The 56361-nt window shown below is 60.1% G+C and carries 55 protein-coding genes (1 of these 55 only partly in view); 24 read left to right on the forward strand and 31 right to left on the reverse strand.

The window, feature by feature from the left end:
* Positions 1-22: 22 nt before the first annotated feature.
* From C2846_RS01980 to tssA, 9 genes are read right to left on the reverse strand one after another with little or no spacing between them, the layout of a single operon-like run.
* Complete coding sequence (locus tag C2846_RS01980; RefSeq protein WP_080051712.1) at positions 23-1570, reverse strand: sigma-54 interaction domain-containing protein; 1548 nt, start codon at positions 1568-1570, stop codon at positions 23-25.
* Between the two features lie 10 nt (positions 1571-1580).
* Positions 1581-4211 carry a type VI secretion system ATPase TssH gene (gene tssH / locus C2846_RS01985; protein WP_119700556.1) on the reverse strand — a complete coding sequence of 877 codons (2631 nt, stop codon included), beginning with the start codon at positions 4209-4211 and terminating at the stop codon, positions 1581-1583.
* Between the two features lie 12 nt (positions 4212-4223).
* Positions 4224-5231 (reverse strand): type VI secretion system baseplate subunit TssG, encoded by a 1008-nt coding sequence (tssG, locus tag C2846_RS01990; RefSeq protein ID WP_119700557.1) that lies wholly within the window; start codon positions 5229-5231, stop codon positions 4224-4226.
* Positions 5195-6985, reverse strand: a complete 1791-nt coding sequence (tssF, locus tag C2846_RS01995; RefSeq protein WP_119700558.1) for a type VI secretion system baseplate subunit TssF — start codon at positions 6983-6985, stop codon at positions 5195-5197. The genes tssG and tssF overlap by 37 nt, the downstream gene beginning before the upstream one ends.
* Before the next feature lie 25 nt (positions 6986-7010).
* Positions 7011-7283 carry a PAAR domain-containing protein gene (locus C2846_RS02000; protein ID WP_080050246.1) on the reverse strand — a complete coding sequence of 91 codons (273 nt, stop codon included), beginning with the start codon at positions 7281-7283 and terminating at the stop codon, positions 7011-7013.
* Positions 7284-7295: 12 nt separating this feature from the next.
* Entirely contained in the window at positions 7296-7700 is a 405-nt protein-coding gene (gene tssE, locus C2846_RS02005; protein WP_119700559.1) for a type VI secretion system baseplate subunit TssE, read from the reverse strand.
* 6 nt (positions 7701-7706) lie between these two features.
* The gene (tssC, locus tag C2846_RS02010; protein ID WP_080050248.1) at positions 7707-9182 is read right to left on the reverse strand and encodes a type VI secretion system contractile sheath large subunit; all 1476 of its coding nucleotides are present in this window, start codon (positions 9180-9182) and stop codon (positions 7707-7709) included.
* Positions 9183-9203: 21 nt separating this feature from the next.
* On the reverse strand, positions 9204-9710 hold the full coding sequence (tssB, locus tag C2846_RS02015) for a type VI secretion system contractile sheath small subunit (RefSeq protein WP_080050249.1): 507 nt from the start codon (positions 9708-9710) through the stop codon (positions 9204-9206).
* Positions 9711-9726: 16 nt separating this feature from the next.
* Positions 9727-11286: a type VI secretion system protein TssA gene (gene tssA / locus C2846_RS02020; protein WP_080050250.1), complete on the reverse strand. Its 1560-nt coding sequence runs from the start codon at positions 11284-11286 to the stop codon at positions 9727-9729.
* A 405-nt stretch (positions 11287-11691) separates the two neighbouring features.
* Here tssA and C2846_RS02025 point away from each other — a divergent pair, with 405 nt between their 5' ends.
* On the forward strand, positions 11692-13164 hold the full coding sequence (locus tag C2846_RS02025) for a helicase HerA-like domain-containing protein (protein ID WP_240638130.1): 1473 nt from the start codon (positions 11692-11694) through the stop codon (positions 13162-13164).
* Here C2846_RS02025 and C2846_RS02030 read toward each other — a convergent pair.
* The 5 genes from C2846_RS02030 to C2846_RS02050 all read right to left on the reverse strand — a co-directional run bounded on the left by C2846_RS02030 (position 13148) and on the right by C2846_RS02050 (position 17060).
* The gene (locus C2846_RS02030) at positions 13148-14071 is read right to left on the reverse strand and encodes a PA2778 family cysteine peptidase (RefSeq protein WP_231705507.1); all 924 of its coding nucleotides are present in this window, start codon (positions 14069-14071) and stop codon (positions 13148-13150) included. The two genes, C2846_RS02025 and C2846_RS02030, sit on opposite strands and share 17 nt — an antisense overlap.
* Before the next feature lie 2 nt (positions 14072-14073).
* On the reverse strand, positions 14074-14478 hold the full coding sequence (locus C2846_RS02035; protein ID WP_373279451.1) for a PA2779 family protein: 405 nt from the start codon (positions 14476-14478) through the stop codon (positions 14074-14076).
* Between the two features lie 181 nt (positions 14479-14659).
* On the reverse strand, positions 14660-15943 hold the full coding sequence (locus tag C2846_RS02040) for an NAD(P)/FAD-dependent oxidoreductase (RefSeq protein ID WP_080050252.1): 1284 nt from the start codon (positions 15941-15943) through the stop codon (positions 14660-14662).
* Positions 15944-16036: 93 nt separating this feature from the next.
* Complete coding sequence (locus C2846_RS02045) at positions 16037-16525, reverse strand: SprT family zinc-dependent metalloprotease (RefSeq protein WP_080050253.1); 489 nt, start codon at positions 16523-16525, stop codon at positions 16037-16039.
* Between the two features lie 67 nt (positions 16526-16592).
* A complete protein-coding gene (locus tag C2846_RS02050) occupies positions 16593-17060 on the reverse strand; it encodes a flavodoxin family protein (protein ID WP_080050254.1) in 468 nt (155 codons plus the stop codon).
* Between the two features lie 180 nt (positions 17061-17240).
* On the opposite strand from C2846_RS02050, the gene C2846_RS02055 reads away from it, so the two are divergent.
* Both C2846_RS02055 and ggpS read left to right on the forward strand, forming a co-directional pair.
* Complete coding sequence (locus C2846_RS02055; protein ID WP_080050255.1) at positions 17241-18539, forward strand: MFS transporter; 1299 nt, start codon at positions 17241-17243, stop codon at positions 18537-18539.
* A 60-nt stretch (positions 18540-18599) separates the two neighbouring features.
* Complete coding sequence (gene ggpS, locus C2846_RS02060) at positions 18600-20867, forward strand: glucosylglycerol-phosphate synthase (protein WP_080050256.1); 2268 nt, start codon at positions 18600-18602, stop codon at positions 20865-20867.
* A gap of 40 nt (positions 20868-20907) precedes the next feature.
* Here the strand turns inward: ggpS and C2846_RS02065 are convergent, their stop codons facing one another.
* Together C2846_RS02065 and C2846_RS18785 are read right to left on the reverse strand one after the other, a co-directional pair.
* Entirely contained in the window at positions 20908-22587 is a 1680-nt protein-coding gene (locus C2846_RS02065) for a choice-of-anchor I family protein (protein WP_276310918.1), read from the reverse strand.
* 12 nt (positions 22588-22599) lie between these two features.
* Positions 22600-22779: a hypothetical protein gene (locus tag C2846_RS18785; RefSeq protein ID WP_240638132.1), complete on the reverse strand. Its 180-nt coding sequence runs from the start codon at positions 22777-22779 to the stop codon at positions 22600-22602.
* Between the two features lie 126 nt (positions 22780-22905).
* Here C2846_RS18785 and C2846_RS02070 point away from each other — a divergent pair, with 126 nt between their 5' ends.
* The 5 genes from C2846_RS02070 to C2846_RS02090 all read left to right on the forward strand — a co-directional run bounded on the left by C2846_RS02070 (position 22906) and on the right by C2846_RS02090 (position 26462).
* On the forward strand, positions 22906-23517 hold the full coding sequence (locus C2846_RS02070; RefSeq protein ID WP_080050258.1) for a DNA-J related domain-containing protein: 612 nt from the start codon (positions 22906-22908) through the stop codon (positions 23515-23517).
* Between the two features lie 153 nt (positions 23518-23670).
* A complete protein-coding gene (locus C2846_RS02075; protein ID WP_080050259.1) occupies positions 23671-24270 on the forward strand; it encodes a Yip1 family protein in 600 nt (199 codons plus the stop codon).
* Between the two features lie 115 nt (positions 24271-24385).
* The gene (ttcA, locus tag C2846_RS02080) at positions 24386-25210 is read left to right on the forward strand and encodes a tRNA 2-thiocytidine(32) synthetase TtcA (protein WP_080050260.1); all 825 of its coding nucleotides are present in this window, start codon (positions 24386-24388) and stop codon (positions 25208-25210) included.
* Positions 25211-25232: 22 nt separating this feature from the next.
* A complete protein-coding gene (locus C2846_RS02085; protein ID WP_119700560.1) occupies positions 25233-25904 on the forward strand; it encodes a DNA-3-methyladenine glycosylase I in 672 nt (223 codons plus the stop codon).
* Positions 25905-25976: 72 nt separating this feature from the next.
* Positions 25977-26462: a C40 family peptidase gene (locus tag C2846_RS02090; protein ID WP_080050262.1), complete on the forward strand. Its 486-nt coding sequence runs from the start codon at positions 25977-25979 to the stop codon at positions 26460-26462.
* A 35-nt stretch (positions 26463-26497) separates the two neighbouring features.
* Here the strand turns inward: C2846_RS02090 and C2846_RS02095 are convergent, their stop codons facing one another.
* Genes C2846_RS02095 through C2846_RS02105 form a run of 3 tightly spaced genes read right to left on the reverse strand, consistent with a single transcriptional unit; the run spans position 26498 to position 28958 of the window.
* Positions 26498-27136: a class I SAM-dependent methyltransferase gene (locus C2846_RS02095; protein ID WP_119700561.1), complete on the reverse strand. Its 639-nt coding sequence runs from the start codon at positions 27134-27136 to the stop codon at positions 26498-26500.
* Positions 27133-27876, reverse strand: a complete 744-nt coding sequence (locus C2846_RS02100; protein WP_119700562.1) for a CPBP family intramembrane glutamic endopeptidase — start codon at positions 27874-27876, stop codon at positions 27133-27135. Before C2846_RS02100 ends, C2846_RS02095 begins: the two co-directional genes overlap by 4 nt.
* 2 nt (positions 27877-27878) lie before the next feature.
* Positions 27879-28958 (reverse strand): patatin-like phospholipase domain-containing protein, encoded by a 1080-nt coding sequence (locus tag C2846_RS02105; RefSeq protein WP_119700563.1) that lies wholly within the window; start codon positions 28956-28958, stop codon positions 27879-27881.
* 97 nt (positions 28959-29055) lie between these two features.
* On the opposite strand from C2846_RS02105, the gene C2846_RS02110 reads away from it, so the two are divergent.
* The 5 genes from C2846_RS02110 to C2846_RS02130 are packed head-to-tail and all read left to right on the forward strand — an operon-like array spanning position 29056 to position 32757.
* Positions 29056-29361: a PepSY domain-containing protein gene (locus C2846_RS02110; RefSeq protein WP_080050266.1), complete on the forward strand. Its 306-nt coding sequence runs from the start codon at positions 29056-29058 to the stop codon at positions 29359-29361.
* A 43-nt stretch (positions 29362-29404) separates the two neighbouring features.
* Complete coding sequence (locus tag C2846_RS02115; protein WP_240638133.1) at positions 29405-29683, forward strand: PepSY domain-containing protein; 279 nt, start codon at positions 29405-29407, stop codon at positions 29681-29683.
* A complete protein-coding gene (locus C2846_RS02120) occupies positions 29683-30354 on the forward strand; it encodes a response regulator transcription factor (protein WP_119700564.1) in 672 nt (223 codons plus the stop codon). The genes C2846_RS02115 and C2846_RS02120 overlap by 1 nt, the downstream gene beginning before the upstream one ends.
* The gene (locus tag C2846_RS02125; RefSeq protein WP_119700565.1) at positions 30351-31667 is read left to right on the forward strand and encodes a sensor histidine kinase; all 1317 of its coding nucleotides are present in this window, start codon (positions 30351-30353) and stop codon (positions 31665-31667) included. The genes C2846_RS02120 and C2846_RS02125 overlap by 4 nt, the downstream gene beginning before the upstream one ends.
* Positions 31668-31719: 52 nt before the next feature.
* The gene (locus C2846_RS02130) at positions 31720-32757 is read left to right on the forward strand and encodes a quinone-dependent dihydroorotate dehydrogenase (protein WP_119700566.1); all 1038 of its coding nucleotides are present in this window, start codon (positions 31720-31722) and stop codon (positions 32755-32757) included.
* A gap of 101 nt (positions 32758-32858) precedes the next feature.
* Here the strand turns inward: C2846_RS02130 and rmf are convergent, their stop codons facing one another.
* The gene (rmf, locus tag C2846_RS02135) at positions 32859-33074 is read right to left on the reverse strand and encodes a ribosome modulation factor (RefSeq protein ID WP_080050271.1); all 216 of its coding nucleotides are present in this window, start codon (positions 33072-33074) and stop codon (positions 32859-32861) included.
* A 256-nt stretch (positions 33075-33330) separates the two neighbouring features.
* Here rmf and rlmKL point away from each other — a divergent pair, with 256 nt between their 5' ends.
* Positions 33331-35508: a bifunctional 23S rRNA (guanine(2069)-N(7))-methyltransferase RlmK/23S rRNA (guanine(2445)-N(2))-methyltransferase RlmL gene (gene rlmKL / locus C2846_RS02140; protein WP_119700567.1), complete on the forward strand. Its 2178-nt coding sequence runs from the start codon at positions 33331-33333 to the stop codon at positions 35506-35508.
* A gap of 33 nt (positions 35509-35541) precedes the next feature.
* Here rlmKL and dacB read toward each other — a convergent pair whose 3' ends face one another.
* From dacB to C2846_RS02160, 4 genes are all read right to left on the reverse strand, one after another.
* A complete protein-coding gene (dacB, locus tag C2846_RS02145; RefSeq protein ID WP_119700682.1) occupies positions 35542-37023 on the reverse strand; it encodes a D-alanyl-D-alanine carboxypeptidase/D-alanyl-D-alanine endopeptidase in 1482 nt (493 codons plus the stop codon).
* Positions 37024-37098: 75 nt separating this feature from the next.
* Positions 37099-38229: a PDC sensor domain-containing protein gene (locus tag C2846_RS02150; RefSeq protein WP_119700568.1), complete on the reverse strand. Its 1131-nt coding sequence runs from the start codon at positions 38227-38229 to the stop codon at positions 37099-37101.
* Between the two features lie 45 nt (positions 38230-38274).
* Positions 38275-39075: a TatD family hydrolase gene (locus tag C2846_RS02155; RefSeq protein WP_119700569.1), complete on the reverse strand. Its 801-nt coding sequence runs from the start codon at positions 39073-39075 to the stop codon at positions 38275-38277.
* A gap of 5 nt (positions 39076-39080) precedes the next feature.
* The gene (locus C2846_RS02160) at positions 39081-40793 is read right to left on the reverse strand and encodes a DEAD/DEAH box helicase (protein ID WP_080050276.1); all 1713 of its coding nucleotides are present in this window, start codon (positions 40791-40793) and stop codon (positions 39081-39083) included.
* 141 nt (positions 40794-40934) lie between these two features.
* On the opposite strand from C2846_RS02160, the gene C2846_RS02165 reads away from it, so the two are divergent.
* A complete protein-coding gene (locus tag C2846_RS02165; protein WP_080050277.1) occupies positions 40935-41867 on the forward strand; it encodes a glutathione S-transferase family protein in 933 nt (310 codons plus the stop codon).
* A gap of 261 nt (positions 41868-42128) precedes the next feature.
* Here the strand turns inward: C2846_RS02165 and greB are convergent, their stop codons facing one another.
* From greB to C2846_RS02180, 3 genes are read right to left on the reverse strand one after another with little or no spacing between them, the layout of a single operon-like run.
* Positions 42129-42623: a transcription elongation factor GreB gene (gene greB / locus C2846_RS02170; protein WP_119700571.1), complete on the reverse strand. Its 495-nt coding sequence runs from the start codon at positions 42621-42623 to the stop codon at positions 42129-42131.
* Entirely contained in the window at positions 42624-45125 is a 2502-nt protein-coding gene (locus C2846_RS02175) for an ABC transporter permease (protein ID WP_119700572.1), read from the reverse strand.
* Positions 45122-45802, reverse strand: a complete 681-nt coding sequence (locus tag C2846_RS02180) for an ABC transporter ATP-binding protein (protein WP_080050280.1) — start codon at positions 45800-45802, stop codon at positions 45122-45124. The genes C2846_RS02175 and C2846_RS02180 overlap by 4 nt, the downstream gene beginning before the upstream one ends.
* Positions 45803-45812: 10 nt before the next feature.
* On the opposite strand from C2846_RS02180, the gene C2846_RS02185 reads away from it, so the two are divergent.
* The 3 genes from C2846_RS02185 to C2846_RS02195 are packed head-to-tail and all read left to right on the forward strand — an operon-like array spanning position 45813 to position 47748.
* Entirely contained in the window at positions 45813-46448 is a 636-nt protein-coding gene (locus C2846_RS02185; protein WP_080051715.1) for an arylesterase, read from the forward strand.
* Positions 46449-46494: 46 nt separating this feature from the next.
* Positions 46495-46785 carry a hypothetical protein gene (locus C2846_RS02190; protein WP_119700574.1) on the forward strand — a complete coding sequence of 97 codons (291 nt, stop codon included), beginning with the start codon at positions 46495-46497 and terminating at the stop codon, positions 46783-46785.
* A gap of 3 nt (positions 46786-46788) precedes the next feature.
* Positions 46789-47748 carry a L,D-transpeptidase family protein gene (locus tag C2846_RS02195; RefSeq protein ID WP_119700575.1) on the forward strand — a complete coding sequence of 320 codons (960 nt, stop codon included), beginning with the start codon at positions 46789-46791 and terminating at the stop codon, positions 47746-47748.
* A gap of 166 nt (positions 47749-47914) precedes the next feature.
* Here the strand turns inward: C2846_RS02195 and C2846_RS02200 are convergent, their stop codons facing one another.
* A complete protein-coding gene (locus C2846_RS02200; protein WP_080050283.1) occupies positions 47915-48169 on the reverse strand; it encodes an Lpp/OprI family alanine-zipper lipoprotein in 255 nt (84 codons plus the stop codon).
* A 229-nt stretch (positions 48170-48398) separates the two neighbouring features.
* Here C2846_RS02200 and C2846_RS02205 point away from each other — a divergent pair, with 229 nt between their 5' ends.
* Positions 48399-49784, forward strand: a complete 1386-nt coding sequence (locus C2846_RS02205) for a GntP family permease (RefSeq protein ID WP_119700576.1) — start codon at positions 48399-48401, stop codon at positions 49782-49784.
* Positions 49785-49898: 114 nt separating this feature from the next.
* Positions 49899-50183, forward strand: coding sequence for a GNAT family N-acetyltransferase (locus tag C2846_RS02210; RefSeq protein WP_080050285.1), 285 nt, complete (start codon positions 49899-49901; stop codon positions 50181-50183).
* A gap of 60 nt (positions 50184-50243) precedes the next feature.
* Here the strand turns inward: C2846_RS02210 and C2846_RS02215 are convergent, their stop codons facing one another.
* Positions 50244-51320, reverse strand: coding sequence for a 3-deoxy-7-phosphoheptulonate synthase (locus C2846_RS02215; RefSeq protein ID WP_119700577.1), 1077 nt, complete (start codon positions 51318-51320; stop codon positions 50244-50246).
* A gap of 241 nt (positions 51321-51561) precedes the next feature.
* Here C2846_RS02215 and C2846_RS02220 point away from each other — a divergent pair, with 241 nt between their 5' ends.
* The 3 genes from C2846_RS02220 to cysB all read left to right on the forward strand — a co-directional run bounded on the left by C2846_RS02220 (position 51562) and on the right by cysB (position 54626).
* Positions 51562-52521, forward strand: coding sequence for a putative 2-dehydropantoate 2-reductase (locus C2846_RS02220; protein WP_080050286.1), 960 nt, complete (start codon positions 51562-51564; stop codon positions 52519-52521).
* A 20-nt stretch (positions 52522-52541) separates the two neighbouring features.
* Positions 52542-53453: a 5'-nucleotidase gene (locus C2846_RS02225; protein WP_080050287.1), complete on the forward strand. Its 912-nt coding sequence runs from the start codon at positions 52542-52544 to the stop codon at positions 53451-53453.
* A gap of 198 nt (positions 53454-53651) precedes the next feature.
* A complete protein-coding gene (gene cysB / locus C2846_RS02230; protein WP_080050288.1) occupies positions 53652-54626 on the forward strand; it encodes an HTH-type transcriptional regulator CysB in 975 nt (324 codons plus the stop codon).
* Between the two features lie 27 nt (positions 54627-54653).
* On the opposite strand, the gene C2846_RS02235 is transcribed toward cysB, so the two are convergent.
* Entirely contained in the window at positions 54654-55385 is a 732-nt protein-coding gene (locus C2846_RS02235; RefSeq protein WP_119700578.1) for a phosphoadenylyl-sulfate reductase, read from the reverse strand.
* A gap of 220 nt (positions 55386-55605) precedes the next feature.
* Between C2846_RS02235 and thrH the strand changes: the two genes are divergently transcribed.
* Complete coding sequence (thrH, locus tag C2846_RS02240; RefSeq protein WP_080050290.1) at positions 55606-56223, forward strand: bifunctional phosphoserine phosphatase/homoserine phosphotransferase ThrH; 618 nt, start codon at positions 55606-55608, stop codon at positions 56221-56223.
* Between the two features lie 79 nt (positions 56224-56302).
* Here the strand turns inward: thrH and pabB are convergent, their stop codons facing one another.
* Positions 56303-56361, reverse strand: the 3' portion of a protein-coding gene (gene pabB, locus C2846_RS02245) for an aminodeoxychorismate synthase component I (RefSeq protein WP_119700579.1). 1264 nt of this gene lie beyond the right edge of the window; 59 of the gene's 1323 nt are visible here — the last part of the coding sequence; the start codon falls outside the window, past its right edge; it ends in the stop codon at positions 56303-56305.

Below are 56361 nucleotides of genomic sequence, written 5' to 3' on the forward strand. Positions count from 1 at the left end.
GAGGGTCAGGCTGAAATGGGCTTCATTGGCCGGATTGAACATGGTTCCTCTCCCTGGATTTCAGATCAGCCGGGCTGATATTGAGACGTTGCATACGGTAAAGAAGGGTGCGGCGCGGTAGCCCGAGCTCGCTGGCGGCGCTGGTCTGATTGCCCTGGTTGCGCTGCAGGCAGTCGAGCAACAGGTTGCGCTCCACACGCTCCATACGTTCACGCAAGCTCAGGCCGTTGGGCTGGCTGATGGTTTCCGGCAGGTTGAAGTGTTCGGGCAACAGCAGGTTGCCGTCGCACAGCAGCAGGGCACGGGCAATCAGTCCCTTGAGCTCGCGTACGTTGCCGGGGAAACTGTAACCGGCCAGATGCTCAAGGGCGCTGTCGGACCAGCGACAGATTTCGCGCTGCAGGAAGCAGCAGGCTTCATCGGCGAAATGCATGGCCAGTATGCGAATGTCTTCTCCACGTTCGCGCAGCGGTGGCAGCTCAATAGGGAAGTGGGTCAGGCGGTAATACAGGTCTTCGCGGAACTGGCCATCACGCACCTGAGCCTGCAGATCCTGATGGGTGGCGGCGATGATGCGCACATCAACCATGTGAGTGTCGCTGCTGCCCAGTGGCCGTACTTCGCCCTCCTGCAGTACGCGCAGCAGTTTGGCTTGCAGGGCCAGTGGCATGTCGCCGATCTCATCGAGGAACAGGGTGCCGCCATCGGCGCTGTCGATCAGGCCCCGGTGGTCTTTGTCGGCGCCAGTGAATGCCCCTTTGCGGTAGCCGAACAGCTCGCTCTCCAGCAGGTTTTCCGGGAGCGCGGCGCAGTTCTGGGCGATGAATGGCTGGGTGCGGCGAGAGCCATAGTCGTGGATGGCGCGGGCGACCAGTTCCTTGCCAGTGCCGGTTTCGCCGGTCAGCAGGACGGTGACCGGGTTGTGCAGGACCTTGCCGATCAACTGGTAAACCGCCTGCATGGCTGGACTGTCGCCGATCAGGCCATAGCCACGCGGATAGTTTGGCGCAGGTTCGCGTACTTCGGTGGTGGAGCTTTGGCCTTGCTGTACTTGTTGCAGCAGATGCAGTTGATGCAGGGCGAAGTTGCCAAGCAGTTGCAGGGAGTCGGCATAGCCATGAAGTTCCAGAGCCTCGTGGCTGGCCAGCAGTAGCAGCCCGGCAACATGTTGCTGGTCGTCGTGCAGGGGCAGGCACAGCAGGCTGCGCCAATCCGCGTTGGTGGCCGGCAGGAACGGGGTGGCATACAGGCTGTTGTCGAGCTGAGCGAGATACAGCACCTGGTTCTGGCACAGGCAGTACTGTAGCAGCTGCTGGTCGTTGTAGTCGCTCGATACGGTGTCTGCTTCGCGGCTGTGCGGCTGGCCGTCGAGCCACTCGGCGGCCAGGGTTAACTGGGTATGCGTGGCATCGAGCAGGAACAGTTGGCCCAGCGGACAGCCGGTCAGGCTGCTGGCGGCTTCGACCAAACGTTCCTGCAACTGACGACTGCCCCGACTGCCAGCCAGCGCGGTGAAGCGCGCGAGCAGGTCTTCGGCATAATGCAGCGGGTGCGTCAGCCGGTCGAACAGGGCAGGCAGTTTAAGCGAACTCACAGACCAGAGCCCCTTCGCCGTTGAGAGTGGCATGTACGTGACGGAGCGTACTGCCGCTAGCCATGGCATCCAGTAACTGGTCGACGATCTGCGGCTGCAACTGTTGATCTATCAGGTGATCGATCAGGCGTGCACCGCTGTCGCCGTAGTGACAACGTTCGACGAAATGCTCGACCAGGGCCGGACAGTGGCTAAAACCCAGTTGGCGACGTTGCAGACGATTGGCGAAACGCTCGAGTTTGAGGCTTACCAGCTCGCGCAACACCTCGCCGTCGACCGGGTAGTAGGGCACCACGCGCATACGCGCCAGCAGGGCGGGTTTGAAATGCCGGCTTAGCTTCGGGCGGATGGCCTGCTCCAGATCGTCGGCGGCTGGCCGCTGAGCTTCGGTACAGAGCTGGCTGATTTGCTCGCTGGCGAGGTTGGAGGTCATCAGAATCAGGGTGTTGCGGAAATTGATTTCCCGCCCTTCGCCGTCGTTGGCAACGCCCTTGTCGAAGATCTGATAAAACACGTTGAGTACGTCTGGATCGGCTTTTTCGATCTCATCCAGCAGGACTACCGAGTAGGGCTTCTGGCGTACCGCCTCGGTGAGCATGCCGCCTTCACCGTAGCCGACGTAACCGGGTGGAGCACCCAGCAGTCGCGAGACGCTGTGCTTTTCCTGGAACTCGGACATATTGATGGTGGTCAGGAAGCGCTCGCCACCGTACAGCAGGTCGGCCAGTGCCAGCGCGGTTTCAGTCTTGCCGACGCCGCTTGGACCTACCAGCAGAAACACCCCGGCGGGTGCATCCGGATTGTTGAGACCGGCCGCGGCTGCCCGCATGGCGCGATCAAGCGCCACTACAGCCTGTTCCTGGCCACGTACCCGGCGGCGCAACTCAGCGGCAAATTCGGCGACCTTGTTGTTGTGCTCGCGGGCCAATTGCTCAACGGGTACACCGGTCCAGTGGCTGATCACTTCGGCGACCAGCCGCGGGCAGACTTCATGGCTGACCAGGCGCGCCGGGGCTGGAACCGCCTGCAACTCGGCCTGCAGACTCGCCAGCTCGGCTTCGAGTGCGGCCAGATCAGTGGTGCTATCAGGCATTTGGTTGTCGGGTAGGTCGCCATCGGTGTCGGGTTCGTTGGCTTCAGTCTGGCTCAGACGCAGCTCGGCACATTGCTGGCGCAGGGTCAGCAGCCGGGTAGCCCGCTCGCGCTGTTGATTCCAGCTCTGCTCTAAGCTCAGCAGTTCATCCCGGGCCTGCTCCAGACGCTCCTGTAGTTGGGTCAACAACAGGCTGTCCAGCTCCAGGCCGGCCTGGTGGTCGCGCTGCTGAGCCTGCAACTGGCGCTCGCCTTCGGCAATTTCGCCGCGCAAGCGTTCGATGGCTTCCGGGGCGGAGGCCAGGCTGATACGTACGCGGGCGCAGGCGGTATCCAGTACGTCGACGGCCTTGTCCGGCAACTGGCGCCCAGCCAGGTAACGGGCCGACAGCTCGGCGGCAGCGACGACGGCATCGTCACGCAGATAGACGCCGTGACTGCGCTCGTACAGCGGGGCCAGTCCACGCAGGATAGTGACGGCCTCGCTGGTGGTCGGCTCGTGCAGCTGTACCGGCTGGAAGCGTCGGGCCAGGGCTGGGTCCTTTTCAAAGTACTTCTTGTATTCGCTCCAGGTGGTAGCGGCGATGGTGCGCAGCTCTCCCCGCGCCAGTGCCGGCTTGAGCAGGTTGGCGGCATCCGAGCCACCAGCCTGGCCGCCGGCGCCGATCAGGGTGTGGGCTTCGTCGATGAACAGGATGACCGGCTTGGCGGCTGCCTTGACCTCATCAATCACGCCTTGCAGGCGGCGTTCGAATTCCCCCTTGATACTGGCGCCGGCCTGCAACAGACCCAGATCCAGAGACAACAGTTCGACATCGCGCAGGGCCTCGGGGACCTCGCCTGCGGCGATTCGCAGAGCCAGTCCTTCGACGATGGCGGTCTTGCCGACACCGGCTTCACCCACCACGATGGGGTTGTTCTTGCGCCGCCGGGCGAGGATATCAATCATCTGGCGCAGCGCCTGGTCGCGGCACAGGACCGGGTCCAGCTTGCCGTCCCGGGCCTGGGCGGTAATGTTGTGGGTGAAGCGGCTCAGGGCCGAGTCGGCAGTCGCTGCCGGGGCGTTGCCCGTGGATTGTCCGGCCTGGGCGTAGTCGCTCAAACGCTCAGTGTGGATACTGTCGAGCATCGGCTGATAGCGACTGCCAACATAGCGAACCGGGTTGCGCAGCAAGCCGAGCAGCAGGGCAGCCTGATCGATGTGGGTTTGACCCAGCTCCAGATTGGCTACCAGCAGGGCATCCTGGAGCCATTGCACCAGTTCGCTGGCAAACGCCGGGCTGCGACTGCCATCACCCTCACCGCGGGGCTGCAGCAGCGTACGGAAACTGTCGATATCGGCTTCGGCGTCCAGCAGCGCTTTGTTCAGCAGACTGTTGGGCCGCTCAAGCAACACCAGCAGCAGGTCTTCGATCTGAACCTTATTGGCCGCACGCATGACGCAGCGTTCGGCGGCGGCTTCAAGATCGCGGCGGCTGTCCGCGTCCAGAGCCTGCACCAGTTTTTGGATATCTACATTGATCATGTTCATCAGTCCTTAATGAGTTCGTCCGGCCAGGGTGACTTCAGCGTCGCTGTCACGTTGGCCAATCCAAGAGGTCCAGCCCAGCCGGCAGTGGTTGTTGCGCCCCAGGTGAAGCTCGCGGATTTCTTCCTTGCGCAGTTGCAGGCGGATGTCATAGGCCAGCGGGTTGCGCAGGCTGAAGCGCACCAGAGCCAGCAGCGGCTGATAGGCACTGCCGGTGGGCAGAAAATCGTGGAAGCGGTCCCAGTCGAGTTCGCGAATGTGGATGCGGAATTTGCCGCTGCGATCACGCACGCTGTCGCCCAGTACCAGGCTGCTACCCAACTGGCTGTTGGCCAGGCCCAGGCGGTTGCGTTGTTCGGGCAGAATCTCAACCTGCCGTTCGACGCACTGTTCGATGTGCAGCGCCGCGTGTTTGAAGTAGTAACGCAATACGGCCGAGACCAGCGCGGCGGACTGGGCGCGCATGCTGAGCAGGCCGAGATAGGGCAGCAGACGCTTCCAGTTCAGCTCATTTGAGCTGCGCAGTGCCGGGTAGCCCAGACCGATCAGGGCGAACAACTGGGCGGAAAACCCGTCGTCGGCTCCTTCGCTGAAGCGGCGGTGATAGCGATACTTACGCCAGATCGGCAGCATCAGGCGTTGCAGTCGGTTGTTGAATAGGTCGAGAAAGTCCCGGGTCGGATTGCCAGTCAGGCTGTCGCCCAACGCCTGCTCACTGTAGAACGCAGGCAAAGGCGAACTTGAGCCGAACAGGCCGAGCACATTGACGCGTATCCGTGCGCGCAACTCCCCCTGCTCATGGAAGAATTCCACCTGCTCTATATCCGTGCCGGGAAAACCCATGCTCGGGTTGGCCTGGAATTCCAGGCGCTCGTACAGGGCGTCGTCGGTCAACTGCGGATATTCTTCACGCAGCCTTTGCAGTACCAGCAGAACACCCTGAAACAGGCTGTACTCGCGGATACTGCGACCGAGCCGGCTTAGAGCAGGGGCTGTTGCCCCATGCGTGGTGTCCATTGATACCGCTCTCCCTGGGTGGTTGAAACCTGCAACTCATGGAACGAGTTGAGGCTGGCATACAGTGCAAAGAATTGATCAAGTACCGAGGCGAACAGGAACAGATCGCCTTCGCCAAGAAAATTGTCGCCATCGATCAGCAGTTCGGTGCGGATGCCTCGAACAGGCAGGCCGTGGTGCAGACGATCTACATGACTGTGGGAAATCTTCTTCAGGCCTTCCAGCCGGCGCTGGCCGACTCGTGCCGCGTGCTGGTCGTAGTAACGCGGCAGGTCATAGGTTTCGAGGATCACCTTGAGTGCCTCGACATTGGCCAGCGACAGGTAATTCAGTGACATGTTGCTGATCAGCTTCCACAGAAAGTCACTATCCAGCGGTGGCGCGTAGCTGGGCGTGACCGTGCTGATATTGCGGAAGCTGAGATAGTCGGGGGTGTCTTCGCTGAGCCGGCAAATATCGCCGATGCCAAGCTGGCTCGGCAGATTCTGGTTGGTACACATCAACTCGATTGACAGCGTCTCATGTCGTTCGCTGCTGCGCGTCCCGAAGCTTAGGTAGGTCTCTAGCCCATCGCCCTGGATCGAGGGTGATTGACGCACGCTGTAGTGAGGTTTGGGCTCGGTGACATCAAAACTGTGGTCGTGCTCGAAGGATTCGAAAGGCACATAGTCCTCATAACCCATGCCGCCAGGCTTCCAGCCGGTGACGCGCTCGACCGAGTAGACGCCGCACTGCTGACTGGCATATTCGGCCGGGCGCAGCAGATAGTGATCCTGGCGTCCGTCGAGCCGGATTGGCGTGGCATCGTGGCTGAAAAGATTGACCACCGGGGTGCAATACAGGCGCACATTGTCGCTGCTCGGGCGGATTCGCTGGATACCGGCCTTGCGGATATGGCAGCGCAGCTCCAGGCCGGCGGCCTGTTGCAGCACGTCCTCGCCAGCGGTGCCAAGGCACTCCAGGCCATTTATGTCGACGAACAGGAACTTGTCTTCAAAGGCGAAGTATTCCTGCAGATAGCGGTAGCCGCTGAAGGTGTTGAGCGGGTAGGGGATCAGGGCCTGATTATCCTCGAACCCGGTTGGTTGGACCTGTTCGGCGGCCAGTCGCAGCGTGCTGGCAGTGGGGCCCTTATGCCAGGGCAGAGGCGTGCCCTGTTTGTCGAGCAGGACCAGTTCGATACCATCCAGATGCCGCAACAGACCCAGGTAGAGCATCTGGCTGATATAGCGCTCACCGGCAAGATGCAGGCGCAGGCGGCGCAGGGCCAGATCCTTCAGGTTGCCGTCGCAAACCATCGACAGCTTCAGGCTCAGCAGCGCGCCGTCGCCCTTGACCGAGTAATCCAGCTGGCTCAATTGCAGTGGCAGAACCTCGACCTCGCTGGTGGTGCGGAACTGGCAGTTGATTCCCTGTACGGGCACCGACTCGACCGGCGTGTCGCGCGCCACTCGGACGGCTGGCCCTGCGCGCTTTACCGGATCAAACTGCAGCATGCTGAAGGCCGGCAGTGGGCGCATATAGTTGGGCCACAGCAGATGCATCAGCGAGTGCGTCAGTTCAGGCAGTTCGTCATCCAGCTTCTGCCGCAGACGCCCGGTCAGAAAGGCGAAGCCTTCGAGCAGACGTTCGACATCCGGGTCCTTGCCGCTCTGGCCGAGGAACGGCGCCAGCGCCGGGTTACGCTCGGCAAAGCGCTTGCCCATCTGGCGCAGCGCGCTCAGCTCGCTTTGGTAGTAGTGGTTGAATGACACGCAACTATCCCTGTAGTGAGAACAACTATCCGATCAGTACGCTGCCTGAACCCTGGACAACGGTGTTGCCATGGTCGCCACTGCTGCCGATCACGGCGGCGGGCTTGCCATTGATCATTACGCTGGTGCTGACGCCGCCGACCAGGGTGCTGCCGCAGCCGGTCGGGTCGCCCATCCGGGCTGCCGGCAGGCCGTCGATCAGTACATCCGGCGAGCCGGCGCTGATCGGATTGTTGCCGTGGCCCTTCTTCGGGCAACTGGTAAGGTCGCCGACGCGTGCGGCGGGTTTGCCTGACATGGGTAACTCCTTTTACTGGACTCTGACTTGTCCGCTGCCGTCGAGGCTGGCGGAGAAGCTGACTTTCTGGCGTTGGCCGGCTACATCCAGCAGGCCTTCGATGGAGAAGCTCAGACACAGCGGGTCGTGACTGCGTGGCAGCGCAATGACACGTACATTGCGCAGCCGCGGTTCATAACGCTCGATAAAGCCTTCGATGGCTGTGCGTGCCTGTTGCAGAGCATCGTGCACGGACAGGCGCATGTCGTTGAGATCTGGCAGCCCGTAGTCGGGCAGGGTCTGCACGCTGCCGGCACGGGTGCTGAGCATCTGCGCCAGATGCCGGGACACGGACGCCGCAACGGCGTCCGTATGGCCGAGATCGACTCGTTGCGTGGCGTCACCGGCCAGGCGTTCAAACAGGCTGCCGTAACTCACGTCGGTTTATTCCTTGTCGAGCTTGCCGACCAGTGACAGGGTGAAGTCCGCCCCCATGTACTTGAAGTGCGGTCGCACGCTGAGGCTGACCCGGTACCAGCCCGGCTGTCCTTCAACGTCCGATACCACTACCTGGGCAGCGCGCAACGGGCGACGGCCACGGACCTCGGCATTCGGGTTGTCCTGGTCGGCAACGTACTGACGGATCCACTTGTTCAGTTCCAGCTCCAGGTCGGTACGCTCTTTCCAGGCACCGATCTGTTCACGCTGCAGCACTTTGAGGTAGTGGGCCAGGCGGTTGACGATGAACAGATAGGGCAACTGGGTGCCGAGGCGGTAGTTCAGTTCGGCGTTCTTGCCTTCTTCGCTGTTGCCGAAGAATTTGGCCTTCTGGGTCGAGTTGGCAGAGAAGAACGCGGCGTTGTCGCTGCCCTTGCGCATGGTCAGGGCAATGAAGCCTTCTTCGGCCAGTTCGTATTCACGGCGATCGGATACCAGCACTTCGGTGGGGATCTTGGTCTCGATCTCGCCCATGCTTTCGAAATGGTGCAGCGGCAGGTCTTCCACCGCGCCGCCGTTCTGCGGACCGATGATGTTAGGGCACCAGCGGAACTTGGCGAAGCTCTCGGTCAGACGAGTAGCGAAGGTGAAGGCGGTGTTGCCCCACAGGTAGTCTTCGTGGCTGCCGGCGACGTTTTCCTTGTAGACAAAGCTCTTGACCGGGTTCTCTTCCGGGTCATAGGGGTTGCGCAGCAAAAAGCGCGGCAGGGTCAGACCGACATAGCGAGAGTCTTCACGCTCGCGGAACGATTGCCACTTGGCGAACTGTGGGCCTTCGAAGTGATCCTTCAGATCCTTCAGATCCGGCAGCCCGGTAAAGCTCTCCAGGCCGAAGAACTTGGGGCCGGCCGAGGCGATGAAGGGGGCATGGGACATGCTGGCGACGCTGGCCACATGCTGCAGGGTTTTCATGTCCGGTGCGCTGGGGTCGAAGTAGTAGTTGGCGATCAGGGCACCCACCGGCTGGCCACCGAACTGACCATACTCGGCAGTGTAGACATGCTTGTAGAGGCCGGACTGAACGATGTCCGGGCTGTCTTCGAAGTCTTCCAGCAGATCCTGTTTGGAGGCGTTGATCAGCTCAATCTTGATGTTCTCGCGGAAGTCGGTGCGATCGACCAGCAGTTTCAGACCGCGCCAGGACGATTCCAGTGCCTGGAAGCTGGCGTGGTGAAGAATCTCATCCATCTGTTGGCTGAGTTTGGCGTCGATCTCGGCGATCATCCGGTCGACCATGGCCTTTTTCACAGGCTCCTTGTCGTTCTGCGGCTTGAGCAGCTCTTCGATGAAGGCCGAGACGCCGCGCTTGGCGATGCCGTAAGCTTCATCCTCAGGGCTTAGCCGGGTTTCGGCGATGATGCGGTCAAGAATACTGTCCTGGCCGGCGGCCTGGGTTTGATCCAATGCGGTTTGCGTGCTCATGGGCTAACGTCCTTGTCGGTCTCAGGTGTCGAGTTGGTCCTGGGCGGCCAGGCCCAGCTCGGTGAGGATGCGCTCGCGCGAATCGTCGTCGCTCAATACGCTTTCAATCGCCTTGCGGAAGGCCGGGGCATTGCCCAGTGGGCCCTTGAGGGCGACCAGCGCGTCGCGCAGTTCCATCAGCTTGCGCAGTTCCGGAACCTGCTCGACCAGACTGGCGGGGTTGAAGTCCTTCATTGAGTTGATGTTGAGGCCAACCGCCAGCTCATCGGCACCCGAATCGTCCTGTAGACGGTTGGGCACACTGAAGGTCAGGCTGAGTTCCTGCTTGGCCAGCACTTCATCGAAGTTGTTCTTGTCGATCGCGATCGGTTTGCGTTCTTCGATCTTGCGGTCGTCGGCCCGTTGGGTGAAGTCACCCAGGACCATGAGCTTCAAGGGCAGCTCAACTTCTTCCTGGGCCCCGCCGGTGTCCGGCTTGAAGGTGACATTGATACGTTCCTTGGGGGCTACAGAGCCTTCTTTGGCCATCTTCCTTCTCCATTACTTACGGCCCGAGGGCCTGATCCAGTACCGTCTCGAAATCGAGGTGGCACAGCCTGCGGTAGATCCCGTCTCTGCGTTCGCGCACAGCCGCATTCTGCGGCATCAGCTCGTAGCAGTTGTGCAGCAGGCGCAGCACAGTGATGACGAGATCCGGTTCCCAGTCTTCCAGAGCAGAGCCCCGGAGCACGTGGTCAAGTGATTCGAGTTGGGTTTTTGCCAGGTCGTACTTGCGTGCTTCAAAGCACAGGCGGGCACGGGCCAGTTGCCAGTGCAGGCGGGCCCGACCGCCACGTGCTCGTTGCAGGCCGTCCGCCAGGTGCTCGGCTGCGCCACGCAATCCGTCCTGGGCCAGGATTTGCTGGGCTTGCTGGTAGCCTTGTTCCCACTCGGCTTGATTGCCGTCGTGGTGGCTGGTGGCCGTGTTTGGTTTGGCGCTGCGGTTGCTGCCAAGGCTGCTCAGCCAGGCGCGGGTTTCGTTGTTGGCGAACGGCGTGCCGTCAAAGAAGCTCAGCGCCTCAAGGCCTGGCAAACGACGCAATAGTTGCGCCAGTTGCTGTTCCAGTTCCTGCATAGCCTGTTCGGCCTTGAGCGCGTTCAGGCACTGCCAAAGCAGGTATTGACCGTCGAGCCAGAACGGTGCCCGGGCCAGGCTGGTTTCAAGTTCCGGCAGCAGGCTGCTGTGCTGGCCCTGATTGATACGTTCCTGAAATGCCGCAAGGCGGTCATTGGGCAACCCGCGCAGGGCTGTCTTACCGGCGGCGTCGTGATCGGGCAAGTTGTCCAGTGGCAACCACAACAGCGTGCGTGACAGGCGGATGGCGCGCGGATCACCCGGGGTCTGGTTCTGCCACCATTGGCACAGCGGCCGGGCCTGCTCCTGCAGGGCGCGCAGGGCCTTGTGAGCATCACGGGTGCTGATGATCAGTTCGGGTGCGGTAGTGCCGACCAGGCTTGGTGGTGGGCTGATTGAGGCCGGATTCGCGGTGGCTGTGGTGCTTGGCGTCGCGCTGTCGCCCGCTGGTTGCTTCAACAAGGCTTGCAGGCGCCGGCACAGCGGCTGGAGGTGGGGGGCGTCATTGCCCAGTTGGGTGCTCAGGGTCTGATCCAGGCTGGTCAGGCTCTGGCACATCTGTTCAATCAGTTGGAGTTGCTCGGCGCTGGGTTTGTGTTCGCCCAGGGCCTGATCAAGACGCGGAGCAAGCCAGCCAAGGGCGGCGCTGCGGGTGCGTTGCTTGCGTGGATGCAGGTCATCCCAATGTTGCGTGCAGAGCTGTTCGAGCATGGCCAGCCCGGCGTGCAGGCCTGGCAACTGCTCACACTGGTACAGGCTCCAGGTTAGCCAGCAGGCGACGCGCAAATCCTTGGTTTGATGGCGCAACAGGGCTTCGGCCAGCTCCAGGACTTTCTTCCAGTCCGGGCCACCATTGAGGTGCAGGCCGGCAGCTTTTTCGAGCTCATTTTCGAGACTTTCAAACTCGGGTGAATAACGAGCGTCATCCCCGGCAAAGTTGTCGTCGCCGATTGCTGAGTGGGCCAGGGAAATATAATAGTCGGCGAGCATGTGAAGTTCGTCAGTCCTTGATAATGCTGTCCGGATAACTATCCAAGTTATCGCTGTGTGTGCCTTTGATCGCGCCAAGAGTTTTGCTTAATGTTGCAGCTCTATGATATTGCGCAACTTTTTGCACACTCGGTGTGCGCAACAATTTGCGCATTGGCGCCAGGCAAGGCGTATCCTAGTGGGGTGGCCTTGTCGAATCAAGGGATAAAGTGTGAACTGATTGGACTTTTATGGTGCTTGAAGGTGAATTGATATCAAGTTGTTATCGGGGTGAAATTAAGTTTGTAGTTTTGTGAACTTGTTGCTGTATTTTTTGCTGAATTCATGTTTGGGATTGTGTCGGGCGGCAGGTGGGCGGAACAGCGGCTATGCTCCATAGATCCTTTATACGCACCGGAGATCGCCATGAATGAGTCCCATGCGTCTGTCCTGTTGTTGGGGGCTGCCCAGTCCGAGAAGGTAGGGTTGCGCTTGCGCATGGCCAATCGTCATGGCCTGGTGGCCGGCGCCACGGGCACCGGCAAGACCATCACCTTGCAGGTAATGGCCCAGGGATTTTCCGAACTGGGTGTGCCGGTCCTGGTCCCGGACATCAAGGGGGACTTTTCCGGAATTGCCAAGCCTGGTGTCATGAGTCCAGGGTTGGAGCGGCGTGCTGCGGCTGTTGGTTTGAGCGATCTGGTGCCGGCAGCAGCCCCAGTGGTGTTTTGGGATGTGCATGGCCAGCAGGGACATCCGTTGCGTCTGACTATGGCGCAGATGGGGCCGGTTCTGTTGGCGCGTTTGCTCAACCTCAATGACACCCAGAGTGGTGTGCTGCAGATTGTTTTTCGAGTTGCCGACGACAATGGCTGGCTGTTGCTCGACCTAAAGGATCTGCAGGCCATGTTGGCCCATGTCAATGAACTACGAACGGAAATCGGGCCTCGCTATGGCAATCTGTCGCCAGCCAGTATTGGCGCCATACAGCGGGCTCTGCTGACGCTGGAAGCGCAGGGTGGCGCGGATCTGTTTGGCGAGCCGGCGGTCATGCTCGATGATTTTCTGCAAACCGATGAGCAGGGGCGTGGAGTGGTCAATATCCTGCATGCCGAGCGCCTGTACCGGGATAGCCCGCTGGCCTATTCAAGCATTTTATTGTGGTTGCTGTCAGAGCTGTTCGAGCAGTTGCCGGAGCAGGGCGATGCCGACAAGCCGAAGTTCGTGATGTTTTTCGATGAGGCGCATCTGCTGTTCAAGGATGTGCCCAAGGCGCTGGTTGACCGGATTGAGCAGGTGGTGAGACTGATTCGCTCCAAGGGCGTGGGGGTGTACTTCGTGACTCAGAGCCCGCTGGATATTCCCGAGGTCGTGCTTGGTCAGTTGGGAAACCGTGTTCAACATGCCCTGCGTGCCTTTACACCGCGCGATCAGCGAGCCGTTCGTGCGGCGGCGCAGACCTTTCGAGCCAACCCAGGCCTGGATTGCGAGACAGTGATAGCCGAGCTTGGCGTGGGCGAGGCTTTGGTGTCGGTGCTTGATGACAAGGGTGTGCCGACTCCGGTTGAGCGTGTGTTGGTGCGTCCGCCCGCGAGCCAGATGGGCCCGCTTACCGCGCAGGAACGCCGGGAGTTGCTGGCGGCATCGCCGTTGGCCGGGGTTTATGATCAGGTGCTGGATCGTGAGTCGGCCTATGAGATTCTCCGGGCCCAGGCTGAGCAGTCACTGAGGCAGCCTGCTACTCCGCCTGCCGGGCGAGCTCGCAAAACTGCCGAACCTGGTGCCGCACTCGGTGGAATGCTGGGGAATATGGGGCGGGCGGCAATGCGCAGCATTGGCACCCAGTTGGGGAGGCAGATTGCGCGGGGGCTGCTGGGGTCGCTCAGCGGGAAGCGCTAGCCGGGCATCTGGGCACAGGGCAGGCCTCTGGTGAGCTCTGCTCCAGGCATTCGCGGGTTTTGGCCGCTTCGTTTTCACAGCCCAGGGCTTCGAGCGTGACCAGCAGGTTGTTCCAGCCGGCGGACAGGCCTGGGTGGCGTTCCACCACCTGGCTGAACTGCTGCATGGCTTCGCGCGGTTTGTTTTGCGCCCAGGCGATGTTACCCAGGGCAAAGCCTGCTACCGGCTCGTCGGGCCAGTGTTTCTGGGCTGTCAGGTAGGCGGTAGTGGCGGTATCCAGGCGTCCAACCTGCTCCAGATCATTGGCTGCTCGCAGGTATGCCAGGGGCTCGGCGCTGGCCGGCAGCTGTTCGGGAGGAAGAGTAAGCTGCGCCCAGTTGTCGGCCCGGCGCCAGGTGCGCAGAAAAACCTTGAACGGCTCGCGCTGGGCCTGGTTCAGGCCGCTGTGCAGGATCAGCTCCTGGCTGTTGAGGTCATAACCAACCGCTACTGCGTAGTGCCACTGCGGGTACCAGTTGAACGCCAGATTCTGCATGACCAATACCGGGTTGCCTGCGGCCAGCTCGGCCAGCAGATTCTCCAGTTTGCCATTCAGGGGATAGACCAATAAGTCCTGCTCCCGGGCTGCGGCAACCATCTCGACTTGCAGGGTGCCCTGACGCTCGGGCAGATAGACCCTGTCCTTGAGTGTATCCGGTGAGGCTTCTATGCCGCGCTGGTTGAGCATCATGGCTAGCGAGGCTGGGCCGCACTGATAGGCGTCCTGGGGATGAAAGGGCACATCAAGCATCACCCGAGGTGGCAGGTGATCGAGTTGCTCGGGTGAGGGCAGGTGGAGCTGCCGCCCGGCGCAGGCTGACAGCAAAACTGCCAGCCCGAGCAGGGCAAGAGTGCGTAACAGGTTCAAGATCAACGGTTGATGCAGTTGACGAACTTGTAGACGTTGGTGGCGCAGAGCATGTCAGTGATGATGAAGATCACCAGAAACAGCACGATCACACCCAGCACGCCGGCACCGGCCGGGGCTTCATCAAGTTGGGCGTTGAAGTAGGCCAGTTCAGACGCGGTCAGGCTGTTGATGCGTTGCTCGACCTGGTCGGGGCTGACGCCCATGCTAGCCATTTTTTCCTGCACTGCCTGGTCGGCAAGCATGGCCTTGAGAGCGTCGCGGTCTACACTGAGCTGCTGGTCTGCGATCAGTTCGTGGGTGCCCACCATGGATGCCTGAACATGCAGACTGGTGAGACTGGTCAACATGAACAGCGCGGCCATCAGGATGGACAGGTAACGCTTGGTGGATTGCATGAACGTCATGGTGGGTACTCCTCGTTATGGGTTCGGGCGTCCTTATAGCTGACGACCCAGTGCAGCACTGGTACTGGCCTAGTGCTGCATTGAGCATAGCTGCTGCGCATAGGTCGACGTAATATCTGTGACTCCAAATTACCCCCAGGGTTCCTGGAGTATGCCGGCAATGTGATGCAAGTCACTGATTTTACACGCCGAGCTTGTCCCTCAGGTTGTAGTACCAGGCACCCATGGCGGTGAAAGGAATGCGCATCAACCGTCCGCCGGGGAAGGGGTAGTGGGGCAGTCCGGCAAAGGCGTCGAAACGTTCGGCCTGACCGCGCAGGGCTTCGGCCAAGAGCTTGCCGGCCAGATGGGTATAGGTAACGCCGTGGCCGCTGCAGCCCTGGGAGTAGTAGATATTGTTGCCGATGCGGCCCACCTGCGGCAGACGCGACAGTGTCAGCAGGAAATTGCCGGTCCAGGCGTAATCTATCTTCACACCCTTGAGTTGAGGGAAGGTCTTTTCCAGGTTGGGGCGGACCAGGCTTTCGATATTGGCTGGATCTCGTGCGCCATAAACCACGCCACCACCGAAGATCAGACGCTTGTCGGCTGACAACCGGTAGTAGTCGAGCAGGTAGTTGCAGTCCTCGACGCAGTAGTCCTGGGGTAGCAGGCTGCTTGCCAGCTCGGGATCGAGCGGCTCGGTGGTTACCACTTGGGTGCCGCAGGGCATGGACTTGGCCGCCAGTTGTGGCACCAGGTTGCCTAGGTAAGCGTTACCGGCGACAACCACGTAATCGGCTTTTACCTGGCCCTGTTCGGTGTGGACTACCGGACGTTCGCCCTGGTCAATGCGAATCACTTTGGACTGTTCGTGAATGATGCCGCCCAGCGATTCAACCGCGGCAGCCTCCCCAAGGACCAGATTGAGCGGATGAATATGCCCGCTGCTCATGTCGAGCATGCCGCCGACATAGCGGTCGGTATTGACCACCTCGCGGATTCGTTGGGCATCCAGCAATTCCAGCTGAGTGTGGCCGTAACGCTCCCACAGGGCTTTTTGCGCCTGCAGGTGCCCCATCTGCTTCTTGTTGAAGGCTGCGAATACGCCGCCATCTTTGAGGTCGCACTGAATGTTGTACTTGGCGATCCGTTCGCGAATGATGCGTCCACCCTCGAAAGCCATATCACCGATCAGGCGGGCCTGCTGAGCGCCTACGCTACGTTCGACTGCATCGATGTCCCGGCTATAGCTGTTGACGATCTGTCCGCCGTTGCGCCCTGAGGCGCCGAACCCGACCTTGGCGGCTTCCAGTACAGTAACCTTGAAACCGTGTTCAAGCAGGAACAGGGCGGTGGAAATACCGGTATAACCTGCGCCAATGATGCAGACGTCGGTCTCGTGGTTGCCGTTGAGCGGCGGCCGCTCAGGGCTGGGGTTGGCGGATGCGGCGTAGTAGGACGTGGTATGCGGCGTATAGGCCATGATGCACCTTTTGTTGAATATTTTTTACAATCTAGGCTGATGCTACCCCCTGAATGGGTTTATTGCCAGAGGGTGATCAAAAAAAATGACAGATCAGGTCTGTGTCTGCTGGCCAGTGAAGTGCAGCAGGTTGCCGCAGCGGCGGCACAGATATTGGCGCCCCTTGGTCACCCAGGCGTGGCGCTGGGCGGTAAACGGCAGGTGCTCGGCACAGCCGCAGCGGTACAGGTACTGGGTCGAGCGTCGGCGCGGTACCTGATACGTGTGGCAGCGCTGGGCGGGCAGGCCGTAGAGGTGGGTCATCAGTCCTTGCCATTCCCGGCCGTGAGGTTTGATCCGTGGGCCGTATAACTGGTGGGCAATCAGGTGAGCAACTTCGTGGGCCACGGTCTGACGCAGGAAGTCGGCGCTGTTCTGCCGGTACATCAGGGCATTGAAGCGCAAGCGGTTGTCATTCAGGTAGGCGACTCCCGCTCGCTGACCGCGCAGGTCGAGATCGACCCGAGGGCGAGGGAAATGGCGGCCGAAATGCTGTTCGGCCAGCCGATAGCAGTCTTCAAGGCGTTGCATGAGCTGGTCCATGCGCCAAGTATAATGCTGCTAAGGCCCGCTCCAGAAGCCTTGGCTCCCTTACGGGATGACCTGCAGGTCAGAAGATACTGTTATCCAGACCGGCAGCCACATACAGACCAAGGTCATAGGCCTGGTCGGCAAAGCTTTCCTGCCACTCGCCCTTGAGGATCAGAGGATCCTGGACCCATTGCCAGCGCAGACCCGTTACGATCGACTCGATTGCCCGGCGGGTTCCGGTGCCATCCATGCCGGCGCGGATGTACAGGGCGCAGGGTAGCCCTTGCTTTTTTTCCAATACCGGGTAGTAGCAGCGGTCAAAGAAGTCCTTGAGCGCTCCGCTCATGTAGCCGAGGTTCTCTGTGGTGCCGAGGATGATGGCATCGGCCTGCAGCACGTCTTCCGGCACCGCTTCAAGCGGCGGGCGCCAGAGTGCCTCGACCTGCTCGATATCGCTGTGGCTGGCGCCCTGCAAGACGGCTTCCACCAGCTTTCGAGTGTTCTCGGAAGGGGCATGAGCGACGATCAGCAGACGTTTGTTCGACATGGGGATTTCCGTTTTCGGTATGTTTCCAGTGTAGCGTTATCGGAGCCCGGGTTGGAGGTGTGTGGGTTTTCTTGGCGCTCCTGTTGCGGTATGGTTTTTAGAGTTAAATATAAATTACGCACCTTTTTCACCCGCCTACCTGCCTGGCACCGAAAACAACCGTATGGGAGATTCGGTTCCATGTTCAGACTGTTGTTGCCGATTGGCGCCTTGCTGACCGGGATTGCCTTGCTGCTGCTGGGCACCGGGCTGCTCAATACCCTGCTGGCTCTGCGCGGCAGCGCCGAGGGGTTCTCCGACCAGATGCTGGGGCTGCTTGGCTCTGCCTATTTCGTTGGCTTCATTGTTGGTACCTGGTTGTGCCCGCGACTGATCCGGCGGATGGGACATGTGCGGGCATTTGCCTTCTTTGCGGCAGCGACCTCGGTCTGCGTGCTGCTTCACAGTCTGCTGGTCGATGCGCCGGTCTGGCTCCTGTTACGAGTGGTCACCGGCGTGGCCCTGGTCGGGATCTACACGGTGATTGAAAGCTGGCTCAATACCCAGGCACCAAATGAGCACCGTGCGCAGGTGTTTGCCGCCTATATGGCAGTCAACCTGCTGGCGCTAGCCATGGCACAACAGCTTCTGCATCTGGATAGTCCGTTGGTCTTCACTTTGTTCGCCGTGGCGGCAATGCTGGTGGTGGTCGCCTTGATGCCGGTTGTCGCCACTCGTTTACCGCAGCCCGAGATCAGTGACACACCGGCCTTGCCGCTGGCCCGGATCTGGCAAGCGGCGCCTGTTGCCTGCGCCGGCGCACTGCTCTCGGGTCTGGCGATGGGCGGGTTCTGGGGCTTGGGTGCGGTTTATGCGGCCCGTATGGGGATGCAGACGGCGCAAATCGCGGGATTCGTGTCGCTGGTGATCATTGCTGGCGCGCTACTGCAGTGGCCCTTGGGCTGGTTGTCTGATCGTATCGACCGGCGCCGGGCAGTTTGTCTGGTTTCTGCGCTGGCGGCGCTGGGCGGGCTATTGATGGCGCTGCTTGGGCCTTTCGGTCAATGGTTGCTGGTCGCTGCGGCGGTGTTTGGTGCCGGCGCCTTTGCGGTCTATCCGACAGTGGTTGCTCACCTGGTTGATCATTTACACAAGGAAGATATTTTATCCGGCAATGCCGCGCTGTTGATGCTGCATGCACTGGGTGCCGCAGTGGGGCCAGCTTTGGCTGGGGCATTGATGGGGCTGACCGCTGCATTGGCCCTGCCGCTGTTTTTTACCCTCATGTTCGGTCTGTGCGCCGTGTATGCCTGGCAGCAGGTGCGTGCAGGACGCGATCGCATCGTTGAGGAGCCGGCCCACTTCGTGCCGATGTTGCGGACCTCGCCGACCGTACTGGAAATGATGCTGGACGAAGACCCGGAGGCCGCAGAGCAGCCGGTCAATCATGCGAAATCGCCCGAACCTGCCGACGAAGCGGACGAGCCAAGCCGCGGCTGAGCTGTCCGTTGTGTTTATGGCTCCGGCTGGTTGGCCGGGGCCGGAAGAGGGGAATCTGTCATGCTACTAGCTACCGACCTGGACGGCACTTTGCTGGCCGGCGATCCGGAAAATCGTCAGCGTCTGTATCAACTAATCAATGCCCATCCGGGTATCAACCTGGTTTTTGTCACCGGTCGCGGGCTCGAGGTGGTGGTCCCGCTATTGTCCGATCCGGCCATTCCTGCACCGGATTACATTATTTGCGATGTCGGTGCGACCATTGTCGATGGTCGGACTCTGCAGCCGGTCTATCCGTTGCAGCAAATGATTGAGGACTGCTGGCCTGGGGAACTACAGGTGTTGGCCGCGTTGGCTGATAAGCCAGGGTTGGAGCGTCAGTCCGTGCCACAACAACGGCGCTGCTCGTTTTTTTGCAGCCCCGAGGCGGTGACCGAACAGTTGCAGGCCCTGGCTAGCGAGCTCGGTTGTGACCTGTTGTTTTCGGCAGGCATGTATCTGGACTGTTTGCCACGGGGGGTTAACAAAGGGAGTACTCTGCGGCGTCTGGTCGAGCATTTGCAGATTGCTGTCGATGATGTGCTGGTGGCAGGCGATACCTTAAATGATCTGTCGATGTACGAGCAGGGTTTCAAGGGGGTTTGTGTTGGAGATTCAGAAGCCGGTCTGCTGGAAGCCACGACTGAGCAAGCCAGGGTGTTGCATGCGCGCCTGAGCGGTTGCGGCGGCATTCTCGAGGCTTTCGCTCACTTTGGTTTTCTTGGCCCTCAGGGGGTTGACTCGGAGTTGCCCGATCTGGAGATCAAGGGCAAGGCTGACCTGGTGATGGTCTATCACCGGTTGCCCTATGAAGAAGGGCTTGAGCAGGGTCGACTGGTGCGCCGGCCACCGTCTTCGCCCAACGGTATCATTCCGACCCTGCTGAGCTTTTTTGCTCAGGATCGACGGGGTTCCTGGGTTGCCTGGTCGACCCATGAGCCGCGTCTGGGGCAGGCCTTTGAAGTTCATACGCCGGTCGACTCAGGTCGCTACCCGCATCTGGTTGCCGCAAGGGTAGCCTTGACCAAGCAGGATGTAGACGTGTTCTACAAGCGCTTCTCCAAGGAGGCTTTCTGGCCAACCCTGCATACCTTCTGGGAGCGTGCCCAGTTTTGCGAAGAAGACTGGCAGGTGTTTCTCAAGGTCAACCGGCTGTTTGCCGAACGCACAGCCGCCGAGGCCGCCGAAGGTGCGACGGTCTGGTTGCATGACTACAACCTGTGGATGGTGCCGGCGTTCTTGCGACCGCTGCGTCCCGATCTGACCATTGCTTTCTTTCACCATACCTATTTCCCCTCGGCGGATGTGTTTAACGTTCTGCCCTGGCGACGGGAGATAGTTGGCAGCTTGTTGCAGTGCGATTACATCGGTTTTCATATTCCGCGACAGGCGGAAAATTTCGTTGATGTGGCGCGTGGCGTTGCGCCGGTCGAGGTGTTGGATTCCATGGACTGCGCGCCGCGTTTCCTGACCTACGGCTGCGCGGTGGGTTTGGACAGGATGACCACGGCGATCATGGTGCATGGCCGGCGAATTGGCTTGGGGGCGCACCCGGTAGGGCTGGATGTGGCTCGGGTGGGAGCGATAGTCGAATCGTCGCAGTGTCAGCAGTTGATGCAGCGCCTGCGTGAGCAACTGCATGGGGTGCGAGTAGTGCTGTCGGTGGAGCGACTGGATTACACCAAAGGCACTCTGGAAAAGCTGCTGGCTTTCGAGGCATTACTTGAGGCTCATCCGGAACTGGTAGGAAAGGTCAGTCTGTTGACCGTCTGCGTGCCGGCGGCACGGGAAATGACTATCTACGATGAGCTGCTGACCCAGATCGAGCGTGCGGTCGGACGCATCAATGGCCGATTCTCCCGGGTTGGTTGGGTGCCGGTGCAGTTCTTCTATCGGGCGTTTCCGTTCGATGAGCTGGTGGCCTACTACCTGATGGCCGATGTGATGTGGATTACGCCCCTGCGCGATGGACTTAACCTGGTGGCCAAGGAATATGTCGCTACTCAGGGCTTGTGTCAGGGGCAGGGTGTGTTGGTGTTGTCCGAGTTTGCCGGGGCGGCAGCGGAATTACATGGTGCCTTGCGTACCAATCCACATGACCCTAATGATCTGCGCGATACCCTGTATGTGGCCCTGGCTTTGGGGCAGGCCGAGCGGCGGGCGCGGCTGCGTGAACTCTATGCCTGTGTCTGTCACAACGATATTCAGCGCTGGGGCGATGAGTTTCTGCAGGCGGTGGCAGCCATGAAACGGCAGGAGTCAGGTCAGGGCGCTGACCAGGCGGCCTGAAAACCAGCGCCGGGCACAACAGTGCCCGGCGCTGATTGACTCAGTCAGCGAACAATTGGTCAATCTGATAGATCGCTGTGGTGCCGCTGACTTCGTTACCGATGATCAGCAGGGGTTCACCATTGGGGGAGTCGTTGGCGGCTACGAATACCAGACCTTCTGCGCCCAGGTCCCCGACGTTGGCCAGGTTGGTTTGCGGATCACTCACCCAGTCTTCACGGGTGTTGAGGTAGTCGACGAAGTGCGGCGCTTGCGGGGAGCTGATGTCATAAACGATTACGCCACCCATGCGCTCAAGACCAATAAAGGCATAGGTCTTTTCTCCCAGCTTGCCAATGGCGACACCTTCGGGTTCGGGGCCTTTGTTGTCGCTGCGGTTGTCAAAGCTGTCGCCAGCGCTGTGGTTGGAGTTGAAGTAGTCACGACAAGGGGTGTCCCGCAGTGCCCCGGTACGGCACTCGTCGCTGGCCAGAAACTGCTCGAATTGATCAGCGGAATCCCAGATCAGATTGGCGTTTTCATCCCAGATAGAGAAGGAGCGGGCGCCGAAGGCGTAGATCTGGTCATACATGATCCGGTCACCGGCCGGGTCCGGGTTGCCATTGCTGTCGAACATCACCGGGTTGCCGCTGGCATCCTTACGGTAGCCATCGACCCAGCTAACGGTCAGGCGACCGAGCAGGTCGTCTTCGCGGCAGTCGCCAGGCTCACCAGCGCTGGCGCCGCAATAGCCGAACACCTCGGGGTTGAGCAGTGCGCCTGCGGCCAGGGCATGCAGGTGCGGCGGCATGTCGTCGCCGACCCGGCGAGCAAAGCCGCTGCGGTGAACCAGGTGCTTGAGGCGGATTTCCTCGACAAAACCCTGACTGGCATCGCCATCCCAGTAGGCCTGGTTGGTTTCACCCCAGGCGCGGGCGTCACCTTCGTTGGCGGTGACGATGTAGGTTGCGCCATCGACGCTGTAGGCCGCGATGCTGTCAGGGTGGTACATGCCGACGACGCCGGGCCAGGTGCGGATGTCGATGACGCCGTCAGTATCGCTGGCATCGATGCCGTTGCCGTCCAGACCATGGTCCTTATAGCCCAAGGGCAGTACGTCGGTGATGGTGGCGCTGGCGATATCCAGCTTGGCCAGGGCGTTGTTTTCCTGCAGGGCGACCCAGGCGGTAAGGCTGTCAGCCGAGACGGCGATGTATTCCGGCTCCAGGTCCTGAGCCACACTGGCATTGGGGCCAAAAATCCGTACTCCCTGGTCGATCAACGCCTGCTTCTGGTCATTGAAAGCCTGGAAACCGGCCGTACGAACGCTGACGATCTGCTGGCCGTCCAGCTCGATCACGCTGACGGAGCCTTCCGGGTCAACACTGTAGTCGTCGCTAGGCTCGCCCTCGTTGGCGACCAGCAGATAGCGTCCGTCCGGGGTGAACGTCAACATGTCGGGCTGGGCGCCGACTTGGGTGTGATCGAGTATGCTCAGGTCATTGGTGTCGACCAGCACCGCGTAACCGTTGTCGGTCTTGTTGGCGGCTTCAACGGCCACGGCCAGCAGACCGTCACGGTAGGCCACGCTGTTGACCACGGCGCCGGGGGCGATGGTTTCCATGGTCAGGGTCTGAATCAGGCTGGGGTTGCTCAGGTCGCTGGCATCGAGCACGTCGATGGCGCCGTTCTGGGCATTGACCACGAAAATTTGCCGGTTGATCGGATCAAAGGCCGGGATTTCAGCCGCGCTTTAGCCGAAGATACCGGAGCTGTAACGGCCCAGGAAACTGAGCGAGATGCTTTCCGGGGTCAGTTCCGGTGCGGGGGCTGGCGGCTCCTCGGGATTACTGCGATTGCTGCTGCCGCTGTTGCAGCCAGCCAGGCCCAGGGCCAGGGCCGTACCGGCGGCGATGATCCACTTATTGTTCATGTTGGGTCCTTGAGAGGTAAGAAAGAGCGGCAACAGTGATACCCCGTGCTGGTGACATGGGCATGTCAGCCTGATGTCGATCCAATGACATTCGGAGCATTGGGGTTGGGCTGATACACTTGAGCAATGACCGTTTCCACTGCCGACCAGTTACTCCCGCCAGATTTTGATGAAGCCGTGCTGGCTGTGCTCAGAACGCACCCCGCCGGGATCGGCGAGTACCGCCTGATTGGCCTGCTGGCCGAGCGCTTTCCTGAGTCGTTATTCGCTACCCCGGGTGCCTTGCGCGACCCGCTGCGGCTGTTTCAGGTGCATTTTCTGCTGTTTCACGCGCTGTACCGGTTGTCCGACCGCCTGGCCGAATGCGGGCAGCAATTGCGCATTCATGCCCTGAGCATTGTGCTTGAGAGGCGTCGGGATAGTGGGCCGGGGCTCTGTGAGCCAGATCCCTTGCGCAGCTATTACCTGGATTGGCAGCAGTGGGTCACAACCCACCGTGAGGATGTTGAGCGACTGCTGAGTCAGTTCAGGGCGATGCCGGCAGCCATTTCTGCTCAGGCAAGAGGCCAGGCCCTGGCCTTGTTTGAACTTCCCGACCCAGCCTGCCCCAAGGCGATTAAGCGCCGCTATCGAGAGTTGGTGAGTCGTCACCACCCCGACCGGGGAGGTGATACCGCGACCCTGCAAGAGATCAATGAAGCTCTGTTAATTCTGCAACGCTATTACGGGAAAGCCTGAAGTCGCCAATTCCTCTAAGCGGGGAGGCTTTTTTTGGCCATTTTTTGGCTATAGTCGAGTACAAGGGCTGCGACACGCTGTCGCACCTGTTCACCCGTTGCTGGGGGGCGTATACCACGACAGCGGGGCAGATAATAATCAGGAGGTCAGACCATGATCCATCACGTATTGGGGTTGTTCACTCATCCGGATCAGGAGTGGAAGGAGATCAAGGGTGAGGAAGAAAGCATTGGTCACATGTATCTTACTCATGTGCTGATTCTGGCAGCCATTCCGGTGGTCTCAGCCTATATCGGCACGACCCAGGTGGGCTGGACCATCGGCACGGCTGAAGCGGTCAAGCTAACCCAGGCCAGTGCGTTGCAGATGACGGCCTTGTCCTATCTGGCGATGCTGGCCGGTGTCGCGGTAATGGGCGCCTTTATCCACTGGATGGCCCGCACCTACGACTCCAGCCCGACGATCACCGACTGTGTAGTATTTGCTGCCTACACCGCCACTCCGCTGTTTATCGGAGGGTTGGCCGCGCTGTATCCGAGTCTGTGGCTGGGCATGATCGTTGGTACAGCGGCCATTTGCTATACCGTCTACCTGCTCTATCAGGGCATCCCGATCTTCATGGATATTCCCAAGGAAGAAGGCTTCCTGTTCTCCAGTTCGATTCTTGCAGTTGGTCTGGTGGTGCTGGTGGCGATGATTGCCACCGCCGTGATCTTCTGGGGCTTCGGTGTGGGGCCTGTGTACCTGCGCTAAGCTCGAGAGAGACAACGCCCCCGCTGGTCGCAAGGTCAGCGGGGGCGTTGTTTTTATGGCGGGCGATTGCGGTTAAAATAGCCGGCTTTGCCAATCATGTGGATGTGTTTGCGCCATGACCAGTTTGAGTGTCAACCAGAATAAGTTGCAGAAACGCCTGCGTCGCCTGACCGCTGAGGCGGTCACCGATTACAACATGATCGAAGAGGGCGACAAGGTGATGGTGTGCCTGTCCGGTGGCAAGGACAGCTACACCCTGCTGGACATGCTGCTGTATTTGCAGAAGGTTGCGCCGATCCGTTTTGAGCTGGTGGCGGTCAACATGGACCAGAAACAGCCGGGTTTCCCCGAAGAGGTGTTGCCGGCCTATCTGGACAGCATTGGCGTGGCTTACCACATCCTCGAGCGAGATACCTACTCGATCGTCAAGGAGAAGGTGCCGGAAGGCAAGACCACCTGTTCTCTGTGTTCGCGCCTGCGTCGCGGCAACCTGTATACCTTTGCCGACGAGATCGGGGCAACCAAGATGGCGCTGGGTCACCACCGTGATGACATCGTTGAAACCTTTTTCCTGAATATGTTTTACGGCGGCAACCTCAAGGCCATGCCGCCCAAACTGCGTTCCGATGATGGCCGCAATGTGGTGATCAGGCCGTTGGCCTACTGCAATGAGAAAGACATTGCCGCCTATGCACGGATGCGCGAGTTCCCGATCATCCCATGCAACCTCTGCGGGTCGCAGGAGAACCTGCAACGCAAGGTGGTCAAGGAAATGCTGCAGAACTGGGAACGCGAGACTCCCGGCCGGGTCGAGAACATCTTCCGGGCACTGCGTAATGTTCAACCCTCGCAGTTGGCTGACCCGAAGCTGTTTGACTTTGTCAGCCTGCAGATCGATGAGCAGGCCACGCCGCGCTTTGTCAATGTGATGAATCTCTGACCGCCAGAGCCAGGGAGGGGTGATGAGGGATTACAAATGGCTCCATGAATTCTGTCTGAACCGTTTTGGCTCCGAGCAGGCCCTGGAAGCCTTGTTGCCACAGCCCAGGCCCGCTGACGAGCTGCGGGCTTTGAGTGATGACCGCTGCCTGTCACTGTTGGCGTTACGGGTGTTTCGCGCCGGGCTCAAGCACAGCTTGGTGGATGCCAAGTGGCCCGCTTTCGAGGAAGTTTTCTTCGGCTTCGATCCGGACAAGGTAGTGCTCATGAGTTCAGAGCACATTGAGCGGTTGATGCAAGATAGCCGCCTGATCCGCCACCTGGGCAAGCTCAAAAGTGTCCCGCGCAATGCCCAGATGATTCTCGATGTGCGTGCCGAGTACGGCAGCATGGGGGCGCTGGTTGCGGATTGGCCGGCAACCGAAATCGTTGCGTTGTGGCGGCTTCTGGCCAAGCGTGGTAACCAACTGGGCGGGCTATCGGCACCACGCTATCTGCGGATGCTTGGCAAGGATACCTTCGTTCCGACCAATGATGTGGTGGCGGCGCTCAAGGCGCAGGGAGTGGTCGACAAGCCGCCAAGCAGTCAGCGTGATCTGGCGGCGGTGCAAGCGGCGTTCAATCACTGGCAGACTGAGAGTGGCCGTCCACTGTGTCAGTTGTCGGTGATGCTCGCCCATACCGTCAACCACTGAACCGGCCGCAGGACTTGACCCGGCGGGATTGACCCGGCAAGGTGAGCGCAGAGGCGCTGGAATGGGGGATGCATGCGTTTGAACATATGGCCGATGATGGTCTTGGCGTTGTTGCTGGTGGGCTGTTCCGGTACGCCGAAAATGGCACCGGAGGTACCAGCCGTCGCTGCCCCGATTGACCCTGTTCAAAGCGATGTGCTGTTCCGGGCCTTCAGCCTGATCGGCACCCCTTACCGTTATGGTGGCAGCTCACCCGATACCGGATTTGATTGCAGTGGCCTGATTCATTATGTCTATCGCGAAGCGGCCGGTATGAGCCTGCCGCGCACCACCTCGGGGCTGAATGCCCTGCAAAGCCAGGCTCCGGCCAATGCGCTGCGCCCTGGTGATCTGGTGCTGTTTGCCATGGGCGGGCGGCGAGTCGATCATGCCGGGATATACGTCGGTGAGGGCCGGTTCCTGCATGCCCCCAGCACGGGCGGGCGGGTTCGGGTCGACGAGTTGCAGGCCAGTCACTGGCAGCGCACGTTCAAGGGCGCTCGGCGGGTTCTGGACTAACAATAAGCTCGGTTCGTGGGCTGGTGCTGGGTCTCTCAAGGTTTGCGCAGCAGTGCCACATCCGCGCCAATCAACTCCAGTTCGGCTCCCCACTGTTGTGCCAGCCATTCAAAAGTGCGGCTGCTGAAAAAGCAGATGTGCGTCGGATCATTCTTGTAATGCCAGCGGGCAAAGGCGTCCGGGCCGGTGACCCGTTTGGTCATCAGGGCCAGCCAGCCACCCGGGCGCAGGCATTGCCAGAGCCGTTGTAGTTCCGATCCCGGTTGCGCCAGGTGCTCCACCACCTCGGTTGCGGTAATGAAATCCCAGTGTTGTTTGAATACTTCGGTGTTGGGGGCGTAGAACAGGTCATACAGCGCGACCTGATGGCCATGCTCGCTCAGCATGGCGGCCAGGGCCGGGCCTGGGCCGCAGCCGAAGTCCAGACCTCGACTGGCAGCAGGCAAGCGTTGCAGCAAGGGCTCTGCCAGCCGACTGAGAAAGTGCCGGTAGCCGGGGTCATCGACCTGGTTTTCATGGCGGTCGTATTCGGCCCGTTCCTGGATTGCCGTCAGATGCCACTCAGGCGGCACAAAGACCAGCTCGCAGTGCTGGCATTGCCAGTAATCCCGACGCTTATCGCGCTGGTAGGGTTGGCTTTCGCCCTGGCATAGCGGGCAGCGATGCTTGCTCATGTCAGAGTGACCAGCAGCAGGGTCAGGCCGTTGTAGAGCGCATGCGCCAGAATGCAGGGCCAGAGTTGCTGGTAACGCCAGCGTAGCCAGCCAAGCAAGAGACCGAGCAGGGCAATTACCAGCATGCCGCCGGGGCTGTAGAAACTGTGCAGCAGGGTGAAGATCAGGGTGGTTGAGGGTAGGGCAACCAGCAGCCCTGGGCGGGTTGCGGCCAGCCCCTGAAACAGCCAGCCACGAAATACCAGCTCTTCGGCTAGCGGCACCCAGACGATGGTGATCAGCAGGGCGAGCAGCAACCGTCCCGCTGGCAGATCAAGCAGTGGGGTAACGGCTCGTGGGGCGCTGCTGGTTTCCGGCCAGGGTAGGTTGGTCTGGATATGCAGGTTGACCCAGTCAGCCAGCGGGTTTGCCAACAGCACCATGAGAACCGCAAGGCTCATGGCGATCATAGGGCCTCTGGCCGGACGCCATGGCCCCCACAGCCAGCGCATGGCTCCGGCAGGCTTGAGCAGGCACGCGGCGAGCAGACTGCCAACGATGATCAGGCCAGCGAACAGAGCGTCGATCAGGAGAAACTGGGTATCGATGTGCAGGCTGCTGGCAGTGAGCCCGATCAGACCGCGGGCCAGCCAGTGACTGATCAGGCCTAGGAGAGCGTAGATAAAAGCCAAGCGCAGAATGATCAGGGCATCGTCGAGTGCCGAGTGGCTCTGGGCCGGTAGCGCCAGCGGTCCTGACATGTTCAGAGCGGCTGTAGACGTTCGATCAGCCGGCCGCTGTCGGCCAGCTCAAGGAATTCATCGCCTAGTCGCTGGCTTTCGGCCATGGCGCTGCGCCAGTAACGCTCGCGGCCGTCATCGTCGCCCAGGTAACGGTTGAAGTCCCGGCGATCGGGTAGTTTGCCGTGCGGCAGGCTGGCCAGGTACTCGCGCGAGGGGGCCAGCAGCAGAACGTCGGCCAACTGCTCGGGATTGCCGCGCCGCCAGGGCAACGACTTGTCGAACCAGCCAGGCACCACCCGGTCAACGAAGTGCGGGTATAGCACCACGCCGGGCGTCTGGTAGGGCAGGTCCAGATGGTAGTCGAGCAGACCGCCGTCACGGTAAACGCCCTGGCCGGCACCGGGAATATCGCGCACGCCTTGCATCACCATAGGGATCGCGGCCGAGGCCAGCAGTGCCGAGCGCAGGTTGCTGCTGTTCAGGCTGATGTGCTGGCTGGGAAAGTCGAGTAGCTCGGCCAGCGGCGGGCGCTGACGCGGGTCATGGAGGATGACTCGTTCGAAATAACGCTTGAGGTGGCGCCGGCCCAACAGGTTGGCGCTGATGACGCCGGTAAGCCCCAACCCCAGTCGTGAGCGGCTGTCATGGCGCAGTAGCCCAAGGCTTTTCACCACCATGACATTGAGATGGTAGTGCGGGTTATTGAGTACATGGGCCTGATGCTCGCCGAGCAGGGCGTCGAGCATGTCGGCACAGCGTTGACTGATGTCGGCGACGCCAATGCCCTTGGGAAAACGCATATCGGTATAGAGCTCGCCCAGGCGCCGCAACCCGGTTACCGGATCGGGCAGGCAGGCGCTAACGAACCGCCAACTGCCGATTGAGGCGCCGATCAGGCTGCGTGGCTGCGGACTGCGGGCCAGCCAGTCGCCGAACAGTGCCAGATCCAGGCCTTGAATACCCAGGGCCTTTGGGCCGCCGGCTGCTCCCGGAATGACATGGACGTCGCTCGGGCTCAAGCCGTTCTCGCGGATATGGGCCATGGCGCGGTGGCCTGCGCGCAGGGTCAGGGCGGGGGTGGCGATATGTATGGCGGTCATGCGGCTCTTTAAGGTTCGGTTCAGGTAGCCCGGCTAAGCTGTAAAGGCATTCAACTACCGGCCCTGATATGGGGCAGCTCAAATGGAGACTTATACTATGAAAAAACTCACCACACTGTCATGCGCTGTGCTGCTGGGTTTGGCTGGTTCTGTTGCGTTTGCCGATGATGTGCGGGTCGATGAGGCGCTACGGCTGGTCAACGAAGGACAAATTCAGGCACTGGATCAGCTCAACGACAAGGCCCTGGCAGTTCAGCCTGGCGACATCACCGATACTGAGCTGGAGCACGAATACGGACGCTATGTCTACAAAGTGGAGATTCGCGATGCCCAAGGGGCCGAGTGGGACGTCAAGCTGGATGCCAGCAGCGGCGAGGTCCTGCGTCACAAGCGAGATAACTGAAAAACGCCGCAGCGTCAGTGCAGCCTGGCTGCCTCTGGCGCTGGTGCTGGCCCTGAGCGGCTCACCATTCGCCTGGGCGGGCCGCGATATTGGCCATGACGAAGCGCTGTACCTGGTAGAGCAGGGGGTGATATTGCCGTTACAGACGCTCATTGATGATGCCCTGCGACGTTTCCCCGGGCGGTTCCTGGAAGCCGAGCTGGAGTGGGACGATGGCCGTTATGTGTACGAGATCGAGATAGTGACCGAGGGGCGGCGGGTAATCGAACTGGAATATGACGCAGTGACTGGGCAACTGCTCGATATCGACGAGGACGACTGATGCGTTTGCTGCTGCTGGAAGACAACGTGTCATTGGCCGATAGCCTGTGTGCGCTGTTCAAGGAGGCCGGCTATGTGGTCGACTGGCGCGCCGATGGTCGGGATGGCCAGCACCTGGGCGAGCAGGAGCCCTACGATCTGGTAGTGCTGGATCTGGGGCTGCCTGGGCGCAGCGGCCTGGATATCCTGCGTAACTGGCGCGCCGCCGGGATTGATGTGCCGGTATTGATTCTGACTGCCCGTGGCAGTTGGAGTGAGCGCGTTGAAGGGCTCAAGGCTGGTGCCGACGACTATCTGGGCAAACCCTTTCATCATGAGGAGTTGCTGCTGCGGGTTCAGGCGCTGCTGCGCCGTAGTCATGGGCGTGACCCGCAGCCCTGGCTGGAAGCCGGTGGCTTACGTCTGGATGAGCAGCGCCAGCAGGTCTCAGGCCCCGGGTTTGAAGATATTGCACTGTCGGCCAGTGAGTTCAAGCTACTGCGTTATCTGATGCTCCACGCTGGCAAGGTCCTGTCGAAGAGCCGGTTGAGCGATCACCTTTACGACTACGAGGCTGATCGCGACTCCAATGTGATCGAGGTTCAGATCAATCATCTGCGTCGCAAGCTTGGCCGCGATGCCATTGCTACCCGGCGTGGCCAAGGCTACGTGTTTGTCGGATTGGCACCATGACTTCTATCGGTCGCCGTTTGGGTGGCGGATTGCTGGTAACTCTGCTGATTACCGTGGTGCTGATCGGGCAGGGCAGTGTCTGGTTATTCGATCAGGCGCTCAGACGCTATCTGACCACTGTGTTGCAAAGTGAAACCGACTCGCTGCTGGCGGCCATCACGCCGGGTGATCAGGGATTCTACCTCGACAGTCTGCGTATTGACCCTGACTACCAGCGCCCGTTCTCCGGCCGTTATTTCGTGATCGACAGCCTGGACGGGCGCTGGCGCTCACGCTCATTGTGGGATCAGCGCCTGCCGCTCGAAAGTGATCCGGGGCTGCGCGATGTATTGGCCCCAGGGCCCCAGGGACAAGAGTTGCTGGTGTGGTCGGGAAACTATCAGAAAGGCGGGCAACATTTTCTGATCAGTGTGGCGATTGACTACCAGCCCTTGCTGGCATCCTTTGATCGTGCGCGCTGGCTGATCTGGGGGCTGGGGGGTGTGGTGATTCTGTTCAGTCTGCTACTCCAGCAGTGGTTGCTGCGCCGCGCATTGCGCCCGTTGGGTCAGGCTCGGGATGAGTTGGCTGAATGGCATACCGGCCAGCGCCTGGTGTTGAACGAGGCGGTGCCGCTGGAGTTCCGCCCGCTGGTGGAGGAAATCAACCATCTGGGTCGTCAGGTTGAGCGCATTATCAAGCGCTCACGCAGCGGGCTTGCTGATTTTGGGCATGCGCTGAAAACGCCCTTGGCGGCACTCGATAGCCAGCTTCAGCAACAGGCCAGCCAGATCGGACCGGATAGTCTCAAAGCTATGCAGAGCCAGTTGCTGGTCATGCGTCAGCAGCTTGAGCGAGCGTTGCAGAAGGCCCGGTTGGCGCCTGAGCGACAGGTCGGCCAGCGCTTCGATCCGGCGCAGGATCTGCCTTGGCTGGTGCAGTCGCTGCACAGCATCCATGGCGACCAGCTTCGGCTGCACCTGCCAGAACAGTATTGTGGCGACTGGCCGTTCGAGCGTGAGGACATGCTTGAGCTGTTGGGCAATCTGCTCGATAACGCTTGTAAATGGGCGCGCACCGGGGTCTGGCTCGATTGGCAGCAGCAAGGCGGTGAGCTGTGGCTCAGTGTCGAGGACGATGGTCCGGGCATTACCGCAGACGAGCGGGATAAGGTCTTGCTGCGCGGCACCCGGCTGGATGAACAGGTCAGTGGTCATGGTCTGGGGTTGGCGATCGTCGCTGATCTGGTCGAGGTTTATGGCGGGCAGATGGACCTGGACCAATCGGCCCATGGTGGTTTGGCCGTACACCTGCGCTTGCCCGTGCAGCCCTGACGGCGGGGCTGTATACTCTGCGCCAGTCCATTCCCCGCACAAGGCCCGTTCCATGTACTCGACCCTGCGCTCGCTGCTGTTCCGTCTACCGGCTGAAACTTCCCATGATCTGGCGCTGGACCTGATTGGTGCTGCCGGGCGTTTGGGGCTGGCAGAACGCTTGGCGCGGCCTGTTGCGCCACAGCCGGTGCAGGTACTGGGCCTGAACTTCGACAATCCGGTCGGTCTGGCTGCCGGTCTGGATAAGAACGCATTGGCGGTCGACGGTCTGGCGGCTATGGGTTTCGGCTTTATCGAAGTCGGTACCGTTACCCCCCGGCCGCAAGCGGGCAACCCTAAGCCGCGTCTGTTCCGGCTGCCGGAACGTGAGGCGATCATCAACCGTATGGGGTTTAACAATCTGGGGGTGGATGCCCTGCTTGAGCGTCTGGAGGCTACCCGTTACCGCGGGGTGCTGGGCATCAATATCGGCAAGAATGCGGTAACGCCGGTTGAGAACGCGGTCGATGACTACCTGTATTGTCTGCGCAAGGTCTATGGCCGGGCCGACTATGTCACTCTCAACCTGTCATCGCCCAATACGCCTGGTTTGCGCACTCTGCAGTACGGTGATGCGCTCAAGCTGCTGCTGGAGCAGATCAAGCAATGCCAGATCGAGCTGCAGGCCGAGCACGGCCGTTATGTGCCGGTGGCGATCAAGATCGCACCGGATATGACGCCCGAGGAACTGGGGCTGGTGGCCAATACCTTGGTCGAACAGGGTATGGATGCGGTGATTGCCACCAACACCACTCTGGAGCGCTCAGCGGTTGAAGGACTGAAGCATGCTGATGAAGCCGGTGGTTTGTCCGGTGGTCCCTTGACCCAGGTCTCAACCGAAGTCATCAAAGTGCTGGCTGGCGAGCTGGGTGGCAAGTTGCCAATCATCGGGGTTGGCGGGATTCTGTCGGGCGCCGATGCTGCGGAGAAGATTCGTGCAGGCGCCAGTCTGGTGCAGCTCTACAGCGGTTTTATCTACCGTGGGCCAGAACTGGTTCGCGAGTGCGTGGATGCCATTGCGGCGCTGCGGGTCACTGAATTTTCATCTTGAGGTACCCAGAAATAAATGGCCCCCGCAGAGCGGGGGCCTTGGGCCGCTGGGGCCCGGCGCTGTGGAAGAGCGCCTTGGGAGAAAATCGTCGAATAGGGAGGTCAGCCTACGGCATGCATCTCGTTTAATCGATGCACACCGGAAATACCGGTATAGCCGGCCCAATGATCGGCCCGACCTTCACGCCAGCCATTCATCCAGTTCTGCCGGGCGCTGGGAGTATTGAAAGGACAGGAATCGCGGGACTTGCCCTGAACACCATGTTGATAACCGCGCTGAAATGCTCGTTCCATCGGATCACGCTTGAGTCTTCTCATATGGTAAAGCCCTCGTGTGGTTCAACTACCCGTGCGACAAACGGCCGCCACGGGGTATTGGTACCGGGATAACCTCCCAATACCCGAGAATCGCCAAACCATTCCAGCAGGCCGATTCTCGATACACCGACGCTCAAGACATGGTGCTGTTGTACCCTATAGGGCGGTAGCTCCGAAAGACCAATTCGTCATACCTCCAAAGCTGGTTAGTGGGGTTAGGACATAAAACTGTAACAGAACACTGGAAATCAACCGGATGCGTGAGACTCTTGAATTTTTTGTAACCTGCCCGAAGGGGATCGAGGGTCTGCTGCTCGACGAACTGCATGCCCTGGGGATCGACTCGACTAAGGAAACCCTGGCTGGAGTTAGCGTTCAGGGCTCGCTGGAGCAAGCCTATCGCACTTGTTTGTGGTCGCGTTTGGCCAACCGTGTGCTGTTGGTGTTAGCGCGTTTTCCTGCGACCAGTGCGGAGGATCTGTATCAGGGTGTTCAGGCGATTGACTGGGCCGATCATCTGGCCGTCAACGGCAGTCTGGCGATTGATTTCAGCGGCCAGCTTCAGGGAGTAGACAACACCCATTTCGGCGCACTCAAGGTTAAGGACGCAATTGTCGATCAGTTGCGCCAGGCTGATGGCAGCCGCCCCAGTGTCGACCGCAAACAGCCGGATTTGCGAATCAATGTGCATTGCCGTCGGGGAGAGGTGCAGTTGGCACTGGATTTGTCAGGGCAGAGCCTGCACCAGCGGGGCTATCGCCTTCAACAGGGAGCTGCGCCGCTCAAGGAAAACCTGGCTGCGGCTATTCTGATCCGGGCTGGCTGGCCAGAGTTGGCCAGCCAGGGTGCTGCGCTGGCCGATCCCATGTGTGGTTCAGGGACCTTTCTGGTCGAAGCCGCATTGATTGCCGCCGACATCGCCCCCAACCTGCACCGCCAGCACTGGGGGTTCAGTGGCTGGCAGCAGCATGTTCCAGCGCTGTGGCAGCGCCTGGTGGATGAAGCTCGGGGCCGAGCCGAGCAGGGGCTGAGCCGTCGACCGCTATGGATTCGTGGCTACGAGGCCGATCCGCGCCTATTGCAGCCGCTGCGCAACAATATCCAGCGCGCCGGTCTGGGCGAGTGGGTCAAGGTCTATCAGGGCGAGCTGGCCAGCTTTGAACCGCATCCGGATCAGGGGCAAACCGGTCTGGTGGTGTGCAATCCGCCCTACGGAGAGCGTTTGGGCGATACCGCCAGTCTGGTTTACCTGTATCAGAAACTCGGCGAGGTGCTGCGTGAGCGTTGCCCAGGCTGGCAAGCAGCAATTTTTACCGGCAACCCGGACCTGGGCAAGCGTATGGGTATTCGCAGCCACAAGCAGTATGCGTTGTTCAATGGGGCTTTGCCGTGCAAGCTGCTGCTGATGAAGCTCGAAACGCAAAGCTATCTGACCGGCAAAGCCAGGGAGAGCGATGCTCCGGCCAGCCAGGATAGTCCAGCCAGCCAGGCGCGGCTCAGTGAGTCGGCGCAGATGTTCGCCAACCGGTTGCGTAAAAACCTCAAGACGCTGGGCAAGTGGGCGCGTCAGCAGGGGATCGACTGCTACCGTCTGTACGATGCCGATATGCCCGAATTTGCCGTAGCTGTCGACTGGTACGACGGGTGGGTACATGTGCAGGAATATGCAGCGCCTGCATCGATCAGTGAAGATAAAGCTCAGGCCCGACTTCAGGATGTGCTGGTGGCTTTGCCGCAGGTGCTGGGGGTGGCGCCTGAGCGGATTGTGCTCAAGCAGCGTCAGCGTCAGGCAGGCAAGCAGCAGTACCAGCGTATGGATCAGCGTGGTCAGTTTCAGGAGGTGCGTGAAGGTCAGGTCCGTTTGCTGGTCAACCTGACTGACTACCTGGATACCGGCTTGTTCCTTGATCACCGGCCAATGCGCCTGCGGCTGGCCTCTGAGGCAGTGGGCAAGCGTTTTCTCAACCTGTTCTGCTATACCGCCACGGCCAGTGTGCATGTCGCGGTCGCTGGCGCGCGTAGTACGGTTAGCGTCGATCTGTCCAAGACCTATCTGGATTGGGCGCGGCGTAACCTGTCACTGAACGGTTTGTCTGATCTGCATCGCCTGGAGCGCGCCGATGTGATGCAGTGGCTGGAGGCGGATAGCGCTGAGTACGACCTGATCTTCATTGATCCGCCGACCTTCTCCAACTCCAAGCGCCTGGATGACGTGTTCGATGTTCAGCGTGACCATGTACGCCTGCTGGACATGGCCATGGCGCGTTTGGCCAAAGGCGGGGTGCTGTACTTCTCCAACAACTTCCGTCGTTTCAAACTTGATCCGGAGTTGGAGCAGCGTTATCAGGTCGAGGATATATCCGCACAGACCGTGGATCGGGACTTCCAGCGTAATCCGAAGATTCATCGGACCTGGCGTCTGACCCGGCGCTAAGCCGTTACCGGGTCAGGCAACAGGCCCTGACGGTCACTGCTGCTTGTGGCTGGCGACGTCAGTCGGCACGCGGCGGTGCACGTCCTTGAGTACTAGGTCCAGCGCTTCGCGTCCTGCTCCTGCCGCGCCATGGTTGATGATTGCAGCGACGGCCCAGGACTGGCCGTTGGCATCACGGGTTATGCCAGCGATGGCCCGGACATTGCGCAGCGAACCGGTCTTGATGTGCGCTTCACCGGCCACTGGCGTGCCGCGCAGGCGCCGGCGCATGGTGCCGTCCATGGCCGCCAGCGGCATGGATGCGATGAACTCCGCAGCAAAGGGACTTTGCCAGGCCTGCTCCAGCATCATGGCCAGATCACGAGCAGTCATGCGTTCAATACGTGACAGACCAGAGCCATTATCCAGTACCAGGCCGCGGGGTTGAATGCCCTTGCCGCTCAGCCATTGGTTGATTGCCCGGGTGGCGGCCTGGTGGTCGTCAGCGTCATTGGCGCTGCGCCGTTCGCGACCGATGGTCAGAAACAACTGCCGGGTCATGGTGTTGTTGCTGTACTTGTTGATGTCGCGCACCACCTGGACCAGATCCGGTGAGTAGCTGCGTGCCAGCAGTTGGGCATTGGCCGGAGTGCGGCCAATCCGTGTGGTTCCGGCGATGGTGCCGCCCATTTCCTGCCATAGAGTGCGAATCAGGCTGCCAGTATAGGTGCTGGCGTCAAGCGCAGACAGGTAGCGTTGCGCGCTGCAACCCTGGTGCAGGCTGCCAGTCAGCGTCAGTCTGGCGTGACTGCCATGGTCCTGCAGTCCGTAGGTGATGTTGGGCCAGGGGCAGGAACGGACCGCCGGCAGCAACTTCAGTTGATTGTCGATCTGCAGTTCTGGCAGGGCTGGCTCCAGGTGCGTGCGTACACCGCCGGACTCGCCAAAAGTGCTGAGGGTGAACAGTTTGAGGTTGCTCAGCAGCGGATCGGGTTCCACCAGAAACGGGCGGCTGGGATCGTTGCCATCATCCTGAAAACGCACCGGGTTGGCCGGGAAGCGCAGGTCTGCTGGTTGCAGCACCAGATCGCCGCTGATAGTACGGACTCCGGCGGCGCGCAGGTCACGCAGCATCAGCCAGATCCGCTCCATGGTCAGCTTCGGGTCGCCATTGCTGCGAAAAACCAGATCCCCCTGCAGTACGCCGTTGCTGATCGGGCCGGTGCCGTACAGGTCGGTGTGCCATTGATAGGTTGGGCCAAGCAGTTCCAGCGCTGCGTAGGTTGTCACCAGCTTCATGGTCGAGGCCGGGTTAAGTGGCTGGTCGGCATTGACGAACTGTGGCATGCCCTGACCCTCCAGCGGGATGACCGCGAGGGCGAAGGCGTTGGCAGGGATTTGGGCGTTGGCCAGTGCCGTGCTGATCTGGCCGGGCAGGCGGCCCTGATCGCCGGATTCCGCCCACAGCGGTGTAGCGAACGAGATACCCAGCACAGTGATCAGGCAGCACAGACGTTGTTTGTTGAAGAGGGGCATATAGGCTCCGACAGCGCTGCTGGTTGGCATTAACGATGCCCCATCATCCCGCAAAAGCCTGTCTCAGCCAAGGGCTTAACGCGTTCCAGAGCGGCGCCGCGCCGCTAACCAGACCAGTGGTACCAGTACCAGCATCAGTAGCAAAGTGGCGAACACGCTTTGGCGGCGGATCCGGTAGGCGTCAGCCAGCAGCTCATCTTCCGGGACCAGTATGGCCAGGTAACTGTCGGGTATATCCTTGACCGGCAGGCGCTGCTGCAAAACTTGCCAGTGACGCCCCTCCAAGGTCAAAGGCTGCTGTCGTTCGATCTGATAGCCGTCCAAAGCCAGAGCGGCCAGCAGAGTGCTGCCCAGTTCGTTAAAACGCTTCAGACGCAAGGGGCCGCTGCGGCTGGTGCTGATGATGCGCTGTACGTCGTGATAGGCGATTACGGTGCCTTCGGTGTCGTAGATCAGCAGTTCACTGGATGGGGTCATGCGGTGGTCTGCGAGCAGCGTGGAAAGTTGGCTCAGGGTCAGGTCGGCACCGAGTACGGCATTGTCACCGGCCGGCCTGGCCATGGTGGTGCCGAACTCGTTGGTGGAGAAGAACACGTAAGGGGTGGTGATGATCTGATTGGCGCTGGCCTTGGCTGCCTCGTACCAGGGTCTGGTGCGGGGATCGAAGCCGTCATGCGGCGGGTGCTGGCTCTCAAGCAGCTTGAATGTTTGATCCAGGTACAGATGGATGACGACCGGACGCCGGTACTGCCCGGCAGCGATATGCCAGACCATCCAGTGGGCAGCCTGGGGGGCGTTGAAGCGGTCTCGGCTGGCCGCGTTGGGTAGCGGTCGCAGCATCAGATAATCGCCGCTGTCCCAGCCGATATACACCGAGTTGAGTTGTGGATTGTCGGTCAGGACCTGGGCCAGCATCGGGATGCGGGTCAGGCGCTGCTCGAGGTTTTCGGTGTCGGGCAGTGCATCCAGCGCCAGTAGGTTCAGTGCTCGTCTGGGCGGATTATAGGTGGCAGCCAAGCTGTACTGGAGTTGCTTGGCGATCTGGTTGAACAGCGCATTGCCGCTGCTGAGCATGGCTCGGCTGTGCAACTGGTAGTGGAGCAGGGCCAGCAATAGCCCGGTAATCAGGATCAGGGTGCTGGCCAACAGTAGCGCTGGCCAGGGAAATGCTGAGGCTGGGTGTTCCGATTGGGTGGGTTCTGGCATGCCGCTTCCTTAGTGCAGGATGACACTGTGCCAGCAGACTATAGACTACGCGTCGGGAGTTGGCAGGTTGAAGCACTGGCGGGCGGTTTCGCTGGTATGTTTGGCCAGTTGTTCCAGTGATTCGCTGCGGCAGGTGGCGACGGTACGGGCCACTTCCAGCAGCCAGGCCGGCTCGTTGCGCCGATTTTTCGGCTTGTTGGCGAGTGTCCGCGGAAGCAGCCAGGGAGCGTCGGTTTCCAGCATCAGCCGGCCGGCTGGAATATCGGCGACCAGGGAATGCAGGTGGGTGCCACGGCGCTCGTCGCAGATCCAGCCGGTGATGCCGATGTGCAGGTCCAGATCCAGATAGCCATACAACGCCGTGCGGTCGGCAGTGAAACAGTGCACTACTGCCGCCGGGAGTTGGTCACGGTAGTCGCGAAGTATTTCCCGTAGAGTCTGACTGGCATCGCGTTCATGCAGAAACACCGGCATGCCCAGTTCGGCGGCAAGGCTGAGCTGGTCTTCCAGTGCCTTGCGCTGCTGTGGGCGAGGGGAGAAGTCGCGATTGAAGTCCAGGCCGCACTCACCAATGGCCTTGACACAATCGGCCTGGGCGAGCTGGCGTAGTTCAGTGCAGGAATGGGCTTGCCAGTGGCGAGCGTCATGCGGGTGGACGCCAGCGGTGCAGAATAGACGCTGTGGCGCTTCGGCACACAGTTGCTGAACCTGATGGCAATTTTCCAGGGAGGTGGCGGTAAGCAGAATCTGACTGATGCCGGCTTGCCAGGCGCGTTCCAGCACCTGGTCCCGGTCCTTGTCGAAGGCGGCGTCAGTAAGATTGACGCCGATATCGATCCATTCCATCGGTATTAGCCGCGAGGCTTGCCCTTGCGTGGGGGCTGCTTGCCGGCGAAGTCGCGGCGCGGCTTGTGGTGCCGTGGCCGATGCTCGGTCTCGCCAGGCGGCAACGGCCAGGCCTTGATCTGCAGAGTCATGCCGTTGATCTCAATGCCAGCCAGACGGTTGAGCGTCGAGCTGTCGAGTTGCGGCAGGTAGACGGCAGTATGCTCGTTGAACAGCTTGATGTTGCCGATCTGGCTCTTCTGCAGGCCGGCATGCTTGACCAGGGCCTCGACCAGAGGTTTTGGTAGCAGGCCATTGCTGCGTCCGCCCTGGACCTTATAGCGCACCAGGCCACTGTCGCGTTCAGCCAGGCTGTCACGTTCACGGCGCGCAGGTGCTGTAGGCAGGTCTGCAACCGGCTCCAGCAGGGCTTTGGCGCCCGGCAGGATCGACAGCAGGCAGGCGGCCAGTTCGGTGGCGTCCAGGCTGGTCAGTTCCTGCAGGTCATGTACCAGTTGCTCGTGCAGAGCGCCGGATTGCTCGCTGGCGCTGTTCAGCCGGGTTGCCAGTTTGTTCAGCCGGCCGCTGCGTACGGCATCGGCGCTGGGCAGAGCCTGGGGCTCGATTTTCTGCCCGGTGGCTTTCTCCAGTACATGCAGCAGACGCCGTTCGCGCGGGGTGGCAAACAAGATTGCGGTGCCTTGGCGGCCAGCCCGGCCGGTACGGCCAATCCGGTGTACATAGGACTCGCTGTCGTGCGGCAGGTCGTAGTTGAGCACGTGAGTGATACGCTCGACGTCCAGGCCGCGGGCGGCCACATCGGTGGCAACCACGATATCCAGCAGGCCTCGCTTGAGGCGGTCGACCACCTGTTCACGCAGTTGCTGGCTGAGATCGCCGTTCAGCGCCGCGGCTGCAAAGCCGCGAGCTTCTAGGCGCTCGGCCAGTTCCAGACTGGCGGTTTTGGTTCGCACGAACACGATCATGGCTTCAACCGGCTCGACTTCGAGCAGGCGGGTCATGGCATCCAGTTTGTGGTGGTTGGCCACTTCCCAGACTTTCTGGGTAATGGTTTCCAGGCTGCTCTTGGCGCCGCTGTGCAGGCGAATTTCTTTCGGGTCGCGCAGATGATTGCGCGCTACGTTACGCACACCGGGCGGCATTGTCGCGGAGAACAGGGCCTTCTGGGTGTTGTCCGGGACTTCATCGAAAACCGCTTCAAGGTCGTCGGCAAAGCCCATCTTGAGCATTTCATCGGCTTCATCGAGCACCAGAAAGCGCAGCTGCTGAAGTTTCAGGCTGCCACGACGCAAGTGGTCGGTCAGTCGACCAGGCGTCGCGACCACGACCTGTACGCCGCGTTCCAGCGCTTTGAACTGTGGGCCAAAGGCCGAGCCGCCGTACAGGGCCAGGACCGAGAAACCACGCAGATTCTGGGCGTAGCGCTGCAGCGCTTCAGCGACCTGCAGGGCCAACTCCCGGGTTGGGGTCAGAATCAGGGCCTGGGTGGCTCGCAGGCTCGGGTCGATGCCGGCCAGTACCGGCAACGCGAACGCTGCGGTCTTGCCGGTGCCGGTTTGAGCCAGGCCGAGCAGGTCATGACCCTCGAGCAGGGTCGGAATGGCCTCGGCCTGAATCGGGGAGGGGGTTTCATAACCGAGGCTGTTGAGAGCCTCGAGAAGCGCTGCAGGCAAGCCGAGATCGGCAAACTGCGTCGCCGCCGGAGCGGTATCGGACATACGAGAAGTAAACCTTGGGGGATATGATAATGGCGTAGTATACGTGTTTTCTGGCCTGATTGCTGCAGGGTTTTTCTCGGCCGGCAAAAAACTCTCTTGGCTGCCACCCTGTCGGCAGCAATTGTTCATAAGGAGTTGCGCATGGGACGCTTGGTTGAAGGTACCTGGTACGACGAGTGGTATGACACCGAAGCTAACGACGGAGCTTTCATCCGGGAGGATTCTGGGTTCCGTCACAGCATTGAACCTGGCGGGCGTTTCAGTCCAGACTCCGGGCGTTATCACTTGTACGTGTCGCTCGCCTGTCCCTGGGCTCATCGAACTCTGATCATGCGCAAGCTCAAGGGGTTGGAGTCACATATCGGGGTCAGCGTGGTGCATCCGCACATGCTGGATGAGGGCTGGGTTTACGACAGTCCGGAACCTTTGCACGGTTATACCCACCATCATCAGCTCTATACCCGGGCCAAAGCCGATTACAGCGGGCGGGTGACGGTCCCGGTGCTGTGGGATCGGCAGGAAGACACCATTGTCAACAACGAGTCTTCGGAGATCATTCGTCTGTTCAACTCGGCGTTCGACAGCCTGACCGGCAACTCGGACGATTATTACCCGCAGTCATTGCGCGAAGAGATCGAGAGGCTCAATCGGCGTATTTACGACGAAATCAACAATGGTGTTTACAAGGCGGGCTTTGCTACCAGTCAACAGGCCTATGAGCAGGCCTGCCGTACGCTGTTCGCGGCACTCGACTGGCTTGAACAGCTGCTTGGTGAGCGTCGTTATCTGGCGGGCGCACAGGTGACTGAGGCCGACTGGCGGCTGTTTACCACGCTGGTGCGTTTCGATCCGGTATACCACGGTCATTTCAAGTGCAATCTTCGACGGATCGAGGACTACCCGAACCTGGCCGGCTATACCCGGGAGCTGTATCAGTGGCCGGGCGTGGCCGAGACCGTGGATTTCTGGCACATCAAACAGCACTATTACTACAGTCACGGCATGATCAACCCGACCCGGGTGGTGCCGCTTGGCGAGGGAATGGATTTAACTCTGCCGCATGGGCGTAGCTAGGGTCTGTTGCCGTTTCATCGCAAACCGCGTTGCTGCGAAAAATGTCGCCAGGCCAGGCGTGGGACGCAGGGAATGGTTACTCCCTTGCCAAGTCCCACAACGACGCATGGCGACATTTTACGCGCAACCCGAAGGGCCGGGCCTGTTTTTGCGCGATGCCGCGTTACTCAATGCTTATTTGGCCCACCAAACCTCGCATTTCGCGCCTTGCCTCGCGCAAAAACAGGCTCCGGCGCGGTTGCGATGAAACGGCAACAGACCCTAATAGCGAATCGCGACAATCCAGTAGCAACGCTCGCCTGCCGGGGCCTGGACGACCACTTCGTCGTCCAGGGCTTTGCCCAGTAGCGCTCGGGCCATGGGGCTGTCGATGCTGATGTGCTGGCGCTTGGGATCGATTTCGTCAGGCCCGACAATGCGTACGGTCAAGCTTTGGCCGTCCTCATCTTCCAGTTCTACCGTAGCGCTGAAAAAAACCTTGCTGGGGTCGCTGGGCGGCTGATCAACGACCTTGAGGTTTTCCAGACGTTTGCGCAAAAACCGCACCCGGCTGTCGATCTCGCGCAGCATCTTCTTGCCATAGATATATTCGGCATTCTCCGATCGATCGCCCAGCGCGGCGGCTTCGCTGACCGCCTGGGTGACCGCCGGGCGCCGCACATGCCAAAGTTCGTGCAATTCATTGCGCAGGCGCTGGGCCCCTTCGGCGGTGATCAGTGGGGTTCCGGCGCTGCGGGGAGGGCGGTAGCGGCTCATTCAGACTCCCCGATTGATCAGGCGCATGGGACTTTGTTCAACGACCGGGCGGGTGCCCCAGGCTCCAGCCAGTCCAATCAGTAAGGCTCCAGTCAGCGGAACCAGCAGCCATAGCCCAAAGTGCGGACTCCAGCTTAGATCCAGTGCCTGGCGGTAGAGCAGCAGGGTGATCAGCTCGGCGGCGGCGATGGCCAGTAACCCGGCCAGCGCCCCCAGCAGGGCGAATTCCAGGCGATTGGCCTTTTGCAGCAGTGGTCGGCCGGCGCCCAGGGTGCGCAGCAGTGCACCTTCGTAGAGGCGCTCATCCAGGGTAGCCTGCAAGGCGGCGAACAGAACGGTAAAGCCGGCCAGCAGGACGAACAGCAGGACGTATTCAACGGCCAGCGTGACCTGGGCCAGGATGTCGCGGATCTGTGCCAGTATGGCTTCGACCTCAAGCAGGGTCATGGCCGGAAAGGCCCGTGCCAGATCGCGCAGAGCTTCGCGTTCAGTACTTGGCAGGCTGAAGCTGGTCAGCAGGGTCAGGGGCATGCCGTCGAGGGTGCCGGGGGAAAAGATCATGAAGAAATTCGGGGTGAAGTTGTCCCATTCGACTTCCCGAATGCTGCCGACCCGGGCCTGGACCTGCTGGCCGGCGATCACGAAGGTCAGGTCATCGTTCAGGCTGACGCCAAGGTTGTCTGCTAGCCCGGCTTCGACCGAAACCCAGTGACGGTCATCCGGCAACTGGTCGAACCAGCGGCCTGCGCTCAGGCGGTTGTCAGTGGCCAGGGTAGCTGACCAGGTCAGGCTCAGGTCGCGGTTGATTGCGCGCTCGGCCTGGCTGTCCTTGGTGACCAGATCACGCACCGGTTGGCCGTTGACTTCGATCAGCCGGCCGGGGCTGACCGGGTAGAGTGGGGCGGCGCGAGCGCCAATCTGTTCCAGTTTGGCGGTAAAGGCCTCGGCTTCGCTGGGCAGAATGTTCAGGGCGAAGTGGTTGGGGGCATCATCCGGTAACTGGGCCTGCCAGGTGTCGAGCAGTTCGGTACGCAGAATCAGGATAACCACCATGGACATCAGAATCAGGCCGAAAGCCAGAATCTGCCCGGCTGCGGTGGTTGGCTGCTTGAGCAATTGCCCGCTACCCAGACGCCAGGCCAGGCTGGCGTTGCGCAGCCGGGCGCCGGTTTGCTTGAGCAGGGCCCAGGCCAGCAGGCCGAGCAGCAGAGACGCCAGGGCTCCGCCAAAAACAACTGCCAGGGTGATTGGCAGGTTGCTGGTAAATTGCCACATCAACAGCGTCAGCGAGCCCAGGGCCAGGCCATAGATAACCCAGCCGCTGCTCGGTAGTGGCGCCAGATCGCGGCGCAGAACTCGCAGGGGCGAGACTCGACCGAGTCTGAGCAGCGGTGGCAGGGCGAAGCCGATCAGCCCGACCAGCCCGGTGGCGGTACCGATCAGGAGCGGCGTCAGGCCGGGACGGGGAATGTCCGGAGGCAGCAAATCAGCCAGCAGGTACACCAACCCCCATTGCATCAGCCAGCCCAGTGCCAGCCCGATCAGGGTGGCCAGCAGGCCGAGCCAGGCCAGTTGCACCAGAAATACCTTGAGTACCAGCCGGCGGCTGGCACCCAGACAGCGCAGCAGGGCGCTGGTGTCGAAGTGGCGGCTGGCGAAGCGGTTGGCCGAGAGCGCAACCGCCACCCCGGCCAGTACCACTGCGGCAATGCTGGCCAAACCGAGGAACTGGTTGGCGCGTTCCAGCGCATTGCCGATCTGCCGGTTGTCGTCACCAACGGTCACCAGCCTTTGGTGCTCGTTCAGGCGTGGTTGTAACCACTGGCGATAATCGGCCAGGGCTGTTTCCGGGCCGCTGACCAGCAATCGATAGCGTACTCGGCTGCCGGGCTGGATGATGCCGGTGGCCTCGAGGTCAGCCAGGTTCATCAGCACCCGGGGTGTCAGGCTGTAGAAATCGCCGGCGCGATCGGGTTCGTGGGTCAGCAATGCGTCAATCCGCAGTTCTGACAGGCCGACTTCCAGGGTGTCGCCAATATCCACACCAAGCACGCTGACCAGTCGGGGTTCGACCCAGAGCTCGCCAGGGGCCGGCGTCTGCTCGGCCACCTGCTCCTGGCCAAACAGCCGGTCACTGACGCGGACCTGGCCACGCAACGGATAGCCGGGCCCCACCGCTTTGACACTGGAGAGCTGCATGTCGCTGTCGCTGGCCATGACGCTGGAGAATTCGACCACTTCGGTCCATTCCAGGCCACGGCTGCTGGCCTGTTCGGCGTACAGCGGCGGTAGCGGATCGCGAGATGAGATCAGCATGTCGGCGCCGAGAAATTCGGCGGCGCGGCTGGCCATGCCGCGTTGCAGGCGGTCAGTGAAAAAACTGATCGCGGTGCTGACCAGAACGGCGATGATCAGCGCCAGGACCAGCACCCGCAGCTCTCCGGCGCGCCATTCACGGGCCAGCAGGCGGCTGGCCAACTGAGCTGAATGTTCTCGGCTCATGCGGCCTGCTCCAGCAAACGGCCGGCTTCCAGATGCAGGGCGTATTGGCAGCGCTCGGCCAGGCGTGCGTCGTGGGTGACCATGATCAGGGTGGTGCCCTGTTCGCGGTTGAGCTCGAACAGCAGGTCAGTAATGCGCTGGCCGGTTTTGGCGTCGAGGTTGCCAGTTGGCTCGTCGGCGAACAGGATGTCCGGTTCGCTGGCAAAGGCTCGGGCAATCGCTACGCGCTGCTGCTCGCCACCGGAAAGCTGGCGCGGATAGTGGCTCAGGCGCTGGCCCAGGCCAACCCGTTCGAGTAGCTGGGCTGCCCGCTCGCGGGCGTCGCTGCGGCCATGCAGCTCCAGCGGCAGCATGACATTCTCCAGCGCGGTCAGGCTGGCGAGTAACTGGAAGGACTGGAAGACGAAGCCAACATGCTCGGCTCTAAGCGCTGCACGTTGGTCTTCGTCGAGCTGGCTGAGCGGCTTGCCGGCCAGTTCGACTTCGCCGTTGCTTGGCAGATCGAGCCCGGCCAGCAGGCTGAGCAGGGTCGATTTGCCCGAGCCGGATGCCCCGACGATGGCGACACTGGCGCCGCGGGCGATATGCAGACTGACGTCGTCGAGGATGGTGAGCTCGGCTTCCGAGGTACGAACGACTTTGCTAAGGTGGCTGGCAACGATCACGCTGTCTGACATGGTATCTGCCTTGAAAACTGTCTGGAAATCCTGGCTGGCTCTGTGCCTGGCCGGCTGGCTGGCGCTGCCGGCCAATGCACAGAGTCTGTTGGTTGTTGGCGATAGTATCAGTGCCGCATTCGGTCTGGAACTTGAGCAGGGCTGGGTCAGCCTGCTGCAGGAGCGTTTGCATCAGCATGGCTATCCTTATGAGGTGATCAATGCCTCGGTCAGCGGTGACACTACGGCTGGTGGGCTAGCCCGCTTGCCGAGCCTGCTGGAGCGCTATCAGCCGGCCCTGGTAATGATCGAATTGGGTGGTAATGACGGCTTGCGTGGATTGCCTCCAGCCAATATGCAACAGAATCTTTCCAGCATGGTGCGCAGTGTGCAGAGCAGCGGGGCTGATGCGTTGCTGCTGGGTATCCGCATTCCGCCCAATTATGGGGTGCGTTACACCCGGGCGTTTGAACAGGTCTTCGTCGATGTCAGTCAGGCCCACGAGGTGCCGCTGGTACCATTCGTCCTGGAAGGGGTGGCTGGCGAGGACAGCTTGATGCAGGCTGATGGCATACACCCAACCGCTGCGGCGCAGCCCATAATCCTGGATAATACCTGGCCGGCCATTGAACAATGGCTGCAATCACGGTCCGAGGATATTGAATGATGAGGAACTCCAGGTGACGCTGTCCTGGATGGCAAGGCGGTGGTGCATGGTGGAGCAGGATGAGCAGCAGGATCTGTTTGTCAGTAATCCCTGGCATGTGCACCTGGTGGATATCAATCTGCGGCTGGATGTGCCGCGGGAGCGAACCTTGTGCGGGGATCTTTTGCCATCACGGCCGGTCTATCGCGAAGTAACCCGTCAAGCGTTGCGGGGCCTGTGCCCGGCGTGTCTGGCTATGGCGCGCGAGCAACGTCAGGTGCGACGCCCGGTCACTCGGAATGCTGAGCTGTCAGGGTTGTCTATGCAGATAGAGCTGAGTGGGGTTGGAGGAAGCTGAACGATGAGTGGATCCAGGACTAGACTGCTGGGTGGTTTGCTGAGCTTGCTGCTGGCTGCTCCGGCTATGGCCACTAGCTACGATCTGGCTCCGGGCCAGGAACTTGTCGGACGTATTTACAGCGTCGAGGCTCGGTTCGAGAATACTTTCGCCGATCTTGGCGAAATGTACGGATTCGGCTATCTGGAACTGTTGGCGGCCAACCCGGACATCGATCCCTGGTTGCCAGGTGAGGGGGTGCAGGTGGTAATGCCGGGTAAGCACATCTTGCCCGATGCGCCGCGTGAAGGGATTGTCATCAACCTGCCGGAATACCGGCTGTACTACTTCCCGCCAGGCGGTGGGCAGGTCATGACCTATCCGGTGGGTATCGGCCGAGAGGGGTGGTCCTCACCCATTGGTCAAACCCGGGTTGCGCGCAAGGAAGCCAATCCATCCTGGTATCCTCCCCAGTCGATTCGTGAAGAGCATGCCGCACAAGGCGAATACTTGCCGGCGGTAGTACCGCCTGGGCCGGACAACCCCATGGGGCCGTTCAAGATGAATCTGGCCATGGGCGCCTATGTTATTCATGGCACCAACAAGCAATTCGGTATCGGTATGCGGGTCAGTCATGGCTGCTTTCGCATGAACAATGCGGACATTACCGAGCTTTACCCGCATATTCCGATCGGTACCCAGGTAACCATCGTCAATCAACCGTTCAAGCTGGGTGTGCACGAAGGCAAACTGTACCTTGAGGTGCATACGCCACTGGATGAGCACGGTATGCCTTCAACGCTGGATCGCCAGGCAGCAATGCAGAGTCTGTTGGCTGCGCAGGGCGCCAAGGTGGAGGGGTATCGGCTGGACTGGGGGCAGATCCGTGATCTGGTGTATGCAGAGAGCGGCATGCCAGCCGTTATAGGTACACCTTTCCAACCGGAGTGGGCTGGAAAGGCGTATTTAGGAAGCTCTGATTAAATCAGTTTCGGTGTCGGCCCAGTTGTCACTGACCTGCTCTAGACACGCCGTGAACCCATCCCTGGGGGCTTGACGATGCCCGTCCAGGGCATCGACAGTCTAGAACAGGTCAGCGCCAACCGGGCTGCTGGACTTTTGTGCAATTAATCAGAGTTTCCTCAGGGTCTTACTTGCGGCTGGTCCGCTCCAGCATGCGCATGGCCCGCTCATTGGCTTCGTCAGCGCTTTGCTGAGCCCGCTGGGCGGCAGCCAGTGCTTCTTCCGCCTTGCGATAGGCCTCATCGGCACGAGCCTGAGCACGTGCTGTGGCGTTCTCGTTGGCAGTCAGACGAGCGCTGGTTTCCTGTTGCTGGGTGTTGCTGCAGCCGACAGCCAAAAGCGCGGCCAGGGCAACGGCGGACAATTGCAGTGCAGTTTTCATGGTTTTCCCCTTCTCGATGAGTCCTTGCGTTGGGTCGGTTCTATTGAACGCTCCCCGTTAGCATCAACAATACTAGCACCGGTTTTTGACTATGGTGTTGTCATAAGTCATAAACCAGCGTGTTAGAGGGTATTCAGCAATTTTAATTCCCTGTTGCAGGTGTTTGTTCTGGCTCGACAGTGCGGTAATGTGTCGCAACCACAATGAGACAACTACAAGGAATGCATTGATGCTGGGCAACATAGGCTTGCTAGCGGGGCTCGCCCTGCTGATTTTCATGGCCCTGCGCGGAGCCAATATCTTTATCGCCTCGCTGGTTTGTGCCCTGGTAGTGGCAGTGACCAACGGATTGTTGATTCCCAAGACTCTGCTTGAGTTCTATCCCTTCGGTCCGCTTGGAGCCTTCACCTTTGCTGGCAAGTTCTTTCTGCTGTTCCTCTGTGGGGCAATTTTTGGTAAGGCCATGGCGACCAGTCAGGCAGCCAAGAGCATTGCACTGGCCATTACTAATAGCCTGGGTGTAAAGCGCACCCTGTTGGTGGGCATGTTGGTATGTGCGCTACTGACCTACGGCGGTGTAGTGGTGTTCGTGGTGGTGTTCACCATGTATCCGCTGGGTATCACTCTGATGCGTGAAGCCAATCTGCCCAAACGGCTCTGGGCGGCGGCGACCTCGGTTGGGGCCGGAACCTTCACCATGACCGCGCTGCCGGGGACTCCGTCGATCCATAACGTGATCTCGGCCAGTTCGCTGGGGACCGACCTGTTTGCCGGCGGCTGGATCGGGATCTTTGCTGCTCTGATCATGGTTGGGCTTGGCATGTGGTATGTCGAACGTGGCTGGCGGCTGGCCCGGGCCAACGGTGAAGGCTTTGTCGAGAATACCCAGGACAAGCGTATGGAGCAGTTGATCGGTGATCCTGCCGATGCGCCGCCGTGGTATCTGGCGATGGTTCCGATGATCGTGGTGCTGGGCGTGATCATGCTGCCGCGGCTGTTGCTGGCCATGGGTGACTGGTCCGGTAGCGACAGCTTGCTGGCGCGCAGTCTGGTCTTTAGCCAGACGCAACCGATCATCTGGCCGAGCATGGCCTTGATCCTGGGTTCGTTGACCTGCGTAGTGCTGTTCCCGAGCATGCGGCGCAAGGTGGGGCAAGTATTTGGCCAGGGCGCCGAAGACTCGATCATGCCGCTGCTCAATACGGCGGCAGTAATCGGCTTCGGTGGAGTCGTGACCCAGACCGCCGGTTTTGGTCAGTTTGCCCAGTGGATTCTCAGTGCTGATCTGCCGCCGCTACTGTCAGTGTTTGCCTCGGCCAGCGTAGTCTCGGCCATCGTTGGTTCGTCCTCTGGCGGTCTGCAGATTTTCATGCAGTCGCTGGCTCCGCATTACCTGGAGATGGGCGTACAACCGGAGATCCTGCACCGGATCGCCGCCATTGCCTCGGGCGGTTTAGACTCGTTGCCGCATTGTGGCGCAGTGATCGCCACCTTCATGATCATGGGGTTGACCCATCGTGAGGCTTACAAGGATATGTTCGTGGTCACCGTGGCTATCCCGGTGGTGGCCTGTCTGGCCGCGATCGCACTACTGATGATGCTGGGTATGGGCTGAGTCGGAAGCGGGGAATGACAGGGGGGTGAGCGAAAAATCGGGTGGAATTTTTTTCCTGATTTGTTGTCTATACTGTTCCCCTGTTCCCTTTTGGATTTCCACAGGAGACCGACAATGCCACTGACGCCGATCCAACACGATCCGCAAGCACAGCAGTTCTACATTGTCGTCGATGGCGCAAAAGCCTATTTGTCCTATATGGATCTGGGTAAAAAGACGCTGGATATCTACCGTACCTTCGTGCCCAGTATTCTGCGCCGCAGGGGGCTGGCCGCCAGGCTGACAGCCCATGCCCTGCGCTATGCAGAGGAGGGCGGGTACACGGTTATACCCTCCTGCTCGTACGTGGAGTGGTACATGGATCGCCAGACTCGCCTCGTCGAAGCCCGTACTGCCTGAGTCCTATTGCAGAAACGACAAACCCCGCCTTGGCGGGGTTTGTCGTTTTAAGGGCCGGGATCAGCCGCGCTGACGCTTGGGCATAACATCCTTGAGTTTGGCGTGCATGCTGCGGATGCTGCTGACTGTAGTATCCCAGTCGATGCAGGCGTCAGTCACAGAAACTCCGTACTGCAGTTGCGACAGATCCTGGGGAATCGACTGATTACCCCAGCCGATATGGCTTTCAACCATCAGGCCGATTATCGAATTGTTGCCTTCGAGAATCTGATTGGCAACGTTATCCATCACCAGTGGCTGCAAGCCCGGGTCCTTGTTGGAGTTGGCGTGGCTGCAGTCGACCATGATGTTCAGCGGTACGCCTGCCTTTTGCAGTTCCTTTTCACATAGCGAGACGCTGACCGAGTCATAGTTCGGTTTACCGTTGCCGCCGCGCAGTACCACATGGCCGTATTTGTTGCCCTTGGTGGTTACGATCGATACCTGGCCATCCTGGTTGATACCCAGGAAGCGGTGCGGGCTGGAGACTGACTGCAGGGCGTTGATGGCCACGGTCAGGCTGCCGTCGGTACCGTTCTTGAAGCCGACCGCCGAAGACAAGCCCGAAGACATTTCCCGGTGGGTTTGCGATTCGGTGGTACGGGCGCCGATGGCGGACCAGGAGATCAGGTCCTGCAGGTACTGTGGGGAGATTGGGTCGAGCGCTTCGGTAGCGGTCGGCAAGCCCATCTCACTCAAATCACGCAGCAGTTGCCGGCCAATGTGCAGGCCGTCTTCGATCTTGAATGAATCATCAAGATAGGGGTCGTTGATCAGACCTTTCCAGCCAACGGTGGTACGTGGTTTTTCAAAATAGACCCGCATGACCAGATACAAGGTGTCGCTGACTTCCTCGGCCAGTTTTTTCAAGCGCTGGGCGTAATCCTTGGCGGCTTCGACATCATGGATGGAGCAGGGGCCAATGACGATAAACAGGCGCTGGTCCTTGCCATCGAGAATGTCGCGAATAACCTGGCGGCTATCGCTGATGGTCGCCTGGGCGGTCGGTGTCAGCGGAATTTTGGCTTTGAGTTGGGCGGGTGTGATCAGTACTTCGTTCGAAGCGATGTTAAGGTCATCGATTGGTAAGTCGGCCATCATCAGTCTCAGCAGGTTTGTCAGGCAGCCAGCGGCGCCTTGGTTCAGTATTATGGAGGCTCCAGGGTGGCTGACAGCTTAATCAAGCTTGCCGCGCCAGGCTACCCCAACTTGCTACTATTGGGTCGATTGATGGTTTGGATCGAACGCCAGCTTTGTCGCGTGGCTGACGGTCTTGAGCTGGCAAAGACGATTACCATGACGTCCAGTCGGACCATGCACATGACAAGAAGAGGGTGATATGCAAAGCAGCATGCCAAGAATCGGGGTTATCGGTACGGGCGCCATTGGCGGCTTTTACGGCCTGATGCTGGCCCGTAGCGGCCAGGACGTACACTTTTTGTTGCGTAGTGAGTATCAGGCGGTGCTCGACAAGGGGCTGACCGTCGACAGTTGGGTGCACGGAATGCTCAACCTCAATCCGGTACAGGCCTATCGCGACGTGGCCGACATGCCGGCCTGTGACTGGTTGCTGGTGGGCGCCAAGTCGACTACTAATGCTGAGTTGGCGCCAATCATTGCCAAGGCTGCGGCGCCTGGGGCCAAGGTAGTGTTGTTGCAGAACGGGCTGGATAACGAAGCCGACCTGCGGCCGTTGCTGCCTGATGACCTACACCTGATCGCCGGGCTGTGCTATGTGTGCCTGTACCGTACCGCGCCCGGTGTGGTGGTGCATCAAGACAACGGCCTGATCGACCTGGCCTACCATAGCGGCCCAGCCGGCGACGATACGGCGCGAGCGGCTGTACTGAGCGAGGGCGCGGAGCTATTCCGTCAAGCCGGTATCAAGGCTCGGGAGGCCGCCAACCTGGAGTCAGCTCGTTGGCAGAAGCTGGTCTGGAATGCAGCTTTCAATGGCGTTTCCGTACTGCTCAATGGCGGCACCAAAGCGTTGCTCGATAACCCGGCCAGTTGGCAGTTGATTCGTGATCTGATGGCCGAGATCGTCAGTGCTGCCGAGGCCCAAGGCTACAGCATGCCGGAGCAATACCCGGAAAAACTGCTCAAGCACACCCACACCATGCCGGACTATCAGCCCAGCATGTACCACGACTGGCTGCACAAGCGCCCGATGGAGCTGGACAATCTGTACGGCAAAGCGCTGGAAAAGGCCGCCCAGGCCGGTTGCGCGATGCCGAAAACCGAGGCATTGTTGCAGATGTTGCGGTTCATTCAGGACAGGTACCTGGCCGCTGACTGACCCCTTTGCCAGGAGGCGCCATGCCCGTACTGCTCGGTGACAAGTTGGTAATTGCGATCTCCTCGCGAGCCTTGTTCGATCTGGATGACAGTCACCAGGTCTATGAGCAGGAAGGGCTGGAAGCCTACCGGCAATATCAGATAGCGCGTGAAGACGAACCGCTGGCCCCCGGCGAAGCCTTTCAACTGGTGCAGAAGCTGCTACGGATCAACAGCCTGCTGGAAGGCGAAAGCCGGGTAGAGGTGGTGCTGTTGTCGCGCAACAGCGCTGATACCGGTCTGCGAGTTTTCAACTCGATCCAGCATTATCAGCTCGGGATTACCCGGGCTGCCTTTGCTGGCGGTCGCAGCCCGTTCACCTATGTGCCAGCCTTCGGCTGCCATCTGTTTCTTTCCACCCATGCCGACGATGTTCGCAGCACTCTGGAAGCCGGGTTTGCCGCCGCAACGATTCTGCCTTCGGGGCGCCCGCGTGACACCGGTGACGAGTTGCGCATCGCCTTTGATGGCGATGCGGTACTGTTCTCCGATGAATCCGAGCAAGTGTTTCAGCGTGATGGACTGGAGGCCTTTCAGGCCAAGGAGCGAGCCGCTGCGCGTGAGCCGTTGGCCGGTGGGCCGTTCAAGCATTTCCTGGCCGCTCTGAACCGGATCCAGACCGAGTTCGGTGTCGATGATTGCCCAATCCGTACTGCTCTGGTTACCGCGCGTGGAGCTCCGGCCCATGAGCGGGTAATTCGGACCCTGCGAGAGTGGGATATTCGCCTGGATGAATCGCTGTTTCTCGGCGGGCTCGATAAGTCTGAGTTCCTGCGTGCCTTCGGAGCAGATCTTTTCTTCGATGACCAGGAAGGTCATTGTCAGCGAGCCGTGGGAGTGGTCCCGACCGGGCATGTGCCGCACGGCATCAGTAATCTGCGTAAAACCAGCTAGGAACCAACCTCAAACTGCTTACACCGGTCTGACGAGGCGAAAAAAGACCCTTAAAGCCTTTTGGCAGACCAGTGGTCGGTTATTTTGTCGTCTGACCAATCATTTCAGTTACAGATGGTCTAACCTCGTAGTGATAACGGTTATTATGGTTATAACGCGGCGCACGACCGTGAAACCGTCAGACCAGGGGATCCCATCATGAAACTGCAGCAGCTCCGCTATATCTGGGAGGTCGCTCATCACGATCTTAACGTGTCGGCCACCGCGCAGAGTCTGTACACCTCACAGCCGGGTATCAGCAAACAGATCCGCCTGCTTGAGGATGAACTGGGGGTTGAAGTCTTTTCTCGCAGCGGCAAACACCTGACCCGAGTTACGCCTGCGGGCGAGCGCATCATTGCTACCGCCGGTGAGATTTTGCGCAAGGTCGAAAGCATCAAGCAGATCGCCCAGGAGTTCAGTAACGAACGCAAGGGCACCTTGACTCTGGCAACCACCCACACCCAGGCACGCTACGCCTTGCCGCCGATTATTGGTCGCTTCATTCAGCGCTATCCCGATGTGTCCCTGCACATGCACCAGGGCACGCCGATGCAGATCTGCGAGATGACGGTCGATGGCACCGCTGATTTTGCGATTGCCACTGAAGCGTTGGAGCTGTTTTCCGATTTGGTGATGATGCCGTGCTATCGCTGGAATCGTTGTGTGATCGTACCTAAGGGGCATCCACTGACCAAGTTGCCGGAGTTGTCACTCGAAGCTTTGGCTGAACATCCGCTGGTCACCTACGTGTTTGGCTTTACTGGTCGCTCGAAGCTGGACGAGGCATTCAGCAATCGCGGTCTGGCACCCAAGGTGGTGTTTACTGCCGCCGATGCGGACGTGATCAAGACCTACGTGCGGTTGGGGTTGGGGGTCGGGATTGTCGCCCATATGGCGCTTGATCCGGTGGCCGATGCCGACCTTGTGACAATCGACGCCAGCAAGCTGTTTGAGCCCAGCGTAACCAAGATCGGGTTCCGCAAGGGGACTTTCCTGCGTGGCTATATGTATGACTTCATCGAGGCTTTCGCGCCGCACCTGACCCGCGATGTGGTCGACAAGGCCCTACAGTGCCACAACAAGCTGGAACTTGATGAGTTGTTCGCAGGAGTAGAGCTGCCAGTCCATTAGACTGGCAGTCATTGCGCTGGAGGCAGGTCAGCTCTTGGCGATCAGGTTGCCGGCATGCAGGCCGCACTCTTTCTGGGTGGCTTCTTCCCACCACCAGCGGCCTTCACGCTCGTGCTGGTTCGGCAGTACCGCACGGGTGCAGGGCTCGCAGCCGATACTGATAAATCCGCGCTCATGCAGCGGGTTGTAGGGAATCTCCAACATGCGGATGTAGTTCCACACATCTTCGCTGCTGTAGTTGGCCAGCGGGTTGAACTTGATCAGCGGATGTGCGTCGCTGCCGAATGCTTCGTCCTGCTCGATCACCGGCACATGGCTGCGGGTGCCGGGGCTTTGGTCACGACGCTGGCCAGTAATCCAGGCATCGACGGTTGCCAGCTTGCGCCGCAGCGGGGCGATCTTGCGGATGCCGCAGCACTCGCCGTGGCCGCTCTTGTAGAAATCGAACAGCCCCTTTTCCTTCACATAGGCTTCCAGGGCCTGATGCTCGGGGGAAAGTACTTCCAGGGTAATGCCATAATGCTCGCGGACTTTTTCCAGAAACTGGTAGGTTTCCGGGTGCAGGCGGCCGGTATCCAGGGTGAATACCTTGATGGCGGGGTTAATCTTCCAAGCCATGTCCAGCACTACGATATCGTCGGCGCCACTGAATGACAGCCACAGATTATCAAAGTGCTCAAAGGCCAGTTTGAGTATGTCCTGGGGGGATTTGCCGGCGTAGCTTTCGGCCAGTTCGGCGGGGTCGAATGTCTTGGTCATCAGGCTCGTTTCCTTCCAGGCGGTCAATGCGCCGCTGTTTTGAGCGAAGTCTAACAAAGCCCGACTTAGTCCATCCTCTTTTATTTAGTTATATTTTTATGTCTTTTGGCTATCATCAGGCAAGCTAACAGGCGTGTCTGTTAGCTTGGACTGGCATTGCGTCGCAGGCGCTTAGCCGGTAGATTGTCGGCCATTTCATCGATCACATCAGGAGCTGCCCGTGGAAATCGCCTGCCTTGACCTTGAAGGGGTACTGGTACCGGAAATCTGGATTGCCTTTGCCGAGAAAACCGGTATCGAAGAGCTGAAGGCGACTACCCGGGATATTCCCGACTACGACGTGCTGATGAAGCAACGCCTGGGCATTCTCGATCAGCACGGCCTCAAGCTGGGTGATATTCAGGAAGTGATCGCCACCCTCAAGCCGCTGGACGGCGCGGTGGAGTTCGTTGACTGGCTGCGCGAGCGCTTTCAGGTCGTGATTCTGTCCGATACTTTCTACGAGTTTTCGCAGCCGTTGATGCGTCAGCTCGGTTTTCCGACCCTGCTGTGTCATCGTCTGATTGCCGACGAGAGCGACCGGGTAGTGGATTATCAACTACGCCAGAAGGATCCCAAGCGTCAGTCTGTTATTGCGCTCAAGAGCCTGTACTACCGGATCATTGCTGCTGGTGACTCCTACAATGACACTACCATGCTGTCCGAAGCCCATGCCGGCATCCTGTTCCACGCCCCGGACAACGTGATTGCCGAGTTCCCGCAGTTTCCGGCAGTGCACACCTATGAAGACCTGAAGAAAGAGTTCATCAAAGCGTCGAATCGTACGCTGAGCCTCTGATTTAGGGAAACACTGATTAAATCTGTTTCTGCGTTGGCCCAATTGTCGCTGGGCTTGTGTGCAATTAATCAGTGTCTTCTTAGTTTAGTGCTTCCATCAGAACCCTGACCTTGGTCAGGGTTTCCTGATATTCGGCTT

The sequence above is a fragment of the Pseudomonas jilinensis genome, assembly GCF_003586265.1.
Taxonomy (GTDB): Bacteria; Pseudomonadota; Gammaproteobacteria; order Pseudomonadales; family Pseudomonadaceae; genus Halopseudomonas; species Halopseudomonas phragmitis.

Excerpts from the sequence above, each read along its gene's own strand:
- tssH (WP_119700556.1), bottom strand. The coding sequence starts at position 4,211 with ATGATCAATGTAGATATCCAAAAACTGGTGCAGGCTCTGGACGCGGAC.
- tssG (WP_119700557.1), bottom strand. The coding sequence starts at position 5,231 with ATGGACACCACGCATGGGGCAACAGCCCCTGCTCTAAGCCGGCTCGGT.
- C2846_RS02000 (WP_080050246.1), bottom strand. The coding sequence starts at position 7,283 with ATGTCAGGCAAACCCGCCGCACGCGTCGGCGACCTTACCAGTTGCCCG.
- tssC (WP_080050248.1), bottom strand. The coding sequence starts at position 9,182 with ATGAGCACGCAAACCGCATTGGATCAAACCCAGGCCGCCGGCCAGGAC.
- tssB (WP_080050249.1), bottom strand. The coding sequence starts at position 9,710 with ATGGCCAAAGAAGGCTCTGTAGCCCCCAAGGAACGTATCAATGTCACC.
- tssA (WP_080050250.1), bottom strand. The coding sequence starts at position 11,286 with ATGCTCGCCGACTATTATATTTCCCTGGCCCACTCAGCAATCGGCGAC.
- C2846_RS02025 (WP_240638130.1), top strand. The coding sequence starts at position 11,692 with ATGAATGAGTCCCATGCGTCTGTCCTGTTGTTGGGGGCTGCCCAGTCC.
- C2846_RS02035 (WP_373279451.1), bottom strand. The coding sequence starts at position 14,478 with ATGACGTTCATGCAATCCACCAAGCGTTACCTGTCCATCCTGATGGCC.
- C2846_RS02040 (WP_080050252.1), bottom strand. The coding sequence starts at position 15,943 with ATGGCCTATACGCCGCATACCACGTCCTACTACGCCGCATCCGCCAAC.
- C2846_RS02045 (WP_080050253.1), bottom strand. The coding sequence starts at position 16,525 with ATGGACCAGCTCATGCAACGCCTTGAAGACTGCTATCGGCTGGCCGAA.
- C2846_RS02050 (WP_080050254.1), bottom strand. The coding sequence starts at position 17,060 with ATGTCGAACAAACGTCTGCTGATCGTCGCTCATGCCCCTTCCGAGAAC.
- C2846_RS02055 (WP_080050255.1), top strand. The coding sequence starts at position 17,241 with ATGTTCAGACTGTTGTTGCCGATTGGCGCCTTGCTGACCGGGATTGCC.
- ggpS (WP_080050256.1), top strand. The coding sequence starts at position 18,600 with ATGCTACTAGCTACCGACCTGGACGGCACTTTGCTGGCCGGCGATCCG.
- C2846_RS18785 (WP_240638132.1), bottom strand. The coding sequence starts at position 22,779 with ATGAACAATAAGTGGATCATCGCCGCCGGTACGGCCCTGGCCCTGGGC.
- C2846_RS02070 (WP_080050258.1), top strand. The coding sequence starts at position 22,906 with ATGACCGTTTCCACTGCCGACCAGTTACTCCCGCCAGATTTTGATGAA.
- C2846_RS02075 (WP_080050259.1), top strand. The coding sequence starts at position 23,671 with ATGATCCATCACGTATTGGGGTTGTTCACTCATCCGGATCAGGAGTGG.
- ttcA (WP_080050260.1), top strand. The coding sequence starts at position 24,386 with ATGACCAGTTTGAGTGTCAACCAGAATAAGTTGCAGAAACGCCTGCGT.
- C2846_RS02085 (WP_119700560.1), top strand. The coding sequence starts at position 25,233 with ATGAGGGATTACAAATGGCTCCATGAATTCTGTCTGAACCGTTTTGGC.
- C2846_RS02090 (WP_080050262.1), top strand. The coding sequence starts at position 25,977 with ATGCGTTTGAACATATGGCCGATGATGGTCTTGGCGTTGTTGCTGGTG.
- C2846_RS02095 (WP_119700561.1), bottom strand. The coding sequence starts at position 27,136 with ATGAGCAAGCATCGCTGCCCGCTATGCCAGGGCGAAAGCCAACCCTAC.
- C2846_RS02100 (WP_119700562.1), bottom strand. The coding sequence starts at position 27,876 with ATGTCAGGACCGCTGGCGCTACCGGCCCAGAGCCACTCGGCACTCGAC.
- C2846_RS02105 (WP_119700563.1), bottom strand. The coding sequence starts at position 28,958 with ATGACCGCCATACATATCGCCACCCCCGCCCTGACCCTGCGCGCAGGC.
- C2846_RS02110 (WP_080050266.1), top strand. The coding sequence starts at position 29,056 with ATGAAAAAACTCACCACACTGTCATGCGCTGTGCTGCTGGGTTTGGCT.
- C2846_RS02120 (WP_119700564.1), top strand. The coding sequence starts at position 29,683 with ATGCGTTTGCTGCTGCTGGAAGACAACGTGTCATTGGCCGATAGCCTG.
- C2846_RS02125 (WP_119700565.1), top strand. The coding sequence starts at position 30,351 with ATGACTTCTATCGGTCGCCGTTTGGGTGGCGGATTGCTGGTAACTCTG.
- C2846_RS02130 (WP_119700566.1), top strand. The coding sequence starts at position 31,720 with ATGTACTCGACCCTGCGCTCGCTGCTGTTCCGTCTACCGGCTGAAACT.
- rmf (WP_080050271.1), bottom strand. The coding sequence starts at position 33,074 with ATGAGAAGACTCAAGCGTGATCCGATGGAACGAGCATTTCAGCGCGGT.
- rlmKL (WP_119700567.1), top strand. The coding sequence starts at position 33,331 with ATGCGTGAGACTCTTGAATTTTTTGTAACCTGCCCGAAGGGGATCGAG.
- dacB (WP_119700682.1), bottom strand. The coding sequence starts at position 37,023 with ATGCCCCTCTTCAACAAACAACGTCTGTGCTGCCTGATCACTGTGCTG.
- C2846_RS02150 (WP_119700568.1), bottom strand. The coding sequence starts at position 38,229 with ATGCCAGAACCCACCCAATCGGAACACCCAGCCTCAGCATTTCCCTGG.
- C2846_RS02155 (WP_119700569.1), bottom strand. The coding sequence starts at position 39,075 with ATGGAATGGATCGATATCGGCGTCAATCTTACTGACGCCGCCTTCGAC.
- C2846_RS02160 (WP_080050276.1), bottom strand. The coding sequence starts at position 40,793 with ATGTCCGATACCGCTCCGGCGGCGACGCAGTTTGCCGATCTCGGCTTG.
- C2846_RS02165 (WP_080050277.1), top strand. The coding sequence starts at position 40,935 with ATGGGACGCTTGGTTGAAGGTACCTGGTACGACGAGTGGTATGACACC.
- greB (WP_119700571.1), bottom strand. The coding sequence starts at position 42,623 with ATGAGCCGCTACCGCCCTCCCCGCAGCGCCGGAACCCCACTGATCACC.
- C2846_RS02175 (WP_119700572.1), bottom strand. The coding sequence starts at position 45,125 with ATGAGCCGAGAACATTCAGCTCAGTTGGCCAGCCGCCTGCTGGCCCGT.
- C2846_RS02180 (WP_080050280.1), bottom strand. The coding sequence starts at position 45,802 with ATGTCAGACAGCGTGATCGTTGCCAGCCACCTTAGCAAAGTCGTTCGT.
- C2846_RS02190 (WP_119700574.1), top strand. The coding sequence starts at position 46,495 with ATGGTGGAGCAGGATGAGCAGCAGGATCTGTTTGTCAGTAATCCCTGG.
- C2846_RS02195 (WP_119700575.1), top strand. The coding sequence starts at position 46,789 with ATGAGTGGATCCAGGACTAGACTGCTGGGTGGTTTGCTGAGCTTGCTG.
- C2846_RS02200 (WP_080050283.1), bottom strand. The coding sequence starts at position 48,169 with ATGAAAACTGCACTGCAATTGTCCGCCGTTGCCCTGGCCGCGCTTTTG.
- C2846_RS02205 (WP_119700576.1), top strand. The coding sequence starts at position 48,399 with ATGCTGGGCAACATAGGCTTGCTAGCGGGGCTCGCCCTGCTGATTTTC.
- C2846_RS02210 (WP_080050285.1), top strand. The coding sequence starts at position 49,899 with ATGCCACTGACGCCGATCCAACACGATCCGCAAGCACAGCAGTTCTAC.
- C2846_RS02215 (WP_119700577.1), bottom strand. The coding sequence starts at position 51,320 with ATGGCCGACTTACCAATCGATGACCTTAACATCGCTTCGAACGAAGTA.
- C2846_RS02220 (WP_080050286.1), top strand. The coding sequence starts at position 51,562 with ATGCAAAGCAGCATGCCAAGAATCGGGGTTATCGGTACGGGCGCCATT.
- C2846_RS02225 (WP_080050287.1), top strand. The coding sequence starts at position 52,542 with ATGCCCGTACTGCTCGGTGACAAGTTGGTAATTGCGATCTCCTCGCGA.
- cysB (WP_080050288.1), top strand. The coding sequence starts at position 53,652 with ATGAAACTGCAGCAGCTCCGCTATATCTGGGAGGTCGCTCATCACGAT.
- C2846_RS02235 (WP_119700578.1), bottom strand. The coding sequence starts at position 55,385 with ATGACCAAGACATTCGACCCCGCCGAACTGGCCGAAAGCTACGCCGGC.